The following is a 45,015-nucleotide window of genomic DNA, read 5'->3' as shown; positions in this document are numbered from 1 at the left end:
TGCGCCCCCCCAACCAAAATCAAAAAAACGAGCTCAAACAATTGCGCAATCTGGGCTAAAAAATAGGGCTGTAAACAGTTAAAATACAGCATTTAAATTAGAGAATTATTTTAAAACTCACATTATCCAAACCACCCCGACAAAAATTTCTTTGAAATTTTCGCCACCCCTCCAAAGGAGGGGAATTAACAGACCAGATTGAGAACTAAAAAACAATATTCAACAACACAATACTCAATCATTCACCAATAACTAATAACCAACAACTATCAACTACAACCAAACTCTGCCTAAATGTCATTATTTTTTTCTTTGGCAGAATGTTTGTGAAACAACAATGTAAAAAGTTATTGAAATATGGAAAATCAGGATATCAACGAAGAAAATATCAATAATCAGGAAGAAAATATCACACAGACTGAAGAAACAGTTGAGGAAAATGTGACAGAAATACCTACTGCAGAAGAACTTTTGGCAGTAGAAAAAGACCGTTACATCAGACTGTATGCTGAGTTTGAAAACTATAAAAAAAGAACATCAAAGGAGAAAATGGAATTTTTCACTTACGCCAACCAAGAAATGATGGTTTCTATGTTGGGTATTTTGGATGATTTCGAAAGAGCTTTAAAAGAAATTGCCAAAAATGGTAATGAAGCGGATCTTCAGGGTGTTGAATTGATTTACAACAAGTTTAAAAACAAGCTTACCGAAAAAGGTTTAAAGGTAATGGAAGTAAGAGCCGGAGACAGCTTTAATGTAGATTTCCACGAGGCGATTACTCAAATTCCTGCACCTTCTGAAGATTTGAAAGGTAAAATTGTAGACGTTATTGAAACAGGATATACTTTAGGTGATAAAGTGATTCGTTTTGCAAAAGTTGTAACAGGAAACTAAAACATAAGCAATGAGTAATTAGTAATAAGAAATATTACCAATTACTCATTACTAATTACTCATATTAAAAGATGTCAAAAAGAGATTATTACGAGGTTCTTGAGGTCAGCAAATCTGCGAGTGCCGACGAAATAAAGAAAGCATACCGAAAAATGGCCATTAAATATCACCCAGATAAAAATCCCGGTGATAAAGATGCTGAAGATAAATTTAAAGAAGCTGCAGAAGCTTACGAAGTTTTAAGCGACGATAACAAAAAAGCTCGCTATGACCAATACGGACACGCCGGAGTTGGCGGTGCCGGTGGTTTTGGCGGTGGAGGCTTCGGTGGCGGTATGAACATGGAAGATATTTTCAGCCAGTTTGGAGATATTTTTGGTGGCGGCGGTTTCGGAGGATTTGGTGGCGGCGGTGGTCGTCAACAGGTGAAAGGTTCTAATTTAAGAATCAGAATCAAGCTGAATCTTGAAGAGATGGTGAACGGAACTCAAAAAACTCTTAAAGTAAAAAAAATGAAGATGGCAGAGGGTGCCACTTCAAAAACCTGCCCAACATGTAACGGAGCCGGAGTTCAGATGAAGGTGATGAATACGATGTTCGGACAGATGCAAACGCAAACCACTTGTGGAACTTGTCAGGGAATCGGTAAAGTTGCCGATAAAATTCCTGCAGGAGCCAATGCACAAGGTTTAATAAAAGATGAGGAAGAAATTACCATCAACATTCCTGCAGGAGCAAGAGACGGCATCCAACTGAATGTAAGAGGAAAAGGAAATGATGCGCCATTTGGTGGTGTTCCTGGAGATCTTTTGGTGATTGTAGAAGAGGAAGTAGACAACACAATAAAAAGAGAAGGTGATAATCTTCACCAGGAATTATATGTTTCTTTTGCGGAAGCCGCTTTGGGAACCAAAAAAGAAGTTCCTACCGTTGGTGGAAAAGTAAAAATTACTGTTGATGCAGGAACACAATCCGGAAAAATTTTAAGATTAGCCGGAAAAGGTTTACCAAGTATCGACAGCTATGGTAAAGGAGATATGTTTATTCACATCAATGTCTGGACACCACAAAAATTGACCAAAGACCAAAAAGACTTTTTCGAGAAACAGATGAGCAGCGGCGAAATGGTTGCTGAACCGTCTGGAAAAGAAAAAACTTTCTTCGATAAAGTAAAAGATTTATTCAACTAAAAAAAATTTAAAAAGGGGCTTTTTAAAGTCTCTTTTATTTTTAAATTTACATCAATATTTAATTTGATATATTCCTTTAAAAAGGATATTGTAAAAAAAGACTCATGAACTACAAGCTTGAACTTCGCACACCGGATTCCCAACCAAAATTAATCTTCCATGCCATTACTTTTGATGCATTCAAAGTGAATATTGTGGAGAGATATGGTGGCGTAAAACCTATATTATGCGATGTTTTATTCAGGGTGAGAACTCTGGATGATCAGATTATCAAAAGAAAAGACGGGCACGTAAAAATCAGAATTAAAGATGAAGAGCTTGAAACCTATCTGAGATTAATAAAAGTTTTTAAATCTTACGATTATAAAAACCGACTCATCAGCAGAAGAGATGCGGAGCAAGATTTCGTACATTTCATTTTGAGAATGGTTATTATCAATTACGAAATGAACTAATTTATACGAAGACAACGATACTATTTCGTTGTCTTTTATTTTAAATACTCTAAATAAGCTTAAAGCAGGTATTTCAATTTCTTATTAAGGTAAACCAAAGCAAAGCTTATAGGAATTAAAATCGCTAAAAAAATCAGGATTTTGAAAGATTCGATTTCTTTGTAAAAATCAGATTTCATGATTAGCGGATGCACCACGTATACCGCTGTAGAAAAACTGGCTAGAATTTTAGAAGTAGTTTTAATGTATATTTTCTGACAATACAAAAACAGCAACGGGCTCGCAAAAATCAAAGAAAATAATATATCTGTACTTTCGCTACTGATGTATTTATAATTGAAAAATGCTTCGACAATTACACATAAAATTGAAAAAACAACCAGCAAAAATGAGTTTTTGTATTTTGAAATATCAATTTGGTGTTTGTTAATCAAAAAGCCAATCGTTAAAAACGGGAAGCATACAAAAAGAAAATTTCGGTAAAGCAAATAATCATTCAAAAGTGAATCTGATTCAGCGTTTAAATAATGTAAATTTCCTAAAACCTGAACCATGTAACCGAAAAGGAATAAAAAAATTGTCAAACCAAACAATAATTTTGAATTCTGGTTTTTAAGAAAATAGAGAATCAGTCCTGAAAAACACGTCCCAATCAAATACCATAAATGGTGATATCCAAAAACTATTGTCAGTAAAATTTCATCATTATCTTTCCAATAAGAAATATAAATCAGCATCCAGATTGCATAGAGTAGAAATGTTCTGAGAAGCCATTTCCTGAGTTTTTTTGCAGTATCGATATGGAAGAAATAAAATCCGGTAATGACTAAAAAAACGGGAACTGCAATTCTAAAAAGTCCGTTTACTAAAATATAGCTTAACAAAGGAAACGTTTCTTTCAAAAAATTCATGTGCAGAAACACGACAAAAAATGCCAGAATGATTTTTAAAACATCAATTGATAAATTTCTACCCATAATTTTCTGAAAAACGAATCAGATTAAATCACATTTGATGATAAATCAAATTCCATATTTTCTGCAAAAATAATTAATTAAATCAGTATTCATTACAAATCGATTTAACCATGTAAAGAAAACTGTATCTATTAAATAATTAATATTCTCTTAGAATTATGAAATACCTTTCTGTTTTCTTTTTAATTTTTATTTCAAGTTTAGTTTCTGCTCAGAAAAAATACATTTTAGCTTTATCAAAAACCGACAAAAAAATGGTTGTTTTAGATTACAACAACCTAAAAATTATCACTAAAATTAATGTCGGTGATGATCCGCATGAAGTCATTACTTCAACAGATGGAAAATCTGCTTATGTTGCCAATACAATAAACGGGACTTCACATGAAATCAACGTGATTGATCTAATCACCTTTAAACCTTTAAAAAATATTGATACAAGACCTTTATATGGTTCACATGGTTTGGCATTTCAGAATGATAAATTATGGTTTACAGCGCAAGGTTCGAAAGCTGTTGGAAGATATGATCTAAAAGAAAATATCTTGGAATGGTCGATGGGTACAGGGCAAAATACAACTCATCTTATATATTTAACACCCGATTCTGAGCATTTTTATACAACCAATATCGATTCTGGAACTGTAAGTATTTTTGATCACGTTTTATTGCAGCCAACAGTTCCGCCAACCGGAGTTTTGCCTCCCAATGCAAAACCGATATGGGACTGGATCCAAACTTTAATCCCTGTAGGAAAAGGAGCAGAAGGATTCGATGTTTCTACCGACGGAAAAGAATTGTGGACAGTAAGACCGGATGGAACAATTATCATTATTGATTTAGAAAAAAGAAAAATAACTGAAGAAATCAATACATCTATTTTAGGGTTACACAGAATGAAGTTTACACCCGACGGAAAATATGTATGTATTGTAAGTGTAAAAACCGGAGAATTACTTTTTTACGATTCAAAAACAAGAAAAATGATTAAGAAAATCAACTCAGGACAGGGTGCAGCAATGTTGATGGATAAAGGAAAAAACAGACTTTTTATTTCATGCACTCCGAATAATTCGGTTTCTGTAATTGATTTAAAAACAATGGAAGTGATTCAGAAATTAGATATTGGCGGAAGACCAGATGGATTAACAATTGCTGAAATACATTAAAATAAAAATCCTGCTCCAGAAAAATGAAGCAGGATTTTTTTATTAAGATCTAACAATTATTTCTTTGTTGCTAATGTATAAATTTTCTTTCCTCCGGTAATTAAAAACAGGGCAATCAATCCGCCTGCTAAACCGAAAAGAACCTGTTTCAGCATTTCGCTCCAGGTTGATAACGCATGATGCAGATAATCAATATTATGATCAAAAATTCCACCTGCAACTAAAATTAGTGCGATAGTTCCGATGATTCCTAAAGCTTTTATCACCCAAGGAAGTGCTTTTACAAGCAAATGTCCTAATTTACCAAAAAAGCCTTTGTCATTACTTTTTTTAATTAATTTGAAACCAGCATCGTCCATTCTTACAATTAATGCTACAATTCCGTAAACCCCAATAGTTGCAATAATCGAAACGATAGAAACCGTAAAAATTTCTACAAGAAACGGATCAAATTGCGATTTAAGCGCATGATAACCATCTTTCGCTGCAGCCAATGCGATGATAACAATCTCAAGAGATAAAATAAAATCAGTTGTAATTGCAGATTTCACTTTAGTTTTTTCGGCATCTTCGCCTTCTTCAACGATATCATCAGATTCTTCGATTACTTCGTGTCCTTTTTTGTCTCTGTGAAATAAAAATTCAACAATTTTTTCTACCCCTTCATAGGCTAAATAAAACCCGCCAATAATTAGAATAATTTTAATTGCAGGTGAATACAGCCATTCCAGAAGGAAAACAAAAGGAACAATAATCAGTTTATTGATAAATGAGCCTTTCATAATTTTCATCAATACAGGAATTTCCCTTGAAGAAAGGAAACCTGTTGCTTTTTCTGCGTTTACCGCCAAATCGTCGCCCAAGATACCTGCTGTTTTTTGGGTTGCAATTTTACTTGTTACAGCAACATCATCCATCAAAGCAGCGATATCATCTAAAATCGCAAAAAAACCAGACGCCATAGTGTTTTAATATTTTTTTAATAAATGTTAAGTCTTACAAAAATATAGATTTTAATTGGTTTTTAAAGAACTTTTAAATCTCATTTGTCTGAATAATTATTTATAGTAAAAGCTAAACAGTCAGAATATTTTATTGCTTTTGAAGTTGTTTTCCTTACGAAATTTCTCAACCATAACTTCGTCATGTCTCCGTCTCAATTATTGCTTTAAATTTTAGGTTAAAAAATTAAACAGATACTAAAAAATCATAGGTATTGATAATCATTAAAATCAAATTCTCCTTACCTTTACTCTATGAAAAAGCTGATTCTCAATTACCATTTCTTTGTTTTAGGATTAATTGGTTTTGTATTAAATTCATGCAATTCTAAATTCAGAGTTTGGGTGGGAAAAGACAGTCAGAAAATCTATAATCTGAAATATGGTGAACACAAACGCCAGAAAATGGATGTTTTTCTTCCCGCAGATTATCCGCAAGATTCTCCCGTTATTTTAATTGTTCACGGCGGCGCATGGAAATATGGCAGAAAGGAACACATGATTCAAATTCAGAAAATGCTTTTTGAAAATAATATCCCGAGTATTAATATGAATTATCGCTTGGTTTCAAAACATCTCACATACAAAGATCAGCTGGAAGATATTAATTCTGTGATTGAAAAATTCAATGCGCTTTCAGAAAAAGCAGAACTTCTACCGAACAATTATATTCTTCTGGGAGAAAGTGCAGGAGGACATTTAGCTTTGCTTTACGGTTATCAAAATCCTGATAAAATCAAGAAGATTATTTCTCTCAGCGGGCCGACAGATTTTTATTCTCATGATTATTTAAAATCATTTTACTCAAAATACACTTCGGGAACCATTCAGAAGGTAGTGGGGACTAAATTTAATCGTAAAAATTTGTCTGAAGATTTTCAAAAGGCAAGTCCGGTAGCGAACGTAACAAATGTTCCGACGCTTTTATTTCAGGGAAATCAGGATTTTCTGGTGAATCAGAAACAAGGTTTAGCGTTAGATTCTGTATTAACGAAAATGAATATTCCGCATAAACTGGTTTTTATGGATAAAACCGGACATGCACCGAGATTTTTCAACAAGAAAAAAAGAGACAGCATCATTTACCCGAATATTTTGGAATGGATTAGAAATTAAAATTCAATTCTTTTTTAATCATTTCTTTTGTTCTTTTGCAGTTATTATTTCTTTTTCTCTCGCAGATTTAGGAGGTTTAGCAGAAAAAATCTGCGTAATTTGCTTAATCTGCGAGAGAAAAATTTAAGCAACTTTATAACGAAAAAAATAACCCGCAAAAGCTGCGGGTTAATTTCTATATTTTTAAATTGATTATTTTTCTTTGTCAATCAAATCTTCCAAAACTTCATCTTCCAGTTTCGGATTTCCTTTTGGTGCTCCAAACATAAATTTAAGAACTACAGGAACGGTTGTAATTAAAACAATTACAATAATGATAAACTCTAGTTTTTCTTTCAGGTTGATACCAAACTGATCAAGGAATAATTTATCCAGATAATGCCCCGCAAAAATTAAACTGAAAGACCAAAGAACACCTCCGATAATATTATCGCGGAAGAAAGATTTCTTATCCATCTTCACAATTCCTGCTACAATCGGCATAAAAGTTCTTACCACAGGTAAAAATCTTGCCATAATAATTGCCAAAGCTCCGTTTTTTTCAAAAAAATCGTGTGCCTGATAAAGATATTTTTTCTTGAAAAGCATCGTGTCTTTTTTCTTGTACAAAGCAGGTCCTGTTTTGCTTCCGAACCAATACCCTACCTGATTACCTACAATCGCAGCAAACGCAACCGCACTTGCCAAAATAGTGGTATCTAAAAAGTCACTTCCTGTAGAACCGAATGTTTTAGAAATAATGTCTACCGCATAAATTCCGGAAACAAAAAGCAGTGAATCTCCCGGAAGGAAAAACCCTACAAATAACCCTGTCTCGGCAAATATGATAAACAAAATTACCCAAAAACCACCCATGTTGATATAAAACTCAGGGTTTAATAAATCTCTCCAACTATTGAATTCTTCCATATATAATGATGATGAACAAAAATAAGCTTAATAAAATTATGCTGAAAATATATTAGCATATTTTAACAAAAATGTAAACATGATTTTTTATAGGTCTAGATCATCGTCTGAAACCGCCGTTCCATCAGCCATCAGAAACGCTTTTAGGAATGGTGTAAGATTTCCGTTCATCACAGCATCAACATCTGAAGTCTCATGACCGGAACGTACATCTTTCACCAGTTTGTAAGGGTGCATCACATAATTTCGGATCTGGCTTCCCCACTCGATCTTCATTTTATTGGCTTCAATTTCGTTTCGTGCTTTCAGACGTTCTTCCAATTCCATTTCATATAATCTGGATTTCAAAAGCTGCATTGCTTTTTCTTTATTCTGAAGCTGAGAACGAGATTCTGAGTTTTCAATGATAATTCCTGTAGGTGCGTGACGAAGACGAACCGCGGTTTCTACTTTGTTTACGTTTTGTCCACCCGCTCCTGAACTTCGCATCGTTTCAAATGAAATATCGGCAGGATTGATATTGATTTCAATCGTATCATCCACCAAAGGATAAACATACACTGAAACAAAACTTGTATGACGTTTTGCATTAGAATCAAAAGGAGAAATTCTTACCAGCCTGTGAACGCCATTTTCACCCTTAAGATAACCAAAAGCATATTCGCCGTCGATTTCCAGGGTTACAGTTTTCACACCAGCAACTTCGCCTTCCTGAAAGTTTAGTTCTTTTATTTTATAGCCCTGTTTTTCCGCCCACATATTATACATCCTCATCAACATTGCAGCCCAGTCGCAACTTTCTGTTCCACCTGCTCCTGCAGTGATTTGAAGAACAGCAGAAAGCTCATCACCTTCGTTAGAAAGCATATTTTTAAACTCCAGATTTTCTATTTTCTCTAATAATTGAGGGAAAGATTCATCCAATTCTTTTTCAGAATCGGGGTCTTCTTTTGCAAACTCAAGTAAAACCTGAAGATCCTCAAACTGAGTATTGATTTCTTCATATTCTTCTACCCATTTTTTTTTGGAACGAAGCTGCTTTAGAAAAACCTCAGCAGTTTTGGGGTTATCCCAAAATTCCGGAGCTGCCGTTTTTTCGTCATCATTAGAAATCTCTATCTTCTTTTTATCAATCTGAAGATATTTATGAAGGTCTTCAATTCTAGATTGAACTTCTTTTATCTGGTCGTTATTAATCAAAGCTAAAAAATTTGAAAAGCAAATTTACGGATAAAATCATGAGTTATTAGCAATGTGTGATAAGTAATAGTAATTGACCGAAATAAATTTTAAATCAGCGATTTTTTATAAATGTAACCTGATATTTATTCAAATCTCAAAGAAGACAGGCATATTAAAAAAACAAGCCGATTAATTAAAACCGGCTTATTGCACAATGATTGTTTTTGTAAATTATATAATAATCAAAGTGAAAAAAACTCTATCTTATTTCTTAACTACTTTTTGAGAAGTTAATGTTCCGTTTTTGTTTTTTAAAACAAGGATATAATTTCCTTTATCTAAGAATGAAAGATCTAATTTTGATTGAGGCTGAATATTAGCTTTAATCGTTTTTCCTGCAAAATCTAAAATATCGATTGAAACCATATCTGAAACATCAGCCAAATTCAATTCATTTGAAAAAGGATTCGGATAAACCGATTTTTCTCTCGCTTTTTTCAGATCTGAAACAGATAAATTATTAACCTGAGCGGAAACTCCAAATACATTAATAACTGTAACTGCCGTAGAAGTTTTTTTAACGGTAATAGAAGTAATTGGTTTACTTTGATTTCCAGCACTTATTGCTAATGCAATCTGATAAATTCTTGGGTTTGTTCCTCCCGCAGCGTCTAAAGCATTAGTTCCTCTGTGGATTCTACCAATCCCCTGAATTGCGGCATTTGTACCGCCATACCAATCTTGGAAACTTGTACTCGTAAAAGCTTGTGATGTTCCATCTTGGAAATTTACCGTAATATCTCCCGTAGAAGATCCACTTCCGCTTACCGCAAGAACATATACATTATTTGCCGCTGTTGGTGTTGCCAAAGTAAGAGTCCCTGTGTCGTTTGCATTTGGAAGTCTTAAAGAATTATTTCCAGAATAAGAAGCCAGTTGAAAAGTCAAACCTAAAGTTGCTGAAACGGCAGAAGTAATTAATCCTGTTTCTGGTAAACCATAAGTTAAAGCCGTAGATGAAGATGTCGCTTTAAAGTCTCTTGACATATATGCGAAATTATCCGTGTCTTTATCTAAACTCATTGTCGTAGAAGCTGAAGCATCTCCTACTCCATTTGCAATAACATCTGCGTTAAATCCTGAAACCGCTAATGTTTGATAAGTCTGCGCATTTAACTGAGCCAAAGTTAAAATTACACCAAGAGAAAGTAATTTTCTTTTCATAGTTTTTATATTGAATGTTGATTAGCTTTTTAAATAGATCTAAGTTTTACCTTAGAACAAAACCTCAACAAATATATTAGATGACCTCTGAAAAGTGCTACTCTATGCTCTGAAAGTACATACTCAACACATACTCACCGCTTGTAGAATTGCTTAAAAACTAACATTTGAAATAATTTTAAATATTCTCAACAATAAACACTCAGAATAAAAACAATAATCTCATCAATTACACAAACACTATGAATAATTTATAACATAAAAAAAGAATATATTTAAAAAGAAAATAGTGAAGATTTTACTAAAAAAATTCATTCTTCTTAAAGAGGAAAATAATAAGTATGGCAGAAATATGAAATAAAAAAATAAACAGAAATGCTTTCTTACTTTTAAATTTATCCATTAAAAAACCGTAGACTGGAAATTGAAACAATCCAAGAACAAAAAACAAAAATTTTATATTGTCGGATACAAAAGTTCCAATTAATCCTAAAGGAAAAAGCACAAGAAAAGGAATATAGGTTCCGTGACCGCCGCCGCCAAAAAATAGAACAAATGCAACCAACGGAACCGTCAGCAAAGAAAATAAGATAGTGAATTTATACATTTTTCAGATTATTCCTTATCTTCATCATTATGCATAAAACCAATTTCTCTTCTTGGCTCTTCCACCGTTTGATAGGTTTCCAGTTCAGCTTTTAGCGAGTGAATTCTCATCTGGAAATCATCAAGATTATTGATAATCACATCATTTAAAAACTGGGCAATCTGATTAAGATATTCTTCAGTTAATTTTGCTGCAGCATCACGTAAAGCACCGTTGAGAAGAGTTTCATCAATTTTTAGTTTTTCATCTTTAGTTCTTTGGTAACGGTTTTTAATTCTCTTTTTTAAACTTTGGGTAAAATCGATAAGCATCGTATTGCTGAAAACCTTCATTTTTGCAACCGTTTCTGTCCAGAAAGGAATTTTATCTGCTTTATTATTTTTAAGAATTTTGAAAAGCAGAGAATCTTTATCCAGATTTTTGGTCATCGAATAGAGAATGATTTCTGATCTTTCGGCTGCATTTGGTGGGAATATCGGAACTAAAACATCAAATCTTCCCGGTGCCAGAATTTCTTCATTAATATCAACAACAGAATTGGCAGAACCCACCATCAAAACCCCTTCACTTTCAAATTTTGAAACGTGATGAAGAATAATCTCCTGAGTTTCGAGATTGCAGGAAGCCACATTATTTTCTGCATTTCTTTCCATCATAATTTCATCAAAATCATCAAGGAAAAGCAACACTCTATCTTCGTTCATCATCGATACCAAAAAATCATTGAAATTGGTTTGATTTCCGTCAATAAATGAAGTACCGAGGTAATGTTTTTTAACTTCTTTAAATTTATAATTGATGATTTCGGCAATTTTATTCGCCCAAAATATTTTTCCACTTCCTGGAGGTCCATACAAAATTATTCCTGCAGGTTTGTGAATTCCCCAGTCTTTGGTTTGCTGAGGATTTAAAAACGGTTCTAAAACATCTGAAATATAAAAGAAAAGATCTCTGTAACCGATAAAATCTCTTTGCTGAAGCTTGGTTTTATTTCCGAAATAATTATAGACAAATTTGTAATTTCCGCCTAATTTCTGATCGATCCTATAACTCGAGATCGAAGAACGAAACAATCCGTTATCAAAAATATTTGAAGGGATTTCTTCAATCGCTTTTTCTATTTTTTCTTTAGGCTGATTAATGGTTTCTGCAATTTGCTCAACTGTTTTATTTTCATCTAAATCTTTTTCATATATTTTCAAAAAGTCTACATTTTCACGGGCGAATTTTTCAAAATCTTCTTTCACTTCAAATTGAGTAGAAATACAGTCTATCAAATCAAGATCAAAATCCTGAATAAACTGTTTGATGGCTTCTGCAGAAACCTTTAATTCTTTTGCAAGTTCAATTAACTTCATACAAACATCTTTAAATCAAATGTAATGAAAAAAATTGGTTGTTGGTTGTTAGTTATTTGTTGTTAGCTAAAAGTATTCATCATTTATCATTCATCATTTATATTAAAATTAATCTTCTTTGTAACATTTCACAAAAAAGAGAAACTCATAGTACATACAATATACTACATGGAAAAAATTTTATCAGTAAAGAATCTGACGAAAAAATTCAAAAGAGTCGTAGTCAACAATATTTCTTTTGATGTAGAAAGAGGTAATGTTTACGGTCTTCTCGGTCCCAACGGAAGTGGAAAATCTACTACTTTCGGGATGCTGCTTTCAACAATCAATCCTACAAGCGGCGACTGGTTTTGGTTTGGGCAAAAAGGAACAACTCCTGAAACGCTTAAAAAAATCGGAGCCATTATTGAGCAACCCAACTTCTACCCTTACTTAAGTGCAGAAACCAATCTGAAAATTGTTGCCGAGATCAAAGGAACTCCTTTTTCGAGAATTGATGAAGTTTTAAACACAGTTAAGCTTTTAGAAAGAAAAAAAGATACGTTTAAAACCTTTTCTTTGGGAATGAAGCAACGTTTGGCAATTGCTTCTGCTTTGCTCAATAATCCTGAAGTTTTGATTTTGGATGAACCAACAAACGGTTTAGATCCTGAAGGAATTATTCAGATTAGAGAAATTATCGGATCGATCGCAAAACAAGGCATTACCATTATTATTGCAAGTCACCTTTTAGATGAAATAGAAAAGATTTGCAGTCATGTAATCGTTTTAAAAGAAGGTAACGCAATTTATTCGGGAAGAGTAGATGAAATTACCAGCAACCAAGGCTTTTTTGAATTGAAAGCGGATAATAATTCTGCACTTTTGCATGCCTTGGAAGAACTTCAATGGTTTACTTCGATTTCTACAGAAGGTGAACTCGTAAAAGCACAGGTTCGTGATGATGCATCGATTTCTGCATCAACCTTAAACCAGAAACTTGCTGAAAAAGGTATTTTCTTGTCGCACTTGGCTAAGAAAAAACAATCGCTTGAAAATCAATTCCTTGAACTTGTAAAAAACACTAATTAATCATGATGAAATTATTAAAATTAGAATATTATAAAAATCTGAATTATACACCTTTCAAGGTTTTTACCATTATGTATTTTGCTATTTTGGTGATCTTTCTTTGTATTGGTTTAATTGATCTGAAACTTTTCGGAGATACCATCAATTTAAAAGAACAAGGAATGTATAACTTTCCTGAAATTTGGAACTTTACCACATACATAGTAGCATTATTAAAAATATTTTTAGGATTAATTATAGTTTTCTCAATCTGTCAGGAATTCAGCAACAGAATGTTTAAGCAGAATACAATTGATGGTTTAAGCAGAGAAGAATTTATTGGATCAAAGTTACTAACGATTAGTATTTTTACAATAATTTCAACAATTATTGTATTTGCTATTACTTTGTTTTTAGGTCTAAAATATTCAAAAACTACAGAATCAGCATTGGTTTATAAAGAAATGTTTTTCATTGGAAATTATTTTTTAAAACTGTTTGCGTTCTTTTGTTTTCTAATGTTTTTATCAATTCTTTTAAGAAAATCGATCTTTGTTTTCCTTGCATTTTTTGTAATTTGGGTTGGGGAATCTATTCTTGGCGGAATTGAAACTTACACTAAAGTAGCAGGAACACAGGCTGCTCAGCGAAACGAAATTCTACAACATGAATTTTTCTTTAGCAAGCTTTTCCCTTTGGAAAGTATGTCTAATTTAATTCCAAACCCGATGTTGAGATTAAATATGGCTAAAATGCTCGGTTTAAAATATGAGTTTACTTACCCTACAGAAAGTCTTATTGCATGTTTGGTTTGGTGTGCTTTATTTATTGTAGGATCTTATTTGATTCTAAAGAAAAGAGACTGGTAGATTTATTTTATATTATTCAAAATTAAAAGTGATTCAAATGAGTCACTTTTTTGTTTTACTTGATTATTTCATCGGGCTTTACCCGATGCTTTGATAAATCGTCCTTTCAGGACTCTGTCATTCAAAATATTTGATTTTAAAAATTCTAATATCTTATAATAAAAAAGCCCCGAAATAAAATTCCGAGGCTATATTTATACAGGCAAAAATTACTCATTGCCAATTATTCATTACTTATTAACCAAGATATGGGTATTTGTAATCTTTAGGAGAAACAAAAGTTTCTTTGATAGATCTTACAGAAGTCCATCTTAGTAAGTTCATTTTAGAACCAGCTTTGTCGTTTGTTCCTGAAGCTCTACCTCCACCGAAAGGTTGCTGACCAACAACTGCACCAGTTGGTTTGTCATTGATATAGAAGTTCCCTGATGCATTTTCTAACGCTTTGAAAGCTTCCTGAGTTGCGTATCTGCATTGTGAAAATACAGAACCCGTTAATGAATAAGGAGAAGAAGAATCAACAACTTTTAAAGTTTCAGACCAGTCTGCATCTTCATAAACGAAAACAGATAAGATAGGACCAAAGATTTCTTCAACCATACTTTCATATTGAGAATCTGTAGTTTCAATAACTGTTGGATATACGAACCATCCTTTAGAATCATCAGCTTTACCACCGATTACAACGGTTGCAACATCTGAAGCATTTGCTCTGTCGATATAACCTTTACATTTTTCAAAAGAATTTTTATCGATCACTGCATTCACAAAGTTTGAAGGATCTTCCGGAGAACCTACTTTAATTGAAGTAATCTGAGATTCCATTACTTTTTTTACATCAGCCCAAAGAGATTGAGGAATATAAGCTCTTGAAGCAGCAGAACATTTTTGTCCCTGATATTCGAAAGCACCTCTTACCAAAGCCGTTGCAACAGCTTCTACATTTGCAGAAGGATGAGCAATTACGAAATCTTTTCCTCCAGTTTCTCCAACAATTCTTGGATACGTTCTGTAGTTGTGAATATTGTCCCCAATCATTTTCCACATTCCTTGGAAAACTTTTGTAGAACCTGTAAAGTGAAGCCCTGCAAAATCTCTGTGAGCCATTACTTTCTCAGCAGTTTCTTTTCCGTCTGTAAAAATCATGTTAATAACCCCTGCAGGAAGACCCGCTTCGATCAACACATCCATAATTACTTTTGCAGAATAGATTTGCTTATCTGAAGGTTTCCAAACTACAACGTTTCCAAGCATTGCCATACAAGTTGGCAAGTTTCCTGAAATTGCTGTAAAGTTAAATGGAGTTACTGCAAAACAGAATCCTTCCAACGGTCTGTACTCTACTCTATTCCAGATTCCTGCATCGGAAACCGGTTGCTCAGAATACATTTCTGTCATAAATTCTACATTGAATCTCAAGAAATCGATGAATTCACAAGCTGCGTCTATTTCAGTCTGATGAACGTTTTTAGACTGTCCGATCATTGTTGCTGCATTGATAACGTCTCTGTAAGGTCCAGCTAAAAGGTCAGCTGCTTTTAAGAAAATTGCTGCACGGTGTTCCCATCCAAGCTCGTTCCATTGTTTTTTTGCTGCTAAAGCGGTATTGATGGCATCATCTACATGCTGCATCGTTCCTTTATGATAAAAACCAAAATCGTGTGCATGATCTTGTGGAGACTGAAGCTTTACAGTATCACCTGTTTTTACTTCTTTACCATTGATCACCATTGGGATTTCTATCTTTTCTGCCCACATTTTTTTGTAAGTTGCAAGAAGAGATTTTACTTCTGCTGATCCCGGTTCGTAAGAAGTTACCGGCTCATTTACTGCAAATGGTACTTGCGAAATTGCTTTTGACATATGAGTTGTATTGTTTAATTTTTGCTTTTTTACAAATTTACAACATTTAAAATTTATTTTGAATAATTGTCAAAGGTGAATTTTGCTTTGCAAGTGAAAAGTCGATTGTCAATTTTGCTTTGCAAGTAAAGGGTGAATTTTAAATGAATTAAGTTAAATTTTAATCAAAAAATTGACAAGCAAAGCGAATCGAGCTTTCACAATTCACATTCTTACATCTTTTCTTTTTCCAGAATTTTTAAAACCAATTTCTCTTCATGTGTAAGATCAGCTTTCCCGTCGTTTTCTTCAATTACTTCAAGCTCGTCAAGATATTTTTTGATGGTATTGTTTTCGTAAAGGTTGATGACTAAAGGATGTACATAATATTTTCTGCAAACTGTACTTGTATTTCCCAGATGTTCTGCAACAATATCTAATGCAGCTTTTACTTTCTTTTTATACTGAGAATTATTTTCAGCGTAGCCGATTTCTCTAAAAGCAATTAAAGCATTCACCGTTCCAGACCACGTTCTGAAATCTTTTGCTGTAAAATCTTCACCGCTAATTTCTTTAATATAATCATTCACCATTCCCGAATCTACAGAATGTCTTTTTCCCTCGTCATCAACATATTGAAACAGCTCTTTCCCAGGAATCTCTTTGCATTTTATAATTAGTTTTGCCAATCTTTTGCTTTTAAGATTGACATTATGCATCACACCTTTTTTACCTTTAAATGAGAAATTAATTTTTTGTCCTTCAACTTTTACGTGTTTCCCTTTTAAAGTAGTCAAACCAAAAGAACCGTAGAGCTTTTCGTAAATATTATTACCAATACGAATATTGGTACGTTGCATTAAACTGACAATCAAAGCCAGAATTTTTCGCTTTTCAAAATTTCTTAAAGCTAAATCTTTTTCAAGCTGCAAACGAATTTCTGGCAAAGCATAACCAAACTGCAGCATTCTGTAAAATTTCGTATGATTTCTCAATGCGCTCCAAAGAGAATGATATCGATATTGTTTTCTATTTTTTACGTCAAAACCTGTTGCCTGAAGATGACCGTTGTCTAAAGCACAAATCCAAACATTTTCCCAAGCCGGAGGAATTACCAAACCATTAATACGCTTGATCTCTTCTTTATCCTTAATCTTTTCGCCTTCTTTAAAGTACTGAAACTTTTTGCCTCTTTTTCTACGAATAATACCGGAAGTTTCTGCATCGGAAGTGTAAATAAGATTCACTGCCTTTGCAGAAGCTACCGGATCTTTCATAATTTTCACAATCTTCGATGGCTTAAGATGAGAAATAATCTCTAAGTCTGATTGTTCCATAAAATTTGGTTAAGAGTTCTTACCCCGAGAAAATAGCCATACTAAAATCCCTACTACGCCGACAACCAAAATGATTCCCCACCACATTCCGGCCTTAAAGATTGTTTCCACAGCTTCGCAGCTTGTAAGTAGCATTAAACTAAGAATAGTCATGCTGTATAAAGTCCACTTTTTCATAGTAATATAATTTAGGTTGTTAATTATTTTAAATTCGATGGTGATCTGGTCTCCATTTTTTAATAGATTTTTTGATTTGATCTCCCGAAATATTTTCGTTTAAAGCTTTATATAAAAGCTCTTTAAATTCTTCATCATAAGCAAATCTCAAAGCAGCAATCTGACCAAAACTAAGCTTTTCTTCCACCTCATCTGATCTTTTGTTGAACAGTTCAAAATATCTTTGCTTAAATTCGAGCCTTACCAAACGGTTTTGCAGTCCCAATGCGTAATGTTGGCGCACCATAATTCCTAAATAAAGAATTAAAAATATGATGATCGAAAACAGCAACCATAAAAGTTGGTTTTCGGAATCTGCGAAGATTTTATAAACCCCAAAGATCTCTGCGATGAGCAACAATGGCAGGTAAATAAAATGATGCGGCGGATAAAATTTTAAGTGGTTATTATAGTTTTGCGTTCCCATATTGCCGATACTGCAATAATCTTTCCAAAAAATAAATTTCCCGTAATGAAGATTATGATGTGGTATCTAAAAGGCTTGGATGCTTGATGAGGGAGCAGGAAGTAGTTGCTCGTTTCTTTATAATTAAATAGTCATTATTGAATTAAAAAAATTATAAAAAAATCGAAAATCTAATTTTATATTTCTAATTAACTTCCCTCTCCCCGCTTCCAACATCCAACAAACTCCTTCAAACTTTGTCCATTTTTTACTCTTGAAATCAGCATTAATTCGTAACTTTCCATCTTTAAAATTGATAAAAAAATGACTTCAAAGGAAAAAGTAGCTGCTCTTCGTGAAGAAATGCAGAAAAATAATGTTGATGCATTTATAGTATATTCTGCAGATCCTCACATGAGCGAATATTTACCCGAAGAATGGCAAGAAAGAGCCTGGCTTTCAGGTTTTCTTGGTTCTGCAGGTTTTGTGGTAATTACTAAAGATAAAGCCGGACTTTGGACAGACGGAAGATATTTCACACAAGCTCCCATTGAATTGGCAGGTTCAGGAATCGACCTTTTCAAAGACGGAATGGAAGGAACTCCTAATTATATTGATTGGATTATCTCTGAAATCCCAGCTAACGGAAAAGTGGCAGTCAATGCTCTGGCAACATCCCATTCAAACTGGGAACTTTTATACCAAAAACTGAATGCAAAAAATTTAACTTTAGTAGATTCTCCTTTATTAAAAGAAGTCTGGAAAGAAAGAGGAACACCTTCAAAAAATCCAATTTTTGTACATCCGCTTGACAGAGCAGGAAAATCTGTAACTCATAAAATTTCTGCAATCCGTCAAAAAATGGAAGAGCAGGAAGTTACCGTTCATGTCATCTCAAGTCTTGATGATGTTGCATGGACCTTGAATTTAAGAGGAAGTGATGTAGAAAGCAATCCTGTATTTTTAGGATATATTTTGATTACTAAAAATGATGCAATTCTGTTTACAGATCTCGAAAAAATGGAGGTTGAAGCAAGAAAACAAATGGATGAATCATTCGTAAAGATGATGCCTTACGAAGAATTCTACAATCATCTTAGAACGATTAAAAACGAAAACATTTTAGTCTCACCAAATAGCAACCAATCGATTTTTGAAGCTTTAAAAATTGACAATAAATTTGTAAAAGCTGCTGTTCCAGGAAATCTGATGAAAGCTCAGAAAAATGAAACTGAGTTGGAAGGTTTCAGAAAAGTAATGGTAAGAGACGGTGTTGCAATGGTAAAATTTCTTTACTGGTTAACGCACAATGCCGGAAAAGAAACCATGAACGAATATTCTATTGGTAAAAAGCTGAGAGAATTCCGTGCTGCAGGCGAAAATTTTGTAGGTGAAAGTTTTGGAAGTATCATTGGATATAAAGATAACGGTGCAATGATGCATTATTCTGCAAAAAGCGAAGGAAGCAAGGAAGTGACCAATGATGCAAGTATTTTGGTTGATTCTGGAGGTCAATATTTAGAAGGAACTACAGATATTACAAGAACTTTAGCTTTGGGAGCTGTTTCTGAAGAATTTAAAATCAATTCTACTCTGGTTTTACAAGGAATGATCCGTTTATCGATGGTGAAATTTCCAAAAGGGACAAGAGGAGTTCAGCTTGACGCGATTGCAAGACTTCCTTTATGGATGCATGGGAAAGATTACAATCACGGAACAGGTCATGGAGTTGGAAGTTTTATGAACGTTCACGAAGGTCCTCAAAATATCAGAAAAGATATGAATCCGCAGGAGCTTTTGGTTGGAATGGTCGTTTCAAATGAACCGGGATATTATCTGGAAGGCGATTATGGAATCCGTCATGAAAACCTGATTGCTGTAAAAGAATCCGAAACTACAATTCACGGTACATTTTACGAGTTTGAAACATTAACTTTCTGCCCGTTCTTTAAAAATGATATCGTAAAAGAAATTCTTTCTGAGGATGAAATCAATTGGCTGAATTCTTACCATAAAACATGTGAAGAAAAACTGGCTCCACATTTGGAAGGTGAAGTAAAAGAATGGTTCTTATCACTTGTAAGCCCACTTTAGAAGAATAAATCATTAATTGTATTTCTAATATTTTAAAATAACAGTACAATTATTAAACTCATCGTCCTGTAAAGAAATTTGCGGGACGATTTTTTTATTGTACACAACCGTATTTTTACGGTATTATTTATGAGGAATATCCTGAAAGAAAATAAATTCTTATCAACTACTTTTGTGCAAGCAAAACCAATCACAATTATATATAAAAAACTAATATCCTTTAACGTTATCTCTATCTAATAGAGGTGACGTTTTTTTTTAGTTTGAATCTTTACTTAAACTTGTTGCGATTAACAAAACTTTTAATCAATCAATCTGTGTGTCGATTAACATAAGAAATTTTCATTTAAAACCGTAAATTTGCAAAATGAATCATGACACTATCTGCGCACTTGCCACAGCCAACGGAATCGGAGCCATAGGAATTATAAGAATTTCCGGTAATGATGCAATTCCTGTTTCTGCTAAAATTTTTGACGGTAAAAATCTTGAAAAAGCGCAGTCTCACACTGTTCATTACGGGTTTATAAAAGATGGAGATGAGGTAATTGATGAGGTGATGATTTCTGTTTTTAAAGCTCCAAAAACTTTTACAGCAGAAGATTCTGTAGAAATTTCTTTTCACGGTTCACCCCATATTGCTAAGAAAATCCTTGAAGTTTTAATTAAAAACGGAGCAAGAATGGCAAAAGCCGGTGAGTTTACAATGCGGGCTTTCATGAACGGAAGAATTGATTTAAGCCAGGCTGAATCGATTGCCGATTTGATTGCTTCAGAAAATGAAGCTTCAAGAAAAGTAGCTTTAAACCAACTAAAAGGCGGAATTACTAATGAAATTTCTTTTTTAAGAACTGATTTATTAAATTTCGTTTCTTTAATTGAATTGGAACTCGATTTTGCCGAAGAAGACGTTGAGTTTGCAGACAGAACCGCTTTGAATCAACTGCTTAATAAGATTGAAGCCAAATTAAATTCTCTTATTGAAAGTTTCCAATATGGAAATGCCATCAAAAATGGAACCGCCGTTGCAATCATCGGAAAACCAAACGCTGGAAAATCTACCCTTCTTAATGCTTTGCTAAAAGAAGAAAGAGCAATTGTGAGCAATATTGCCGGAACGACGAGAGATACGATTGAAGAAATACTTCACATCAAAGGTCATGCGTTCAGATTAATTGATACTGCAGGTTTACGTGAAACTGCCGATGAAATCGAAGCAATCGGTGTAAAAAAAGCAAAAGAAAAAGTTGAAAATGCCAACATTCTTGTTTACCTCGCTGACGCAGCCACAGAAAACTTTTCTGAAGACATTGAAATGATAAAGTCTCTGCAAAGAGATGATTTGAAACTGATAATCTGCGCAACAAAAATAGATGAAGTTTCTCCTTCTCAATATGAACTGGTGGAAAATGTTTTCAGAAAAGAAATCTCACAAGATTTTGATTTCATCACCATTTCAGCCGTTGAAAACCAAAATATGCAAGATTTAAAAGACGAATTATCTTCTTACGTAGAACAGCTAAAATCAGAAGAAAGCAACGTAATCATCACCAACCAACGCCACTTTGAAGCTTTAGGAAAATCTTTAGATGCCGTAAATAAAGTAAAGGAAGCGATTATTTTCCAAATTTCAACCGAATTATTAGCCTATGAACTAAGAAATGCTTTAGAACATCTCGGTGAAATTTCAGGAGAAGTGACAAATGATGAGGTGTTGGGAAATATTTTTTCTAAGTTTTGTATCGGAAAGTAAAAAAACATTCAAATCATATTAAAATACAGCCACACCCAAAAGTGTGGTTTTTTAATGAATCAACAAATCAAAAGCAAACGATATTCCCCATCATTTTCTAAAGGAGCTCTGTGAACACAAGGTAAAACCTCTTGCGAAGGATGATCTACCGCCAATCGCCAAAGATTTCCTATTCCTAAATTTGTTGGAATTGCACCAAATTTTGCTTCATAATGAAGATCGAAAAAATTTTCTTTAAAAAAGTCTTCTAATTCTTCCTCAGATCCGTCGTGTAGTTCTCTGAGTTTTTCTCTGATTTCTGGAATCAAAATTTTCTGTTCGACCTGATCATTAGAAATAATATCGCTTGCTGCGCCATGATAAGTACATAAAAAAGTATCAGTACCAATTGGCGAACGATCTACATGAAAAGAATACACATCTGTCGAAATGAAATCAAACTCATCATCTCGTTCGTAGCTTTTAAGTAAATTAAGCGAAGGCGATGCTCCGAAATCTGTCAATAGCTGTAAATCATTTAAAATAATTTCTCTTGCTAATATTCCTTTTTCTGATAGTTCCAAAGCTAAAAGATCTTCAATAGAAACTTCTGTAATGTTTTCTTTTAATTGTAGTTTAGAAACAATTTCCTTAAAATCTCCATACAAGTTTCGGTTCCAACAGATTGCATTCACCGTTCCTTTGAATTTGGTGTTTATTAATTCGGGGAAAGAAGAAACTACTCCAACTTGATTGTTATCAGAAAATGTATTGCCCATATTTTAGAATCAACCATTTAGTCGTTTAATTCTTTTTACAAAAATAAAAAATTCTGTTTCGTCTTCTATGATTAAAATTTTCACAGCATCAAATTTATAGATTCAATTTTGAAGAAAATATGAATTAAAATAGCGTTAAAGATAAGATTTAAAATAAATCATTATTCATAAAATAATGTCGATAACAATACATAAACAAAAACTACAAAATATTTTAATCTAAAATCCGTAACTTTGCGCCCTACGAAAAATTTTATGGAAAGTATTCAAGTTCACGACAAAACTTTTGTTCCCTATTTAAAGGATGCCGAAATTCAGGAAATTGTAAAGGCAACCGCTCTAAAAATCTATGAAGATTACAAAGACGAAGTACCTGTTTTCATTGGTGTTTTAAACGGTGTTATCATGTTTTTTTCAGATCTTCTTAAACATTATCCAGGACCTTGCGAGATCGCATTTATCCAGATGAGTTCTTATGCTGGAACAGAATCTACAGGAATTGTTTATCAGAAAATGGAACTTACTAAAGATGTAAAAGACCGTCACATCATTCTTGTAGAAGACATCGTAGATACAGGAAATACTGTTGAAAGTCTATTCAAATATTTCAAAGAAACACAGCGTCCGAAATCTGTTAAGCTGGCTTCATTCTTATTGAAACCTGAAGTTTATAAGAAAGATTTCAAGCTGGATTATATCGGAAAAGAAATTCCAAACAAATTTGTTTTAGGCTACGGATTAGATTATGATGAACTGGGTAGAAACCTATCGAATCTATATCAATTGGAAGACGGACAAATCAACCATTAAACGCTGTTGGCTATGAGCTCACAGCTTTTAGCTTAAAAAAGTAAAATAAAGAAATAAATTTAATAATAACTAAAAAAGCTGAAAGCAAAGTTGCAAACCGCCAAAAGCAAATTGCCCATTGCCCAAAGCAAAACAACATTATGATAAACATTGTTCTGTTCGGTCCTCCAGGAAGTGGAAAAGGTACTCAAGCGCAAAACTTAATCGAGAAATTCAATTTAAAGCAAATCTCAACAGGTGATCTTTTCAGATTCAATATGAAAAATGATACCGAATTGGGAAAACTGGCAAAATCTTACATCGATAAAGGAGAATTGGTTCCGGATCAGGTAACAACAGATATGCTGATTGACGAAATCAGAAAACCAAGCGATGCTGCAGGATTTATTTTCGACGGATATCCTAGAACTGCAGTGCAGACAGAAGCTTTGGAAAAAATTGTAAAAGAAGAACTGAATGATAATATCGATGTTTGTCTTTCTTTAGTTGTAGAAGACTCTATTTTGGTTGAAAGATTACTGAAAAGAGGTGAAATCAGCGGGAGATCTGATGACAGCAATGTAGAAATTATCGAAAACAGAATAAAAGAATACTACACAAAAACAGCAGAAGTAGCCGAGCTTTACAAACAACAAGGTAAATATGTAGAGATCAACGGTGTAGGAGAAATCAACGAGATTTCAGAAAAACTTTTTGCTGAAGTTCAAAAATTTGCATAAATTTTTGATTCATTATTCAAAGTTCAATATTCAAGGTTGGGAACTTTGAACTTTAAACCTTTAAACCTTGAATTGAAATTATGAGCAATTTTGTAGATTACGTAAAGATTCATTGTAAAAGCGGTCACGGAGGTGCAGGTTCTGCCCATCTTCGTCGTGAAAAATATATTCCTAAAGGTGGTCCTGATGGAGGTGACGGAGGTCGCGGAGGACACATCATCATGAGAGGAAATGCCCACGAATGGACTTTACTTCCTCTTCGATACACCCGTCACGTAAAAGCGGAACGTGGTGAAAACGGAGGAAAAAACCAGTTAACAGGAGCTTTCGGAGAAGATGTTTACATCAATGTTCCAATCGGAACAATTGCTAAAAATGAAGACGGAGAAGTTGTAGGCGAAATTCTGGAAGATGGCCAGGAAATCATCTTGATGGAAGGTGGTAAAGGTGGTAAAGGAAATGAATTTTTCAAATCATCTACCAACCAAACTCCGCGTTTTGCTCAACCAGGAATGGATGGGCAGGAAGGCTACATTGTTTTCGAACTTAAAATCTTAGCTGATGTAGGTCTTGTAGGTTTCCCAAATGCAGGAAAATCTACGCTTTTAGCTTCAGTTTCTGCTGCAAAACCAAAAATTGCCAATTACGCATTTACGACTTTAACACCCAACTTAGGAATCGTTGATTACAGAAATTACAAATCTTTTGTAATGGCAGATATTCCGGGGATTATTGAAGGTGCAGCAGAAGGTAAAGGTCTTGGTCACAGATTCTTAAGACATATTGAAAGAAATTCAATTTTATTATTTTTAATTCCTGCAGATTCTGAAGATCATTTTCAGGAGTTTAAAATTTTGGAAAATGAATTGAAAGAATACAATCCTGAACTTTTAGATAAAGATTTTATTATCTCTGTTTCTAAAGCCGATCTTTTGGATGACGAGCTGAAAAAAGAAATCGCTGCAGAGTTTCCGGAAAATAAGAAACCATTATTTTTCTCGGGTGTTACCGGGGAAGGTTTAACGGAATTGAAGGATGCCATTTGGAAAAGGCTTCACGGATAAAAAAAAAAATTGTGCTGTAATCATTGATTGCAGCACAATTTTTTTTACAAATCTCCGTTTCATTTTAAATTAAACTTAAAAAAATTATGACTAAGAATTTTTTTTTAGCCCTTTCCATCACTATTTCGGGATTTATTGGTGCTCAAACTCAAAAATCTAACTCTGACGCAGATTTTAAATTTGGTGTAAAAGCAGGTTATTCTTTATCCAACATGAAATTTTTTGATGACAAACTCGATTCAAAATCTTATTTCTATGCAGGATTCGTAGCAGAAAAACCTCTTTCATCAAAAGTGGGCATTCAGGCTGAAGTTTTATATACTCAGATTGGCGGTACAGATTCTCTTCCTTTGGTACAGCTTATTGGCAGCGAAATTGTAGAAATGGGAAATGTTGATTTTAATTATCAATTTACTCAGATTCAGGTTCCGGTTTCAGTAAAATACTATTTTATTCCAAAATTTTCGGCTTCTGCAGGAATGAATTTCGGCTTTAATCTTTCTGAAAAAGTTAAAACCGATGGAATTGTAAATGGTACAGATTCTCAGGATTTAGTTGACTATAAAACACTAAATCTCTTCCCTTTTCTTGGCGCAGAATATAAAATAACAGATCAATTTTTTGTTGATGCGCGATACAATTTCAACTTTTTTGATACGCACAAAAATGGTTTTGAAACAAGAATTGGTTTTCTGCAAGCTGGTGTAGGATATAGATTTAATTAAAACACACAAGAGAAACTCAAAAGGTTTCTCTTTTTATTTGGAACGCTTATTGAAAGACATTTTTAAAATTTAAAACAATGAAATATCTACTAAGCCTATTTACAATAATCTTTCTATTATCATGCTCTTCTCAGAAAATGTCTACTTCAAAATACTCAACCATAGAATATGAAGCAGGAGCATGTTTTGGTTCTTGCCCGATTTTTAAAATGACTATTAATCCAGACCGAACAGCTGTTTTGGAAGCCGAACATTTTAATTTTTCGAAAGGATTTTCAAAAGGAGAATTTGATAAACCAAGAGAAGGAACATTCAAAACAACTATTAAAGAAGCTGATTACAAAAAACTGATTACACTTCTTGACGGTTTAGATATAAAAAGCCTTAATGAAAAATACGGTTCAAGAAATATTACAGATTTACCAACTTCATATCTGAGAGTACAATTCAATGACCGATCATCTAAAAACATTGAAGATTACGGTAAAAGAGGATCTGAAAAATTGATAACCGTTTACCAATTTTTCGAGAATTTAAAGCACAATCAACAGTGGGAAAAGGTTCAGTAATTACACTTAAAATTATTTAAACTATCTTTGCAACATATTTCGCGGCATTCTCAGCCAAATAGTAATTAATATTACTTAAAAATTCTGTTAAAATTTTTGGCAGATCTGCTAAAAAATGATGAAGTATACTGCTTCGACCGCATTATTTTAATACACAATACACATTTTGTTATTTACAGACTTAAAATTAATTAAGCCCATTTTAGATGCGCTTCAAATTCAAGGTTACGAAAAACCTACTCCCATTCAGGAACAAGCAATTCCATCGATTCTAGAACACAGAGATGTACTTGGTACAGCACAAACAGGAACAGGTAAAACAGCAGCCTTTGCAATTCCTATCCTGCAAAACCTTACAGAAAGAAAAGGGCCGAAAAATAATCATATTAAGGCATTAATTCTTACTCCAACGAGAGAATTGGCTATACAAATTGAAGAAAGCTTCAATGCATACGGAAAAAATTTACCCTTAAAACAACTGGTAATTTTCGGTGGTGTAAAACAGGGAAATCAAGTGGCAGCTTTGAGAAAAGGCGTTGACATTTTGGTAGCAACTCCGGGAAGATTGCTAGATTTTATTGCGCAGGGAATTATCTCTCTTAAAAATCTTGAAATTTTTGTTTTGGACGAGGCCGATAGAATGCTTGACATGGGTTTTGTACACGATGTAAAAAGAATTATTAAACTTTTACCTCAAAAAAGACAGACGCTTTTCTTCTCTGCAACAATGCCGACTGAAATTCAGAAATTGGCAGATTCTATTCTGAATACTCCTATAAAAGTCTCTGTAACGCCGATTTCTTCGACTGCAGAAACCATTAAACAATCTATTTATTTTGTAGATAAAGATAAAAAGCTGGATCTTCTTTCTCATATTTTACAAAATAAAATTTCTGAATCTGTTTTAGTTTTCTCAAGAACAAAACACGGAGCAGATAAAATTGCTAAAAAACTACAAGCCGCAAATATTCCCACAGAAGCGATTCACGGTAATAAATCTCAAAATGCGAGACAAAATGCTTTAAATAATTTTAAATCAGGAAAAACGCGTATTTTGGTGGCTACAGACATTGCAGCAAGAGGAATTGATATTGATGAGCTGAAATATGTGATCAACTTCGAACTTTCGGACGTTGCAGAAACTTACGTTCACCGAATCGGAAGAACAGGTCGTGCCGGAGCTGAAGGAAGTTCGCTTTCGTTTGTTGATGGTTTAGATTTATTAAACTTAAGAGATACGGAAAAGCTGATTGGAATGAAAATTCCTGTGGTAAAAGATCATCCTTATCACACCGATAATTTGGTTGTAGAAAAAAGAGATTCAAACAACAAACCTTTTACGCCGAGACCTAAAAAAACAGGTAGCCCGGCTCAGCAGAGAAAAGATGTTGGTTTTAAAAAGCCAAAAAATAAAAGTAATTTTTCCAGAAAAAAATAAATAGAAAAGCCTTCCGAATTGGAAGGCTTTTCTTTATAAGATTAATTTTTCAATTTATAAACCGTGATAGAATCATACTGTGGTTGCCAAGTTTTTATCGGGTTAGCGTATGATTTTATTTTATTGAGTTCACTCTCTTTTAAGCTGTCTATAATTGTTCTGTTTAAAGTATTTCTTATTTTAAAAACATAATCTTCAGTACGACTGTCTACATGAAGAGCCAAAAAGCCCTGTGTCTCATGTTTTGTGAAAAAATGAGTCGGAAAAATTAAATAGTCAATATTATTTTTATTTAAAAAGTTTTTAAAATTTCCGGATTTCATATCATTAAAATAGCTCTTATTCGCAACAAGTCCATCTGCAGGAATTACATTAAAATTTGAATAAAAAGCAAACTTACCCGGAAAATCGTAAACAAAAATGCGCGAGTTTTGTGGGATATTTTTTTCAAATTCCTGCGCTGTTTTACGTACAAGATCAGTAGACTTTTTTTCAAATTTAGAATGATTTGCAAAGATATTGTTCTGAATACTGAAACTTGTCGTAAGTTTTAGCCAGCCAATTACACAAACAAAAATCAGAGCTCCGGAAAATACAATTTTGTCTAAAGTAAATTTTTTAAATATTGTACTTTTCAAACTATTTACAGTATCGTAAATAAATAATCCGCAAAAAAACATTTGCGAAACAAAATACCACTGCCCTATTTCAGATTGAAACAATAAATTATAAAATAGTTGTAATAAACTTCCTATTAAAAAAGATAGCTTAACATTCCTGTACTGATCTTTCTTATTAAAACTCAAAAAAACAAAATATAAAACTCCCAAAAGAGCAAATAGCTTTTGAAATATGCCAAAATCAATATATTCTTGAACATGTGGGAATGAACTCTTTATTCTTCCACTAATCGGCACAGTAGCATCAAAATAATAGTAATTAGACACTATGTAAGGAATTGCTAAAACTGAAAAACCAATAAGCATTTTTCCTAAACTTTTGATGTTCCATTTTCTGAAATTCCAATACAGAAATCCTATAGGTAAAATAACAAATACATGATCTAATCGAGCCAAAAACACCAAACTGCATATAAATCCGAATGCAAAATCGTTTGTGAATTTTCGACACATGAAAAAAAGAAGCAAAGCAAAAGTAAAAAACGTGAGATGCGCTTCAATAAGATATAATGTTCCTAAACTAAAAAACATTAAGCAATAAAATGCTAAACTGAATATCTTTCCGGTTCTGGAATCTTTAAAAATTGTTTTTTCCAGAAGAATGAATCCAGACAAAACCAGTAAAACCTGAAAAAACCAAACAATATCTAATAAAAAAAACTTATCAAAAGGATTAATAAGCTCTGCAACAATGCAAAAAACCATCCATAAAGGATGAAACCCATTGGTAAGATACAAATCATTAAACCCCATAAAACCATGATGTACAACATTATAAGCAATCTGAGGATAGAAAAAGCCATCATCTGAAGGAAACTTGGAAGGATTTCCTAAGAAGAAAACTGAGGAAATAAAAAGCAGATAATGGTAATTTTTTTTAATGAATTCCATGTGTGACGATTGTTATTTGTTTTAGCTTGTTAGATTTCTCTGAAACATTCTCTTCGCATTCTCACTCGTCACCCTATCAATTTCTGCAAAATCTTTTTGGTAAATATCAACCAATTTTCCGGCAACCAGATCAAGATAAGAGCTTTCATTTCTTTTTCCTCTAAACGGAACGGGTGCAAGATATGGAGAATCAGTTTCCAGAACGATTTTTTCTAATGGAATTTCATTTAAAAATTGGTCAATTTTCCCGTTTTTAAAGGTTACTACTCCACCGATTCCTAAAATAAAGTTTAAATCTAAAGCGTGTTTTGCCTGTTCAAGATTTCCTGAAAAACAATGGAAAATCCCGCGAAGTTTTGGATGTTTTTTTCTTTCTAAAACTTCAAAAGTTTCGTCAAAACTTTCTCTGGTATGAATAACGATTGGCAAATCTTTTTCAATCGCCCAGTCAATCTGCTGTTCAAAAGCTTTTACCTGAATATCTAAAGTCGATTTATCCCAATATAAATCAATTCCGATTTCTCCAATCGCAGGAAAATGTCTTTGGTCAAGATAATCCTTTACGATTTCAAGTTCTTTTTCCCAAGATTCTGGTTTTACATAGCAAGGATGCAATCCCATCATCGAAAAAATCTGATTAGAATATTCGCTTTCCAACTGAAGCATTTTTTCGTGCGATTCTGAATCGATAGCCGGAAGGTAAAACTCTGTAATCCCTTTATCTAAAGCTCTCTGAATCGCTTCTTTTCTATCTTCATCAAATTCTTCGGCATATAAATGCGTATGTGTATCAATCATTATTTTTAAAATTTTAAAAGATCTTCGTAAGGATTTTCTAAACCTAAAAGTATTCCGAAAGCCGGCTCGGTTTTTATACCTTTTTTCTTAAGATCTATTATTTTTTGTTTAAACTTCTCTCCTTTTTCTTGCAAAATTTTATACTCTGCAATCATGTGGCGATAAGCATTTTGCTCAACTGTTGGTTTATTTTGTGCAAAAATTTCGATTGGAAATTTTTCTAGTTCAAAATTACAAACTAACGATTCCTCATTATTTATATTTGATTTTTTAATTTTTAAATCAAAATCTTTAAATTTTTCAATTAAAAATTTCTCAAACTCAATCTTATCCTCAACCTCACAAATAATATCTAAATCGCTTCCTTCAACATCAATCTCAATAGGAATTGTTCCTGCTAAAATTGGCGAATAATAATTCAGGATTTCGAATATTTTGTATTTTGTAAGAACTTCATAAGCTCTTTTTTGCTTTTCATTTCCTATTTTCAGATAATCAAGTTTCGTAAAATCAATCATTACATCAAGTTTTAACATTAAACTTTAAACCTTAAATATATCGTGTTTTACTTTTTGTCTCTGAACTTCAATTCTCAGATTTAGTTTTTCCTTAAACTCAATAAATTTGGGATCCTTTTCGTCATTTGTTCGATGTTCTAAAGCTCTATGGATTTTAAAATTTTCTTTAATAAAACCTTTAGTTTCATCCGAAAAATAAGCTTCACCAAATTTCTCAAAAATATAATTAACAGCTTGAGAATTAGGATGGATTAAATCATCTTTATAGAACCGATAATCCCTCAAATCATCCATTAAAATTTCGTAAATCGGCAAATAATGACAATTTTCAAACTGCGAAGCCACTTCATGAATCGCTGTTATCAACTTAGATTTACTCAACTGATTTTCAATCATGCCGTCTTTTGTATGACGAACGGGTGAAACACTAAACAAAATTTGGACCTTTTCCGGACAAATATCCTGAAGATTAATGATCGTATCGTAAATAGAATCTGTGAGTTCCTTCTGTGTTAAAAGTCTTTTTTCAAAGAATTTTTGTGGAATTTTGTGACAGTTTGCAACCAACTTCTTTTTTGGTTCAAATTCATAGATAAACGAAGTTCCGTAAGTAATAATCACCCAATTCGATTCCTGCAAAAAACGGTTTCCTTCCTCTATTTTCGAATTAATTTTATCTAAAGTCTGATGAATATATCTTGTATCAAAATTAGTGTGATGATCTAAAGAAATAAACTCGTCATTAAAAGTAATCAATTCTTCTTCGTGATAGAACTCTGAATCATGAAGCCTTTTTACTGAATTATTAATCGAAAAAGGATTAAAAATTGTCCCAAAAGGATTGTTGACTGTCTGAAGCTGACCTTTCTGAAATAAATCTGACATTTCCGAAGCAAAGCAAGAGCCTATTGAAAATATTTTATCTTCAATTTCAATTTTTTGCTGCGATGGTTGTATATCAACTTCTGTACGGAATTTCATTCAGTTAATTTGAAAATTTAAAAATTTGAAAATGCGACAATTAAAATTTTCAAATTGACACATTTTCAAATTCTCAAATTATGATTCTCTTCTCAACAGGTAATTTGCCAATTCAGAGAATGGTTTTTTCTTTTCTTCGGGAACATCTATTTTTGCAAGATAACTTTGTCCGATTTCGTTATGTTTTTCGATTAAACGCAATGCTTTTTCGTCAACTCTTGTTCTTCTGAAAATCTTTTCAACACCGTAAACTTTATCGATGTTATCGGTCTTTTTAGAATACCAATAGTCTAATTCTTTACGTTCTTCTTCAGTTCCGTGCTCTCTTGCTAAAAGATAAAGTACTGTTTTTTTGTTTTCATAAATATCTCCGGCATGTTTTTTACCGAACTGAGCCTGGTCACCGAAAACATCCAAATAATCATCCATAATCTGGAAAGCGATACCGATATGTTTTCCGAAATTGAATATTGCTTTAGCATCTTTAAACTGCGCTTTTGCAATCATTGCTCCAATCTCAAAAGAGGATGCGCTCAAAACTCCGGTCTTGTAAGTAATCATTCTGATATAATCTTCAAACGTTACATTTTCCTGAGTTTCAAAATTAATATCATATTGTTGACCTTCACAAAGAAGCAAACCTGTATGCGTGAAAATTCTTACGCAAGCTTTAAAAATTTCAGGTTCCAGATCTTCAAAAAACTTATAGGCTTTAAGCATTAAACCGTCTCCTGAAAGAATCCCTGTATTAAGACCGTGAATGGTATGAATAGTCGGCTTATTTCTTCTTAGCGGAGCTTCATCCATAATGTCATCATGAATCAACGTAAAGTTGTGAAAAAACTCAATCGCCAAAGCCGGCTTTATCGCTTCTTTCTGATCACCACCAAACAAATCACAAGCCATTAAAACCATAATCGGACGGAGACGTTTTCCACCGTGCGAGATGATATAATTCATCGGCTCATACAGCTCTGTAGGTTTGTCTTTAAACGTATATTTAGCAATAGCATCAGCAACAATCTGTTGGTAGGTGTCTAAGAATTCCATAAAAGATTTTAATTTGAACAAAAATACGATTTTCTGAGGGGTTGTAAAACAAAAAACTTTGCCCAAACGGACAAAGTTTTGTATTGTGATAAAATTTTTCGTTTAAGTTAAAAACGTTACTGCCAAGTAAGTAACTCCAGCAACAATCGCCGAGATAGGAATTGTTAAAACCCAAGCCCAAAGTAAGCTTACGGTAATTCCCCAACGTACTGCAGAAACTCTCTTTGTAAGTCCAACCCCAATGATAGAACCTGTTACTGTATGCGTTGTAGAAACCGGGATACTTAATTGATCTGTGATGAAAAGCGTGATCGCTCCTGCTGTTTCAGCACTTACCCCTTCTAATGGCGTTACTTTTGTAATTTTAGTCCCCATTGTTTTGATGATTTTCCATCCACCACTCATTGTTCCTAATGCAATTGCAATAAATGAAACCAAAGGAACCCAAATATAATGCTGTGCAAAATAATCGAAACGTCCCGCAGAAGGAATCTTCAAATATACAGGGTCATGAAGCATATTTACATGATAATAAATTAATGCTGCACCAATAATACCCATTACTTTCTGAGCATCATTCAAACCATGACCTACACTGAATAAAGCTGAAGATACTAGCTGTAATTTCTTAAATGCCTTATCTGCTTTGTAAGGGTTTGATCTTTTATATAAATGAACAATAATTAAAGTAATGATGATAGAGATCACCATCCCCAATATCGGAGCCATGAAAATGAATAAGAAAATCGGAATTACTTTATCAAATTTCACAATATCTTGTGTGGTTACTTTAATGAAAGCTTCTTTTATGGTTGTAAAAGTTCCCAAATCCGGATGAGTCGCAACTACTTCTCTGTAGTCTAACATAAAAGCGTGCATTAAAGCTGCTCCTAAAAACCCACCAATCAATGTATGTGATGATGATGAAGGAATACCAAACCACCATGTTAAAAGATTCCAGGCAATGGCTGCAATAAGACCTGAAAAGATTACTTCGAGCGTAATAAAGTTTTCATTAACGGTTTTGGCAATCGTATTACCAATTCTAAACTCACCAATTACATAAGCTGCTAAAAAGAAAGCTGCAAAGTTCCATAATGCTGCCCAAAGTACCGCCTGAAATGGTGTAAGAACTTTAGTAGAAACAATCGTTGCAATAGAGTTTGCCGCATCATGAAAACCGTTGATGTAATCGAAGATTAAAGCTAAAGCAATAATAACCGTAAGTAAAATAGGAAATTCCATTTCTGTTATATTGTTTTATGCGTATTTAATCATGATGTTTTCAATTGTATTGGCAACATCTTCTGCTTTATCGGTTACTACTTCAAGGTAATTTAATACTGATGAAATTTTAATAATATTAATTGCATCATTGGTCTCAAACAATTCTACCATAGAATTTGAAAGAAGATCATCCGCAATATTTTCTATAGAGTTTACTTTAATACAAGCTTCTTTTACCTGCTCCATATTTTTGAAACCTTTAAGGTTCTTCATTGCATTCTGGATCTCAAGACAAGCTTTGTGAATCAATAATGAAAAATCTGCATAAGCCTTCATCAAAGGAGATTTGTAAAGGAAAATATATTTAGCAGAAGCGTAAATATAATCTGCAATATCATCTAAACCTGTAGCTAAAGTGTGAATATCTTCACGATCGAAAGGTGTAATGAAGTTTTTCCCCAATTCAACGAAAATCTCGTGAGTAAGCTCATCATTTTTGTGCTCATAGTCGCTCATCAATTTTAGCATAGAATCATCATTCAGATCAAAATCTTTGATTCCGTGATTAAAATCGTTAGACATAGCAACCAGGTTATCTGTAACTTTTTCGAAAAGTACAAAGAAGATTTTATCTTTCGGTTGAAAAGCGTGGAAAATATTACCAATGCCCATTTTATAGTATTTATAAATTCGTGTGCAAATTTCTTAAAAAACCATGTTACCAAAAAGCATCCAGCGTTAATTTTTGTTCACATTGAAGTAATATTTATCAGCATAAAAAACCAATAGCAACCATCATCTTTGTATAAGCTTTGGAATCAACATTTTAAACACTTGTTTAAATAAAATCTAAGAGGCTGTTTAAATTTGATATTTGTTTTTAACATTAAGAAATTAAGATCATTGTCTTAAAAAACTTAATACAAAATCAACGTGTTGATTTCTTAATCATTCCCTGCTTAAATAACTAAATACCTTAATGTTAAAATAAGAATAAACAAAGTTTATTTTAATTTAGAAATCGAAGATTCGACGTAGTCAAAATTAAGAGGCTGTTTAAAAAAGACTAAGGCAATAGAAAAACATTTAATAAAACTTTAAACAGGCTCTAAATAAAAAAACCGACAAATAATGCCGGTTTTTTTTAATATGGTATGAATAAGATTAGTTAGCTTCTTCAGCTCTCATATCTTTTCCTTTAAACTTCATTGATGAAATATTTCCAAGAAGCTCACCTTTGAAAGATTTTTCAACTTCAAAGAATGAGAATTTTTCAAGAATCTCGATATTACCGATTTCCGCTCTCTTGTTTCCTTTGCTTGAAGTAGCCTTGTTGATGATTTCTAAAACATCTAATTTTTTCAACTGATCTTTTTTACCAAGATTGAAGAAAAATCTAGTCATGTTTTCGTCTCTTTGTCTAGGTTTTCCACCACGATCTCCTCTTCTTTCTCCTCTGTCGCTTCTTCCGTCACGGTCTCTTCCTCTGTCGCGATCTCTACCTCTGTCACGGTCTCTTCTGTCTCCTCTTCCACCTCTGTCGTCATCTCTGTTGCTCATTTTCTGCTCCAGAAGATCATGTCTGTCTTTGTAATACAAAGCAAGATCTTTTAATTGGAACTGAAGTAATTTGTGCACCAATTGCTCTTTTGTAAATTCAGAAAGATCAGGAATCAATGAATCATCAAATTCAAAGAAATCTTCGTGTACTTCTAATAAGTTTTCGAAAACACCTGCAACCTGAGCTTTTACAATATCTTCACCAGTAGGAATTCTAGCTTCAACGATGTCAATCTTAGTAACAGATTTAATCTGCTTTAGCTTTCTGCTTTCTTCAGGCTTAATTAAAGAAATAGAAATACCGTCTCTTCCTGCTCTACCCGTTCTACCACTTCTGTGAACGAATACTTCCGGATCATCTGGTAAAGAGTAATGTACAACGTGAGTTAAAGAATCTACATCTAATCCTCTAGCCGCAACATCAGTCGCCACCAAAATATCGATATTTTTAAGTCTGAATTTCTTCATTACCGTATCTCTCTGCGCTTGAGAAAGATCACCATGAAGAGCATCAGCTGCATAACCATTCTGCATCAAGAAATCGGCAACTTCCTGAGTTTCCATTCTTGTTCTACAGAAAATAATTGAGTATTGATTAGGGTTTGAATCGATCAATCTCTTCAAAGCCTCTTTTTTCTGACGGTAACCTGCCACATAATATTCATGCTTAATGTTCTTTTTAACTTCGTTAATAGAACCCACAGAAATACGGTGAGGTTTTGTCAAATAATTTTTTGAAATACGCTCCACCTCTTTGCTCATCGTTGCCGAGAACAAGAAAGTTTGTTTTGTTTCAGGAGTTTCTTTCATAATGGTTTCCAACTCATCTTTGAAACCCATTGAAAGCATTTCATCTGCTTCGTCTAAAACCAACCAGTGAATTGCAGAAAAGTCTAATGCTTTTCTGTTAATCAAATCGATTACTCTTCCAGGAGTTCCCACAATAATCTGCGGTTTCTCTTTTAAAGAGCGAATCTGATCCACAATACTGCTTCCACCGTAAACTGCTGTAGTTTTGATGTTTTGCATGTACTTTGAATAATTTTTGATGTCTTTTGTAATCTGAAGACATAATTCTCGTGTCGGACAAAGCACCAAAAATTGGATTTTGCGACTCGTATCGTCAATCATATCCAAAATCGGAAGCGAAAACGCTGCTGTTTTGCCTGTCCCTGTCTGCGCAAGTGCGATTAGATCGCGAATATCTGAAAGAATGAAAGGGATAGTCTGTTTTTGGATTTCTGTCGGGCTTTCGTAACCCAGTTCGCCAATGGCCTTAAGGATATCAGGACTTAAATTGGTCTCCGTAAATAAATTCATTAAATATTATAAAATTTTTGCAAAGATACAGTTTTTATTTGGATATTGAATTATACAATATTAACGAATTGATAATTTTATTTTAGAAAACCACAATCATTTTTATATTTAGACAAAAAAACTACAATTTTTTTATTTTTAATTTAAAAATTTTTCAACAATAATCACAATTAGCAAATAATACATTTTATACACTCATAATTATGAATTAATGAAAAATCTATGGGTATTTATTTTGAATATTATTATTTACATTTGATTAAAATTTAAAATATGGCATCTCAGATTTCATCTAAAGTATTTGATTTTTTAAAACTTATCGAAAAAAACAACAACCGAGAATGGTTTAATGATAATAAAAATCTTTTTCTTGAAGCACAATCAGATTTTCAGGATTTCACCGAAGAATTGATTAGCGAAATGGGAAAATTTGATGATACTATTTTAAAACTCGATGCCAAAAAATCTTTGCTCAGGATTTACCGAGATACCAGATTTTCAAAAGATAAAACACCTTACAAAAACTATTTCGGAGCCTCTCTTGGAATGGGGAAAATAAATACAAAAGCAGGATTCTATCTTCATGTACAACCCGGGAAATCTTTTTTAGGAAGCGGAATTTATTTACCGGATTCGCCTGTTTTAAAAGAAATCAGAAAAGAAATCTCTCTTTTTAAAGATGATTTTCTAAAAGCAATCGATGATAAAGATTTCAAAAAATATTACGGCGGGCTCGATCAGGAACACAAACTAAAAAATGTTCCGCAAGGTTTTGAAAAGGAAGATCCGATGGGAGAATATTTAAAACTGAAAAGTTTCATTGGAGTTCACAACATCACCAACAAAGATCTTTCTGATAAAAATGCAGTAAAAAACATTTCAAAAATATTTGAAGCAGCAAAACCTTTGAATGATTTTCTAGATACCTCAATTTCAAATCTCAAAAATTAAACAAAAGCAAAACAAACACTGATAACCAATACATTACAATTAAATATTTTTAACAACAATTTAACATTTTTCATTACCTTTGCTGGTCGTCAAATTTCCACACCATGTCTTTATACCAGCAACTCGCAGAAAAACTACAATACATCAGTCCAAGTTTCTATAAACAGAGGTATTTTAAAAGTTTAAAAAACCTCACCAAAGAAAATTTTTCGGGTCGTAATGTAGAACCAGAGCTGGTTTGGATCAAAGAATATTTACAAAACGATGCCGTAATTTTCGACATTGGAGCCAATGTAGGAACTTTTCTTTATCAGTTTGAAAACAAGCTGAATCACAAGAACATTTACGCTTTTGAGCCCAATAAAAAACTCAACATCAGACTGAGAAGACTTTTCCCGACGATGCACATTTCTTCTGTGGCACTTTCTGACGAAAATACAACGGCACAGTTTAAAGTTCCGATCATTAAAGGAAAAATGGTTGCATCAAGAGGTACTTTAAATACTTCTTACAAGGAAAAAGACGAAGAAAACTCTTACACAGAAACCGTAGAAGTCGTAAAATTGGATGATTGGACGAGATCTAAAAACATCAAAAAAATAGATTTCATCAAAATCGATGTGGAAGGAAACGAAATGAAAACTCTTTTTGGCGGAAAAGATACCATACAAAAATTCAAACCCACATTAATGGTTGAAATGGAACAAAGACACCACGATCAACCCATTTGGAACGAGATTTCCGAAGTTGAAAACTGGGGTTTTGAAGCTCATTATTTAAATCGAAAAACATTTACCCTCGAAAAACTGACTGAAGAAATTTTATTAAAAAACATCAGCGACGAAAAAAATAAAACCGACTACATCAACAATATCATTTTCCTTCCCAAAAACGTTTAAAATCTAAATATGAGTGTAGTAGCAAGGCAGGGTTTTAAGTATTCTATTATCGGGTACGTCGCGACGTTGATCGGGATGTTCTCTATCTTTATTTTCACCAACGATCTATTTTTTTACGGAAAACTAAGATACATCATGTCTGCTGCAGAAATGCTGGTTCCTTTTGTTGTGTTGGGAATTTCATATTCGAATGTGAAGTTTTTTGGAAAGGCTCATGAAGACGGCAAACATCAAAACATGTTGTCTCTTTCTTTAGCATTGGTTTCTATTAATTTTTTAATCTTTTTGGTTGTTTTTTTCCTTATCCCAAGCTTTTTCCCTGAATTTACAAAAATGAAGATCTGGGAAAGCAAAAAATACATTTTACCGCTTGTTTTAACGCTTTCTTTATGTGCAATTTTAAACAGATATATTTCCAATTACAAGAGAATTGTTGTTTCTAATATCTTCGATAATCTTTTACCGAAATTAGCCAACTTAGGTTCTTTCTGTCTGTTTTTTTATTTTCAGTTTTCAGAGCAGATTGCATTGGCTTTTTTCTTCGGAATGTTTGCTTTAATGCTTACAGGATATATTTATTACACCAATAAACTTGACAAAATACACTTTGATTTCAGCAGAGATTACTTTAAAAAAGACAATTTTTACAAAGAGTTTGCGGCGTATAGTTTCTTTGGGTTTTTAGGAACTTTCGGAAATCACATGGCAATCAACAATTATATGATCGGTGAATTTATCGGTGAAGAAGAGATTGCTGTTTACAGTATTTTGTTAGCACTTATTTCATTGATTTCTATTCCGCAATTGGGATTATTTAATATTTCTGCGCCAATTATCCGAAAAAACTTAGCCGATGGAGACATGAAAGAACTCGACAGGTTTCATAAAAAAACATCGTTAACTATTTATTTTTTAGGAGCTGTTTTGTTTGGCTGTATTATGGTAGGATTCCCTTATTTAACGCATTTCATGCCCAATAAAGGAGATCTATTGAGAATGTATGAACCTGTGATCTGGATTTGGGGTTCTGCTGTTTTAATGGATTTAGCGACAGGTTTTAACGGAAATATCATTTCACTTTCAAGATATTACAAATTTAATATTATCGTGATGCTTTTGTTAGCTGGCTTAACGATTGGATTAAACTGGTATTTCATCAACAATACCGATCTTTCTCTGATTGGAATCGCACTGTCAACTGCAATTTCGGTTACTCTTTACAATCTTATTAAAGTCATTTTTAATTATTTTGTGTTTAAAGTTTCACCCTTTTCTATTGAAATGATTTTCGTGTCGATTATCTGTACTTTAGCGATAACGGTAGCGATTGTTTTGCCTGTTTTTGATAATAATTTCATCAATCTTATTTATAAACCGGCAGTTGTTTTAATCTTGATATTTATTGGAAATCATTTCACCAAAATATTTCCGATTGAAGATTATCTGAATATGAAATTCTTCAAAAGTATTTTGAAATTTAAGTAAGCCCGTGAAGAAGATCTTCTAAATTTTCGAGAACAATTTGCTTGCTGTATTCTTTCTGAAAATCATATTGAACATTCTGTAATTCGTAAAACTGCTCAATAACATTTTCTTTTTCAGGAACAATAAAATCTAGATTTGAAGTGTAATTTGCCGGGAAAACTGCTATTTTACCAAACTTTATTGTATCACCAATATTTCCGGTCATTTTTGTTTTTCCGTAGACTTCTTTTTGGCTGAAAAATTTGGTTTGCTGTTGAATTGGACACCACAAAACGTCTGCTTTTTTCATCCACATTTCAAAATCTTCCTGAGAAACTCTTTCTTTGAAATAGGTAATATTGATATGCTCAAGAGAACGTTCTAAATCGACAAGCTCCTTTAATTCATCGTCTTTAGCTTTTCCAAGGAATACAAATTCAATAAGTGGGTTTTTCAGTTTATAACCTCCTTTCATTCTGTTTTCTAAGTCTAAAATAATCTTATTTACGTTTTTATAATCTCGTCTTTTCTGAGAAACTCCACCCGGGATAACTACTGTAAATATCTTATTTACAGGTAACTCAATGGATTTTGTATAAAAAAGTGGCAAAAACTGATATTCCTGCGAAGAAAATTCTTTATCCAAAACCAAAAGATTTTTTGATTTTTTATAAACTTTTGATGTATTAAAAAGACCTTCCTTCCACCATAATTTCATCCGGTAAACAACATCTTCTTTGAAAACATTTTTGATCAAATCTAATTTAGAAGCCTTTGAAAAATTAAGATTATGAACAATTACGGCCGTTTTATATTTATTGGTGATATTCAAAAAAGTATTGAAATATCGATGAACCGTTCCCATAATAACGAGGTCATATTTCTTAGATTTAAGCTGGTCTAAAATCATCGAATTATCTGATAAAAAAACAGCTTCATTATTTGTTTGAATCTGATTTTTAATTCTTTCTGAAAAATAATAATCCACAGAAAATTCTTCTGAATCGTTCATCAAATTCATAAAATCAGCAGCAATTTCTGCGTGAGTATCGATTTCTATGTAAGCTATTTTTTTCATTTATTTATGAATGTTCTTTTGAATAAACCTAACAGGTTTTAGAAACCTGTTAGGTTTGAAAATATCGAATTTTATATTTTTACAAAGTGAAAATTTAGATTTTAAGTTTTGGCTAAAGCCAATTGTATTCATTGTATTTAAAAAACGGGCTAAAGCCCGTTCCTATTGATTCAAAATAATTTATAATTTAAACCATTTCTTTTTAAACTGATTCCAACGTTGCTGATTAATTACCTTCTGTTCATCTTTTGAAATTTTCAACTCAAGATTTTGAGATTTGCTTTTTTCGTACGAACTGATAATCTGAAACAGAAATGAAGGCGATTTTATTTTTGTAGCTTCTTTTGCAGCCGCAACATAAGTCAGGAAACGATTTAAGCCTAAAAAATAAAAATATCGTCCATAATAATCAGCCGGTTTTATGGTATAATCTGCTCCTTTTACTTTGATTAATTTCACATGTAAATCCGGAAGGACAACTTCTTTCCAACCTAAATTTTGCAGAAGAATTGCATCAATATTATCCCAACCCAATGTTTCACGCAAACCTCCCATTTGGAGAAAACATTCCTTTCGATACGCTTTCATCGGACCGCGAACATGATGCTTGTTAGAATTTCCTTCATACACCCATTCTCCATTTTTTTCAACATACAATAATCCTCCAACCAAACCGTAATCAGGGTTTTTCACAAAAGAATCTGCGACAGTTTGTAAATAATTTTCAGACAAAATAATATCTGAATCAAACTTACAAATAATATCAAATTGATTCAGATCCTGGGTCTGTAAACCATTTTTAAAAGCCACAACCACTTTAGAACCCGGTTGATGCAAAGACTTTTCTAAATTAACCGTTTCAAATCTGGAATCCTGTTCAGTATATTTTTGAATGACCTCTGAAGTTTTATCAGTCGAGCCATCGTTCACCACTACCACTTTAAAATCCTTAAAACTTTGCTGTTGTAAAGAGTCTAAAGTAAACGGGAGATTATTTTCCTCGTTGTGTGCAGGAATTATGATTAAAAATTTCAATGTAAATGATAATGATGAATAATAATTGATCAATGATAAAATTCAACAGTTAGCTTGCATCAATTATCATTTATCAATTATCGTTAATATTATTTATTGTGCGGTTTCAGCATATTTTTAGGATCAAGAATTTCGTCTAATTTTTCCTGAGAAAGTAGATTCTGTTCCAGAACTAAATTATAAACACTTTTACCTGTTTCTAAAGCTTCTTTTGCAATTTTTGTAGATTGTTTGTATCCGATGTAAGGATTTAAAGCAGTTACAATTCCAATGCTGTGTTTTACCATATTCAGACAAACATCTTTATTGGCAGTAATTCCGATCACACATTTCTCACGAAGCGTTTCTAAAGCATTGCACAGGAAGTGAATATTTTCCATGATCGCGTGCGAAAGAACAGGCTCCATTACGTTTAACTGTAATTGTCCGGCTTCGGCAGCAAAAGTAACAGTTAAATCATTTCCAATTACTTTAAAACAAACCTGATTAACCACTTCCGGAATTACAGGATTTACTTTTCCAGGCATAATCGATGAACCGGGCTGCATCGGAGGAAGATTGATTTCAGACAAACCAGCTCTAGGTCCTGAAGAAAGCAATCTTAAATCGTTACAGATCTTAGAAAGTTTCACCGCAAGACGCTTCATTGCTGAAGAATAAATCACATAAGAACCTGTATCTGGAGTTGCTTCAACCAAATCCGGAGCAGAGATCACCGGATATCCTATTAATTCTGCTAAATTTTTAGCACAAAGCGTCGCATAGCCGATTGGAGCGTTAATTCCGGTACCAATTGCTGTTGCACCCATATTGACTTCAACAAAAAGATTGGCGTTGTTATTCAGTTTTGAAATATCTTCTTCCAAAGTTGCTGCAAATGCTTCAAACTCCTGCCCCATCGTCATTGGAACAGCATCCTGAAGCTGAGTTCTCCCCATTTTAATCACATCATGAAACTCTTTTCCTTTTTCACGGAAAGCATCAACGATTCCTATCAATTTTTTTACTAAAATTTCGTTCATCTGCAACAATCCCATTTTGATCGCTGTAGGATATGCATCATTCGTAGACTGCGAAAGATTGATATGATCGTTTGGCGAACAAAATTCGTATTCTCCTTTATTTTTGCCTAATTTTTCTAAAACTCGGTTCGCAATTACTTCATTAGCATTCATGTTAATAGAAGTTCCTGCTCCACCCTGGATCATATCTACCGGAAATTCGCTGTGAAATAATCCACCAATTAACTCGTCACAAGTTTCTGCAATTTTAAAATATAAATCCTGATCTAAAAGACCTAATTCATAATTGGTTTTAGCAGCCGCTTTTTTCACATACGCCAAACCTTTGATGAATTCCGGATAAGATGACAAAAGCTGTCCTGAAATTTTGAAATTGTCAATTGCTCTCTGAGTCTGAACTCCATAATAAGCATTTAACGGCACATTTAGTTCGCCGAGTAAATCACTTTCTTGTCTGAAATTTTCCATTAAATATTATTTAATAGTTTAATTATTTGATTAATAAAAAACGCACCGTAAAGATGCGCTTTAAAATTTATTTTGTAGGATATTTTTGATTTAAAGCTTGAAGAATTGCCCATGTTTCGGCATCCATAATCCCATCGTAATTTTGAGGTCTGAAGTGATATTGTAATGCTTCAATTGTTTTTTTGGTAGCATCATCCCACTTTCCGTTAGGGTAAATTTCGTAGCCAAATTTCTGCAAAGCAGTCTGAACTAAAAAGATAAACGGAGACTCATTATATCTTGTTGAAACATCAGTCTGTGCTGAAGTAAGCAAATTTTGTTTTGTGGCTTCATCATACCACATTCCGATCTGATATTCGTCGTAAAGTTTTTTCCAAGGAAACTGCGGTCCCGGATCTTGCTTTCTTAACGGTGCAATATCTGAATGCGCCAAAACATTGGTTGCAGGAATATTATATCTGGTTACGATATCTTTAGCTAAAGCTGCCACTTTTTTAATTTGGTCATCACTAAAAGGCTGAAACGTCTTTACACCAGCTGCATCAGCAGTAAATCCCATATTTACGATCTCAATTCCAATTGAAGTATCATTTAGGTTTTTATCTGCGCGCCATGCACTTACCCCTGCATGATAAGAACGCTTGTTCTCGTCTACCAATTGATAGATCTCATTGTCACCTAAATTATTTACAAGATAATGTGCGCTAACGCCCTGCTGAGTAAGAACTGTTATCGATTTATCATCCGGTAAAACGGTATAATGAAGGATTAAATATTTTTGTCTGAAATTTTGAGCAATTGCGGGGAAATGAGTTTTTACAACTTTGTATCCTGCAGGTTTTGCCGAAACAATAGAACCGTAACTTGCCGTATTATCATTTTTAGTAATATCTGCAATATTGGTAGTGAAAAACTCTACTCCACTTTCTTTTGTAATTTGTGGTTTAATTTTTTCTTGAGAAGCAGAATTAGTTACAGTTTTTGGCTGTGAGACTGGAGTTTTCGAACGGTATGTATTTTTTTTAATATTTTTTTGTGAAGTACACGAAAAAACGAACATACTTAAGCCGATGATATATAATGTCTTACGCATTAGTTTACTTTTTTAATCATTTATCAGTGTAAAAATACACAATTTTTTTCTGAATTTTATTTGGTAAATAAAGAAATCTGTTCTATATTTGCACTCGCAATAACAGAACAACGATCATTAAAAAATAAAGAATAAAGGAGGGTTGCCAGAGTGGTTAATGGAGCAGTTTGCTAAACTGTCGACGCGAAAGTGTCGCAAGGGTTCGAATCCCTTACCCTCCGCTTTTTTCTTTTTATAAAACAATATTT

General features: G+C 33.2%; 41 protein-coding genes and 1 tRNA gene. 19 read left to right on the top strand and 23 right to left on the bottom strand.

Going from position 1 to position 45,015, the window contains the following annotated elements:
* Positions 1-357: 357 nt before the first annotated feature.
* The 3 genes from OEW74_RS04825 (at position 358) to OEW74_RS04815 (ending at position 2,539) form a co-directional block, all read left to right on the top strand.
* Positions 358-894, top strand: a complete 537-nt coding sequence (locus OEW74_RS04825) for a nucleotide exchange factor GrpE (protein ID WP_265427421.1) — start codon at positions 358-360, stop codon at positions 892-894.
* A 71-nt stretch (positions 895-965) separates the two neighbouring features.
* Positions 966-2,084, top strand: coding sequence for a molecular chaperone DnaJ (gene dnaJ / locus OEW74_RS04820; RefSeq protein ID WP_265427420.1), 1,119 nt, complete (start codon positions 966-968; stop codon positions 2,082-2,084).
* A 104-nt stretch (positions 2,085-2,188) separates the two neighbouring features.
* Entirely contained in the window at positions 2,189-2,539 is a 351-nt protein-coding gene (locus OEW74_RS04815) for a prevent-host-death protein (RefSeq protein WP_074231583.1), read from the top strand.
* Positions 2,540-2,598: 59 nt separating this feature from the next.
* Here OEW74_RS04815 and OEW74_RS04810 read toward each other — a convergent pair whose 3' ends face one another.
* Positions 2,599-3,516, bottom strand: a complete 918-nt coding sequence (locus tag OEW74_RS04810; protein WP_265427419.1) for an acyltransferase family protein — start codon at positions 3,514-3,516, stop codon at positions 2,599-2,601.
* Positions 3,517-3,674: 158 nt separating this feature from the next.
* On the opposite strand from OEW74_RS04810, the gene OEW74_RS04805 reads away from it, so the two are divergent.
* Positions 3,675-4,685, top strand: coding sequence for a YncE family protein (locus OEW74_RS04805; RefSeq protein ID WP_265427418.1), 1,011 nt, complete (start codon positions 3,675-3,677; stop codon positions 4,683-4,685).
* A 56-nt stretch (positions 4,686-4,741) separates the two neighbouring features.
* On the opposite strand, the gene OEW74_RS04800 is transcribed toward OEW74_RS04805, so the two are convergent.
* The gene (locus OEW74_RS04800; protein ID WP_265427417.1) at positions 4,742-5,647 is read right to left on the bottom strand and encodes a DUF808 family protein; all 906 of its coding nucleotides are present in this window, start codon (positions 5,645-5,647) and stop codon (positions 4,742-4,744) included.
* 294 nt (positions 5,648-5,941) lie between these two features.
* On the opposite strand from OEW74_RS04800, the gene OEW74_RS04795 reads away from it, so the two are divergent.
* Positions 5,942-6,802 (top strand): alpha/beta hydrolase, encoded by an 861-nt coding sequence (locus OEW74_RS04795; RefSeq protein WP_265427416.1) that lies wholly within the window; start codon positions 5,942-5,944, stop codon positions 6,800-6,802.
* 192 nt (positions 6,803-6,994) lie between these two features.
* Here OEW74_RS04795 and OEW74_RS04790 read toward each other — a convergent pair whose 3' ends face one another.
* From OEW74_RS04790 to OEW74_RS04770, 5 genes are all read right to left on the bottom strand, one after another.
* A complete protein-coding gene (locus OEW74_RS04790) occupies positions 6,995-7,711 on the bottom strand; it encodes a DedA family protein (RefSeq protein ID WP_265427415.1) in 717 nt (238 codons plus the stop codon).
* An 87-nt stretch (positions 7,712-7,798) separates the two neighbouring features.
* A complete protein-coding gene (gene prfB / locus OEW74_RS04785) occupies positions 7,799-8,911 on the bottom strand; it encodes a peptide chain release factor 2 (RefSeq protein WP_265427414.1) in 1,113 nt (370 codons plus the stop codon).
* A gap of 246 nt (positions 8,912-9,157) precedes the next feature.
* Positions 9,158-10,117: a T9SS type A sorting domain-containing protein gene (locus OEW74_RS04780; RefSeq protein ID WP_265427413.1), complete on the bottom strand. Its 960-nt coding sequence runs from the start codon at positions 10,115-10,117 to the stop codon at positions 9,158-9,160.
* Positions 10,118-10,418: 301 nt separating this feature from the next.
* Complete coding sequence (locus tag OEW74_RS04775) at positions 10,419-10,724, bottom strand: hypothetical protein (RefSeq protein WP_265427412.1); 306 nt, start codon at positions 10,722-10,724, stop codon at positions 10,419-10,421.
* Positions 10,725-10,732: 8 nt separating this feature from the next.
* Positions 10,733-12,082: an AAA family ATPase gene (locus OEW74_RS04770; RefSeq protein WP_265427411.1), complete on the bottom strand. Its 1,350-nt coding sequence runs from the start codon at positions 12,080-12,082 to the stop codon at positions 10,733-10,735.
* A 168-nt stretch (positions 12,083-12,250) separates the two neighbouring features.
* On the opposite strand from OEW74_RS04770, the gene OEW74_RS04765 reads away from it, so the two are divergent.
* Complete coding sequence (locus OEW74_RS04765; RefSeq protein ID WP_265427410.1) at positions 12,251-13,153, top strand: ABC transporter ATP-binding protein; 903 nt, start codon at positions 12,251-12,253, stop codon at positions 13,151-13,153.
* Positions 13,154-13,155: 2 nt separating this feature from the next.
* Positions 13,156-14,001 carry an ABC transporter permease subunit gene (locus OEW74_RS04760; protein WP_265427409.1) on the top strand — a complete coding sequence of 282 codons (846 nt, stop codon included), beginning with the start codon at positions 13,156-13,158 and terminating at the stop codon, positions 13,999-14,001.
* Between the two features lie 237 nt (positions 14,002-14,238).
* Here the strand turns inward: OEW74_RS04760 and pruA are convergent, their stop codons facing one another.
* From pruA to OEW74_RS04745, 3 genes are all read right to left on the bottom strand, one after another.
* On the bottom strand, positions 14,239-15,864 hold the full coding sequence (gene pruA / locus OEW74_RS04755; RefSeq protein WP_265427408.1) for an L-glutamate gamma-semialdehyde dehydrogenase: 1,626 nt from the start codon (positions 15,862-15,864) through the stop codon (positions 14,239-14,241).
* Positions 15,865-16,076: 212 nt separating this feature from the next.
* Positions 16,077-17,180 carry a DNA topoisomerase IB gene (locus OEW74_RS04750; protein WP_265427407.1) on the bottom strand — a complete coding sequence of 368 codons (1,104 nt, stop codon included), beginning with the start codon at positions 17,178-17,180 and terminating at the stop codon, positions 16,077-16,079.
* A 205-nt stretch (positions 17,181-17,385) separates the two neighbouring features.
* Positions 17,386-17,823: a DUF6526 family protein gene (locus OEW74_RS04745; RefSeq protein ID WP_265427406.1), complete on the bottom strand. Its 438-nt coding sequence runs from the start codon at positions 17,821-17,823 to the stop codon at positions 17,386-17,388.
* 303 nt (positions 17,824-18,126) lie between these two features.
* On the opposite strand from OEW74_RS04745, the gene OEW74_RS04740 reads away from it, so the two are divergent.
* Both OEW74_RS04740 and mnmE read left to right on the top strand, forming a co-directional pair.
* Entirely contained in the window at positions 18,127-19,896 is a 1,770-nt protein-coding gene (locus OEW74_RS04740; RefSeq protein ID WP_265427405.1) for an aminopeptidase P family protein, read from the top strand.
* A gap of 367 nt (positions 19,897-20,263) precedes the next feature.
* Entirely contained in the window at positions 20,264-21,649 is a 1,386-nt protein-coding gene (gene mnmE, locus OEW74_RS04735; protein WP_265427404.1) for a tRNA uridine-5-carboxymethylaminomethyl(34) synthesis GTPase MnmE, read from the top strand.
* 59 nt (positions 21,650-21,708) lie between these two features.
* On the opposite strand, the gene OEW74_RS04730 is transcribed toward mnmE, so the two are convergent.
* Positions 21,709-22,407 (bottom strand): DUF1826 domain-containing protein, encoded by a 699-nt coding sequence (locus OEW74_RS04730; protein ID WP_265427403.1) that lies wholly within the window; start codon positions 22,405-22,407, stop codon positions 21,709-21,711.
* A gap of 255 nt (positions 22,408-22,662) precedes the next feature.
* Here OEW74_RS04730 and OEW74_RS04725 point away from each other — a divergent pair, with 255 nt between their 5' ends.
* From OEW74_RS04725 to OEW74_RS04700, 6 genes are all read left to right on the top strand, one after another.
* Positions 22,663-23,217 carry a phosphoribosyltransferase gene (locus OEW74_RS04725; protein ID WP_265427402.1) on the top strand — a complete coding sequence of 185 codons (555 nt, stop codon included), beginning with the start codon at positions 22,663-22,665 and terminating at the stop codon, positions 23,215-23,217.
* Between the two features lie 140 nt (positions 23,218-23,357).
* Complete coding sequence (locus OEW74_RS04720) at positions 23,358-23,936, top strand: adenylate kinase (RefSeq protein ID WP_210149932.1); 579 nt, start codon at positions 23,358-23,360, stop codon at positions 23,934-23,936.
* Positions 23,937-24,016: 80 nt separating this feature from the next.
* Complete coding sequence (gene obgE / locus OEW74_RS04715; protein WP_265427401.1) at positions 24,017-25,000, top strand: GTPase ObgE; 984 nt, start codon at positions 24,017-24,019, stop codon at positions 24,998-25,000.
* Positions 25,001-25,086: 86 nt separating this feature from the next.
* A complete protein-coding gene (locus tag OEW74_RS04710) occupies positions 25,087-25,725 on the top strand; it encodes a porin family protein (RefSeq protein WP_265427400.1) in 639 nt (212 codons plus the stop codon).
* Between the two features lie 77 nt (positions 25,726-25,802).
* Positions 25,803-26,294 carry a DUF6438 domain-containing protein gene (locus OEW74_RS04705; protein WP_265427399.1) on the top strand — a complete coding sequence of 164 codons (492 nt, stop codon included), beginning with the start codon at positions 25,803-25,805 and terminating at the stop codon, positions 26,292-26,294.
* Positions 26,295-26,460: 166 nt separating this feature from the next.
* Positions 26,461-27,732 (top strand): DEAD/DEAH box helicase, encoded by a 1,272-nt coding sequence (locus OEW74_RS04700; RefSeq protein ID WP_265427398.1) that lies wholly within the window; start codon positions 26,461-26,463, stop codon positions 27,730-27,732.
* 41 nt (positions 27,733-27,773) lie between these two features.
* On the opposite strand, the gene OEW74_RS04695 is transcribed toward OEW74_RS04700, so the two are convergent.
* From OEW74_RS04695 to OEW74_RS04660, 8 genes are all read right to left on the bottom strand, one after another.
* Entirely contained in the window at positions 27,774-29,303 is a 1,530-nt protein-coding gene (locus tag OEW74_RS04695; RefSeq protein ID WP_265427397.1) for a hypothetical protein, read from the bottom strand.
* Positions 29,304-29,324: 21 nt separating this feature from the next.
* On the bottom strand, positions 29,325-30,101 hold the full coding sequence (locus OEW74_RS04690; protein WP_265427396.1) for a TatD family hydrolase: 777 nt from the start codon (positions 30,099-30,101) through the stop codon (positions 29,325-29,327).
* 5 nt (positions 30,102-30,106) lie between these two features.
* The gene (locus tag OEW74_RS04685) at positions 30,107-30,619 is read right to left on the bottom strand and encodes a DUF4269 domain-containing protein (RefSeq protein WP_265427395.1); all 513 of its coding nucleotides are present in this window, start codon (positions 30,617-30,619) and stop codon (positions 30,107-30,109) included.
* 24 nt (positions 30,620-30,643) lie between these two features.
* On the bottom strand, positions 30,644-31,600 hold the full coding sequence (locus OEW74_RS04680) for a GSCFA domain-containing protein (protein ID WP_265427394.1): 957 nt from the start codon (positions 31,598-31,600) through the stop codon (positions 30,644-30,646).
* A gap of 78 nt (positions 31,601-31,678) precedes the next feature.
* Positions 31,679-32,650 (bottom strand): polyprenyl synthetase family protein, encoded by a 972-nt coding sequence (locus OEW74_RS04675; protein WP_265427393.1) that lies wholly within the window; start codon positions 32,648-32,650, stop codon positions 31,679-31,681.
* A 102-nt stretch (positions 32,651-32,752) separates the two neighbouring features.
* Entirely contained in the window at positions 32,753-33,895 is a 1,143-nt protein-coding gene (locus tag OEW74_RS04670) for an inorganic phosphate transporter (protein ID WP_265427392.1), read from the bottom strand.
* Positions 33,896-33,910: 15 nt separating this feature from the next.
* The gene (locus OEW74_RS04665; protein WP_074229593.1) at positions 33,911-34,549 is read right to left on the bottom strand and encodes a DUF47 domain-containing protein; all 639 of its coding nucleotides are present in this window, start codon (positions 34,547-34,549) and stop codon (positions 33,911-33,913) included.
* 492 nt (positions 34,550-35,041) lie between these two features.
* Entirely contained in the window at positions 35,042-36,757 is a 1,716-nt protein-coding gene (locus OEW74_RS04660) for a DEAD/DEAH box helicase (RefSeq protein ID WP_265427391.1), read from the bottom strand.
* A 273-nt stretch (positions 36,758-37,030) separates the two neighbouring features.
* Between OEW74_RS04660 and OEW74_RS04655 the strand changes: the two genes are divergently transcribed.
* From OEW74_RS04655 to OEW74_RS04645, 3 genes are all read left to right on the top strand, one after another.
* Positions 37,031-37,708: a DUF2461 domain-containing protein gene (locus OEW74_RS04655; protein ID WP_265427390.1), complete on the top strand. Its 678-nt coding sequence runs from the start codon at positions 37,031-37,033 to the stop codon at positions 37,706-37,708.
* Positions 37,709-37,812: 104 nt separating this feature from the next.
* Positions 37,813-38,607, top strand: a complete 795-nt coding sequence (locus OEW74_RS04650; RefSeq protein WP_265427389.1) for an FkbM family methyltransferase — start codon at positions 37,813-37,815, stop codon at positions 38,605-38,607.
* 9 nt (positions 38,608-38,616) lie between these two features.
* The gene (locus OEW74_RS04645; RefSeq protein WP_265427388.1) at positions 38,617-40,092 is read left to right on the top strand and encodes a lipopolysaccharide biosynthesis protein; all 1,476 of its coding nucleotides are present in this window, start codon (positions 38,617-38,619) and stop codon (positions 40,090-40,092) included.
* Here OEW74_RS04645 and OEW74_RS04640 read toward each other — a convergent pair.
* The 4 genes from OEW74_RS04640 to OEW74_RS04625 form a co-directional block, all read right to left on the bottom strand.
* The gene (locus OEW74_RS04640; protein WP_265427387.1) at positions 40,085-41,149 is read right to left on the bottom strand and encodes a hypothetical protein; all 1,065 of its coding nucleotides are present in this window, start codon (positions 41,147-41,149) and stop codon (positions 40,085-40,087) included. The genes OEW74_RS04645 and OEW74_RS04640 overlap by 8 nt on opposite strands.
* Before the next feature lie 180 nt (positions 41,150-41,329).
* A complete protein-coding gene (locus OEW74_RS04635) occupies positions 41,330-42,184 on the bottom strand; it encodes a glycosyltransferase (protein WP_265427386.1) in 855 nt (284 codons plus the stop codon).
* 89 nt (positions 42,185-42,273) lie between these two features.
* On the bottom strand, positions 42,274-43,674 hold the full coding sequence (gene aspA, locus OEW74_RS04630) for an aspartate ammonia-lyase (protein WP_265427385.1): 1,401 nt from the start codon (positions 43,672-43,674) through the stop codon (positions 42,274-42,276).
* A 67-nt stretch (positions 43,675-43,741) separates the two neighbouring features.
* The gene (locus tag OEW74_RS04625) at positions 43,742-44,767 is read right to left on the bottom strand and encodes an N-acetylmuramoyl-L-alanine amidase (protein ID WP_265427384.1); all 1,026 of its coding nucleotides are present in this window, start codon (positions 44,765-44,767) and stop codon (positions 43,742-43,744) included.
* Between the two features lie 136 nt (positions 44,768-44,903).
* On the opposite strand from OEW74_RS04625, the gene OEW74_RS04620 reads away from it, so the two are divergent.
* Positions 44,904-44,988 (top strand) — tRNA-Ser (locus tag OEW74_RS04620).
* Positions 44,989-45,015 lie beyond the last annotated feature (27 nt).

Origin of the sequence: Chryseobacterium sp. YIM B08800 (assembly GCF_026163565.1) — a bacterium.
GTDB lineage: Bacteria > Bacteroidota > Bacteroidia > Flavobacteriales > Weeksellaceae > Chryseobacterium.
The sequence above is the reverse complement of the archived record's forward strand: the minus strand, read 5'-3'. Positions and strand labels throughout refer to the sequence as shown.

Coding starts and splice junctions, on each gene's coding strand:
- OEW74_RS04825 (WP_265427421.1), top strand. CDS start 358: ATGGAAAATCAGGATATCAACGAAGAAAATATCAATAATCAGGAAGAA.
- dnaJ (WP_265427420.1), top strand. CDS start 966: ATGTCAAAAAGAGATTATTACGAGGTTCTTGAGGTCAGCAAATCTGCG.
- OEW74_RS04815 (WP_074231583.1), top strand. CDS start 2,189: ATGAACTACAAGCTTGAACTTCGCACACCGGATTCCCAACCAAAATTA.
- OEW74_RS04810 (WP_265427419.1), bottom strand. CDS start 3,516: ATGGGTAGAAATTTATCAATTGATGTTTTAAAAATCATTCTGGCATTT.
- OEW74_RS04805 (WP_265427418.1), top strand. CDS start 3,675: ATGAAATACCTTTCTGTTTTCTTTTTAATTTTTATTTCAAGTTTAGTT.
- OEW74_RS04800 (WP_265427417.1), bottom strand. CDS start 5,647: ATGGCGTCTGGTTTTTTTGCGATTTTAGATGATATCGCTGCTTTGATG.
- OEW74_RS04795 (WP_265427416.1), top strand. CDS start 5,942: ATGAAAAAGCTGATTCTCAATTACCATTTCTTTGTTTTAGGATTAATT.
- OEW74_RS04790 (WP_265427415.1), bottom strand. CDS start 7,711: ATGGAAGAATTCAATAGTTGGAGAGATTTATTAAACCCTGAGTTTTAT.
- OEW74_RS04780 (WP_265427413.1), bottom strand. CDS start 10,117: ATGAAAAGAAAATTACTTTCTCTTGGTGTAATTTTAACTTTGGCTCAG.
- OEW74_RS04775 (WP_265427412.1), bottom strand. CDS start 10,724: ATGTATAAATTCACTATCTTATTTTCTTTGCTGACGGTTCCGTTGGTT.
- OEW74_RS04770 (WP_265427411.1), bottom strand. CDS start 12,082: ATGAAGTTAATTGAACTTGCAAAAGAATTAAAGGTTTCTGCAGAAGCC.
- OEW74_RS04765 (WP_265427410.1), top strand. CDS start 12,251: ATGGAAAAAATTTTATCAGTAAAGAATCTGACGAAAAAATTCAAAAGA.
- OEW74_RS04760 (WP_265427409.1), top strand. CDS start 13,156: ATGATGAAATTATTAAAATTAGAATATTATAAAAATCTGAATTATACA.
- pruA (WP_265427408.1), bottom strand. CDS start 15,864: ATGTCAAAAGCAATTTCGCAAGTACCATTTGCAGTAAATGAGCCGGTA.
- OEW74_RS04750 (WP_265427407.1), bottom strand. CDS start 17,180: ATGGAACAATCAGACTTAGAGATTATTTCTCATCTTAAGCCATCGAAG.
- OEW74_RS04745 (WP_265427406.1), bottom strand. CDS start 17,823: ATGGGAACGCAAAACTATAATAACCACTTAAAATTTTATCCGCCGCAT.
- OEW74_RS04740 (WP_265427405.1), top strand. CDS start 18,127: ATGACTTCAAAGGAAAAAGTAGCTGCTCTTCGTGAAGAAATGCAGAAA.
- mnmE (WP_265427404.1), top strand. CDS start 20,264: ATGAATCATGACACTATCTGCGCACTTGCCACAGCCAACGGAATCGGA.
- OEW74_RS04730 (WP_265427403.1), bottom strand. CDS start 22,407: ATGGGCAATACATTTTCTGATAACAATCAAGTTGGAGTAGTTTCTTCT.
- OEW74_RS04725 (WP_265427402.1), top strand. CDS start 22,663: ATGGAAAGTATTCAAGTTCACGACAAAACTTTTGTTCCCTATTTAAAG.
- OEW74_RS04720 (WP_210149932.1), top strand. CDS start 23,358: ATGATAAACATTGTTCTGTTCGGTCCTCCAGGAAGTGGAAAAGGTACT.
- obgE (WP_265427401.1), top strand. CDS start 24,017: ATGAGCAATTTTGTAGATTACGTAAAGATTCATTGTAAAAGCGGTCAC.
- OEW74_RS04710 (WP_265427400.1), top strand. CDS start 25,087: ATGACTAAGAATTTTTTTTTAGCCCTTTCCATCACTATTTCGGGATTT.
- OEW74_RS04705 (WP_265427399.1), top strand. CDS start 25,803: ATGAAATATCTACTAAGCCTATTTACAATAATCTTTCTATTATCATGC.
- OEW74_RS04695 (WP_265427397.1), bottom strand. CDS start 29,303: ATGGAATTCATTAAAAAAAATTACCATTATCTGCTTTTTATTTCCTCA.
- OEW74_RS04690 (WP_265427396.1), bottom strand. CDS start 30,101: ATGATTGATACACATACGCATTTATATGCCGAAGAATTTGATGAAGAT.
- OEW74_RS04685 (WP_265427395.1), bottom strand. CDS start 30,619: ATGATTGATTTTACGAAACTTGATTATCTGAAAATAGGAAATGAAAAG.
- OEW74_RS04680 (WP_265427394.1), bottom strand. CDS start 31,600: ATGAAATTCCGTACAGAAGTTGATATACAACCATCGCAGCAAAAAATT.
- OEW74_RS04675 (WP_265427393.1), bottom strand. CDS start 32,650: ATGGAATTCTTAGACACCTACCAACAGATTGTTGCTGATGCTATTGCT.
- OEW74_RS04670 (WP_265427392.1), bottom strand. CDS start 33,895: ATGGAATTTCCTATTTTACTTACGGTTATTATTGCTTTAGCTTTAATC.
- OEW74_RS04665 (WP_074229593.1), bottom strand. CDS start 34,549: ATGGGCATTGGTAATATTTTCCACGCTTTTCAACCGAAAGATAAAATC.
- OEW74_RS04660 (WP_265427391.1), bottom strand. CDS start 36,757: ATGAATTTATTTACGGAGACCAATTTAAGTCCTGATATCCTTAAGGCC.
- OEW74_RS04655 (WP_265427390.1), top strand. CDS start 37,031: ATGGCATCTCAGATTTCATCTAAAGTATTTGATTTTTTAAAACTTATC.
- OEW74_RS04650 (WP_265427389.1), top strand. CDS start 37,813: ATGTCTTTATACCAGCAACTCGCAGAAAAACTACAATACATCAGTCCA.
- OEW74_RS04645 (WP_265427388.1), top strand. CDS start 38,617: ATGAGTGTAGTAGCAAGGCAGGGTTTTAAGTATTCTATTATCGGGTAC.
- OEW74_RS04640 (WP_265427387.1), bottom strand. CDS start 41,149: ATGAAAAAAATAGCTTACATAGAAATCGATACTCACGCAGAAATTGCT.
- aspA (WP_265427385.1), bottom strand. CDS start 43,674: ATGGAAAATTTCAGACAAGAAAGTGATTTACTCGGCGAACTAAATGTG.
- OEW74_RS04625 (WP_265427384.1), bottom strand. CDS start 44,767: ATGCGTAAGACATTATATATCATCGGCTTAAGTATGTTCGTTTTTTCG.